We start from the raw sequence: 54,813 nt of genomic DNA, 5'->3' as shown, positions 1-54,813 counted from the left end.
TAAACGGTCAGATGGAAGCAAAAAAATTTGAACTTTTAACCGGTTGCAAAACGAAAAAGGAGGAATTATGTTTTTACGGAAATGGACATTTGGAAAGGTTGCTGTCGGCCTTTTGGTGGCGGCTTTTTTGGTGCTGGGCGGAGTGAACGTGAAGGGGTTGATGGAAGGCCAAGAAGTTATCAACAAGGCCGAGTCGAGAAGGTTTCATATTAACGCTCGCATTGGATATAAATTTGGAAACGTTGTCGGATGCCAAATCGGCGGTGCGAATTGTTTGGAGATCACCATCTGGTTTGGCAAGTCCGAAACGACAATCGAACTAAGCCGCGAGGGCCTGTTTGTTGATTAACCGCCTGCTGCTGGGGAAAAACCAGACCCCGATTCTTTATCGGGGTCTGGTTTTGGTCATTTTGATTTGTGCCGTTTATGATCTGGCAGAAACGGCCGGTAAATTTGGCGATTTTTTTGTCCCCGCAGGAAAGGTCACCATCCACGATACTAAGCTTAATTTTCTTGCTCTTTGGGCGGCAGAGGTTGGTCCTACCGGAAGGATTTCGGTCATAGATATGCCTTACGAGGGCTTTGTGGGGCTTAAAATTTTCTCCGCGGACGGCCGGTTTCTCCATGAAGCAGATAAGTTGAAGCTGTTTGACAGGGAAATCCTAATCGATCATGCCGAAGGCAATAAAGGACGTATTATCGCTAATTCAATGGCGCGACTTCTGTTTTTTGATGAAAAGGGGGGCCTGCAAAACGTTGCTAATATAGCGAACACGGAAACCGGATTACTGGAAAGATCTTGGACAACGGGAGTGGTTCGCGTAGACTTAAGCCCTACTGGTGAAATTGTTGGAGCGGGAATTGGTTACCCCAAACCGAATTTTTTGCATACCTTCGACAAAAACGGCAAGTTGCTAAGAGAGTTTCTACTTTTGGATAAAAAGTACAACGAGCCGTACATTGACATGACCTTCCTCGATGTTGACTCAATGGGTGACATTTGGTGTACTTTCCCTGTTTTTTACAAAGTCTTTCATTACGGTGTCGACGGGACCCAAAAAAAAGAAATTATCGGACAATCTCCACTTTTTACACCTCCGGACAGATTGAAATTTTCTGGTTCCGGGAAAAAGTGGTACAAATGGCTGAAAACCTGGACACCAACGGTAGGATGCGCCGCCACCCAGAGCGGCTATGTTCTGCTGGTTATGTTGGCCGGAGAAAAGGGAAAACCGTTCGTCAAAAGCTATGACCCGGAAGGAAAATATGACGGCGGTTTTTTTGTGGACATCTACGATCGGGAAGGAAATATGATAGCGGCAGGTTTGCATACTCCTCATCGGTTTCTGTGTGTGGACGATAAAGATAATCTATGGTTTGCTCTTGCCCCGGGCACACTGGAAAATCCAAAAGATGGGCCCGTAGTTTTGGGAAAGTATAGGTTGAATTTGAAGTCGTTCACTACACCAAAAGCGGCCGCCCAAAGCAAACCAACCAAGAAATGAGGCGCGTGTGGATGACGGCGGCAATCGCGGGGCTCCTTGCCTTGGCGGTTTTTAATCTTTTGCTCTTGAAGCAAAACCGAGCCCTTCGATTGGAGACAAGTCGGATGGAGGTGCAGCAGAGGACAGGTTCCGATAGGGCTTTGCTCTGGCTCTCCTCCGCCAATTCACCGATTTGCCAGTTGACGCTCCAGAAAAAAGGGGCAGCCAGCTATCAGCCGGCCCTCTCTCTTTTGGTTTTTTTAAGCCCGAAGGACTGCAGTGCCTGCCTGGAGGAAGCGGAAGTGTGGGAGAAGCTGTATGAAAAATTCTCCCCCCGGGGGTTTTTCGTGCTCGGCATTGTTCGGGAAGCAGATTCTCTTTGGGCCGACGAGTTTTCAACGGATTACGAACTTACCTTCCCGATGGCCTCCTTGGATTCCGCTACCCTGGAATATCTGGGTGTGCCTTCGATAAGTCCCTTCAAGGTGATGGTGGACAGCTTGCGCCGGATTGTTTATCTCTCCGGCCCGAACAGCGAACCGGAGGAACAGAACAACTTCGCCGAAGTGGCCGAAAAGCTCTGCCGGGCTTATCTCACGCCGTAGGCTCAAAGTTTTCCTTGACAGCCCTTGGGGCGGCGGGTATTTTTTGGCCGCCAAGATGAGGTACCGGTGGGGAGGCGTTTGAGAAAGAATCGGATAGAACGACTGAAGCTCTCGCCCCACGAAAGCGGCAGTCGGAATAAAATTGGTCGCCACCTTTTTGGGTGGCTTTTCTTTTTGATATGAAAATCAAAACGGCCATTTGCGGAATTGGTTTGGCGCTTTTCCTTGCCGCCGGTACGGCGGGGCAGGGGCTTTTGCCCCCGACCGGCGTCCGGGCAAAGGATGCCCCAAATGACAAAGGAACCAGTCTATTGGTTTTTTGGAAACTTTCTTCTTCCGACAAAAAGGGGGACCAAGGAGTGGAAGGGTATCAAATCCTGCGCGCCGCTTCGCCCGTTGGACCGTTTGAACCGGCCGGTTCGGCCGCCAAAGGAGACACGCTCTTCACCGACCATGTGCCCCAAAACGGAACGGATTACTACTACAAAGTCCGGGTTCTGGGGCCCGGGGGCGCTTTTGCCGAATCGGAAATCGGCGGGCCTGCGCAATCCAAAGCCCAGTGGTTCAACACCGAACGGATCAATGCCCTGATTGCGGTAATCCTCCTGGTTTCTTCCATCCTTTATTTTGTTTACAAGGCCCAATCCGGAAGGGAGCTGTACATCCGCAAAATCGCCGGGTTGGAAGAGGTGGACAACGCGGTCGGACGGGCGACCGAAATGGGAAAGAAAGTGGTTTTCATTCCTGGGCGGCAGGACATGGACAACGTCCAGACCATAGCCGCTGTTTTGCTTTTGGGGCGGGTGGCCAAACTGGCGGCGGAGTACGAAACCCGGCTGGAGGTCCCCAACGCCCGCTCGATGGTAATGGTTAGTTGCCGCGAAGTCGTCAAGGAGGCGTTTCTCAAAGCCGGGCGTCCGGATGCCTACCGGGAGGATGACATTCATTACATTACCGAAGACCAATTCGGTTTTGCCGCCGCGGTGGACGGGATGATGCTGCGGGATCGGCCTGCAGCGGTCTTCTATCAGGGGGCCTTTTTTGCCGAATCGCTCATTTTCGCCGAAACGGGGAACTCCATCGGCGCCATCCAAATTGCCGGGACGGCCCAGCCGGCGCAGTTGCCCTTCTTTGTGGTGGCCTGTGACTACACCCTAATTGGAGAAGAGCTTTTTGCCGCCTCCGCCTATTTGTCCAAGGAGCCGCGGCTTCTGGGATCGCTGAAAGGGCAGGACGTCGGCAAATTCGTAACCATGGCAGCCATTTCCATCGGGGCGATTCTGGCCACCCTGAAATCCGCCGGGTTTTTCCCGGCCGATTGGGTGACGGCCTACACCAACTTTTTTCTGGTACGGTGATGCGGCGGGAGATACCTCTTTTCATCACCAGCGTCGTCGGGCTCATTTTCATCGTCCGCTTTTTCATCCCGCACGAACCGTTCTTCTCGCTGGAGAATGTATCCGCCTCTTGGATCCAGGTGATCAAGGCGTTTGCCATCTGGCTCGGGATTTTGAATCTCTTAAAAGTTTCACTGGACAAGATTTACAAAAAAGAAAAGGGATGGGGGTATGCGGGCATCATCATCGTTTCCTTTCTGGCCATCTCCATCGCCGGGTTTTTCTTTCCCCTTTGGGAAAACCGCCCGGCCGGGGACAGCTACATCGAGCATGCACGTAAGTTTCAGTATCCGGGGACTTCGTTCGACTGGTTTTACACCTACGTTTATGCCCCGCTTTCCTCCACCATGTTCGCCACGCTGGCCTTCTTTATCGCCTCGGCCTCGTTTCGGGCTTTCCGGGCGCGCAGCTTTCAGGCCACGCTTCTGCTTCTCGCCGGCTTCGTCGTAATGCTGGGAAGCGTGCCGGTCGGCAACGTGCTTTTCGGCTGGCTGCCGCAGGGGTGGCAGATTTCCGATGTCGCCGACTGGGTGCGCAATGTCCCGCAGGTGGCCGGCCAGCGGGCGATTCAGATCGGCATTGCCCTGGGAATCATTTCCACCTCGCTCCGGCTGATTTTGGGGATTGAGCGCTCACACTTGGGGGGGGAAGCGTGAACTTCTGGGAAAAGTTTGCCCTTTTGGACCGGCGGATCATCTTCGCGTTCATCTTTCTGGCTTTGGCATTGCCGCTTTTTTTCACCATCCACCAGCCGATACCCGTTTCTCCCGAGGGCCGGGCGTATTATGAATCGATTGAGAACCTGCCAGCGGGGTCGAAGGTTTTACTCTCTTTCGATTTCGATCCCCCTTCTTCGCCGGAACTGCAGCCGATGGCGGAGGCAACTTTCAAACAACTTTTCACCAAAAATTGCAAGCTGGTGGTAATCGGCCTTTGGCCCCAGGGGCCGCAACAGGCGGAAAAGGCGCTCGCGTCCGCCCTCAAGGATCCCCGCTTTGCGAACAAAAAGCTGGAATACGGCGCGGATTATGCCAATCTGGGGTTTATGGCGGGGGAGGATGTAGTCATCCAGAAAATGAACTCGGACATTCCTTCCACCTTTCCGTCCGACTATAAAGGGAATGCAACGGCCTCCCTGCCGATCATGAAGGGAGTTAAGAATTACAAGAACTTTGATTTTATCATCAATTTCTCTTCCGGTTTTCCCGGAACGCGGGAATGGGTGCAGTTCTGCGTGGATCGTTCCGGGTCGAAAATGATCGCCGGCAACACCGCCGTGCAGGCGCCGGAAAATTACCCCTATTTCCGCAGTGGGCAGCTTTTGGGGCTTTTGGCCGGGATGAAGGGGGCGGCCGAGTACGAAACGGTTTCCAGCCAGCCGGGGAAGGGGATTTCCTTTATGGGAGCCCAATCCGTGTCCCATCTAATCGTCATGCTTTTCGTAATTTTGGGCAACATCGCCTTTTTTGTTTCCCGGAGGAAAAGATAGTGCCGGAGATGATCTCCATAACAATCGCCGGCGTGCTCACGCTCGGGATCATGTCCTTCGTGTACAAGGACAACCCGGTTTACAAGTTCTGCGAATCGGTTTTCATCGGGGTTTCAGCCGGATACTGGTTCGTTTCCATCTTCTATCAGAGTTTGCTTCCCCAGTTGACCGATAAAATCGGTCTTACCGGTGAATTGACCGATTCGGCTTTGGCCTACTACCGGCAGACCGGAAGCCTGGCTTCGGGACAATGGTTCAATTTGATTGCCGCGGCATTGGGAGTAATGATGTTGATGCGGCTTTTGCCCAAAGCGGGCTGGATTTCCCGCTGGCCGCTGGCCTTCGTCATCGGTTCCATCGCCGGGCTGCGGCTAATCGGCGAACTGCAGACCAACATCATGAAACAAGTAAAGGAGTCGATTCTCCCCCTCTGGGCTCCGCAATATCTGGACGGCAGCCTGAATTGGGGAGCATCGCTCGGGCAATCCCTCACCAACATCGTTCTGGTTGCGGGAATTTTGACGGGGGTCATCTATTTCTTTTTCTCCAAAGAGCATAAAGGGGTTTTTGGCGGGGCGGCCAAAGTGGGAATCTGGTTTTTGATGGTGACCTTCGGGGCGGCTTTTGGGCTCACCGTAATGTCGCGCATGTCGCTTCTCATCGGGCGTATTGACTTTTTGCTGCGGGATTGGTTACATTTGCTCGGCTGATGCGAAAACCACTTTTATTTCTCCCGCCGGTTTTGCTTTTTTTGTTCCTGTTTGCTTCGGCCCAAACCCCGCCCGCGCCCGTTTCCGACGTTCAAGCCGTGGATACGCCCGACGATGCCGGTAAACAGGTTGACCTGACTTGGAAAGTGTCGCCGGATGAAGAACGGGCAGCCAACCCGGTCATCGGGTATCAAATCCTGGCCGCTCCCGCCGCCGATTCCCCCTTTGTCCCGATCGGAACGGCTTCCCTTGGAGCCGCCTCCGCCACGGCCAAGGACGGCTTGGAAAACGGCCGGCCCTATTACTTCAAAATCCGCGCATATGCCTTAGACAGCAGTTTTGCGGAGTCGGAAGCGGCCGGGCCGGTTGTCCCGCAAGGTTCTTGGTGGAACACCAAACCGGCGTACATCCGAATTTTCATCTGGATGGTTTTGGTGATCGTTTTCATCCTTTACAATATATTCCTGGCGGGAAAGAAAGAGTTATACATTCGGCCGATTGCCGGAATTGACGCCATTGACGAGGGGATCGGCCGGGCGACCGAGATGGGGCGGCCGATTCTTTACATCTGCGGGTTGGGGGACGCCGCCCAGGCGGCAACGATGGCGGCTTTTTCCGTTTTGGGGCGGGTGGCGCAAAAAACGGCGCAGTACCAGACCAAGCTCATCGTCCCCTGTTATGATCCGATCGTTTTTTCCATCTGCCAGGACGTGGTCAAGGGGGCCTATCTCAATGCCGGGCGGCCGGAGGCCTACAATGAAAAAGACGTTTTTTTTGTCGCCCAAGACCAGTTCCCCTATGTTGCGGCGGTGAACGGGATCATGTTGCGGGAAAAACCGGCCACCAACTTCTATTTGGGACAGTTTTACGCCGAGTCCTTGATGCTGGCGGAGACCGGCTTCGAGGCGGGCTCCATTCAAATTGCCGGCACGGATCAGTTGATTCAAATGTCTTTCTTCATCGTGGCATGCGATTTTACACTCATCGGCGAAGAGATGTTTGCCGCCTCGGCCTATCTGTCCAAGGAGCCGGAGCAGGTCGGTTCCATCAAAGGGCAGGACTGGGGTAAGGTGATTTTCGCCGGGCTTTCCTTTGTGGGTGTCATTTCAGTTTTACTGGAAAATAAAATCCATTTCTTCGGATTCTTCAAGAAACTTATGATTAACGAGTGAGCCGATGAGAAAAGAGATTCCCTTATTGATTATGCTGGTATGCGGCGTTTTTATGGCCGTGCAGTTTTTCGTTCCCCACGAGCTGCCGGCTTTAATTTATCAGAACCTCAACAAGACCGTGCAGGTGGTGGGGGCGGTGGCCTTGGTTTTGGGCATCGTTTCGCTTTTATCCTTGCACTTTGCCAAAATAAGCCGGCGCCAGCCGGGGTATGGTTACAGTTATATTTTGGTCGCGTTTTTCTTTATGATGGCCGCGTCCGGGTTTCTGCCGGCCAAAGTCAACTTGGGATCTTTCTTGGGAACCGGTGACCGGGTGGAAGGATCGTTTTTCCTCAATCTGTACAACTACGTTTTGACCCCCGTGCAGGCGACCATGTTTGCCCTTTTGGCTTTTTTCATCGCCTCGGCCGCCTTTCGGGCCTTCCGGGCGCGCAGTGTAATCGCAACTTTGTTGCTTTTGACCGCCGTGGTGGTGATGCTGGGGCGTGTGCCAATCGGCCCGTTTGTTTTGGGGGACTGGATTTCCGATTTGGCGGATTGGATTATGGCCGTGCCGAACGCGGCGGCCAAGCGGGCCATCATCGTCGGGGTGGGACTGGGCATACTTTCCCTTTCGCTCAAGATGGTTCTGGGGATTGAGCGGGCCTGGCTGGGAGGAGGACGGTGAAGGAGTTTTTCCAAAAGCTTTTGAAAATCGACCGACGCTGGATTTTTTTGATCACAGGCGTGGCCATAGTCATCCCCTTTTTCTTTTTCATCGGGCTGCCCATCAAAGCCACCCGCGAGGTGCGGGCTTTGTACGACGCCGTGGAGGCCTTGAAACCGGGGGACGTCGTTTTTTACGCCCCGGAGTACGATCCGGCCACCATCCCGGAGGTGCAGCCGATGGCGCACACCTTTTTGCGCCAGGTTTTTCGGAAAAACGTAAAAGTAGTCGCTTCGGGGCTCTTTCAGCTTGGTGTGGCGCAAGCCGAGCAGGATTTGACCTTGATTGCCCGCGAAATGGGGAAAAAATACGGCGAAGATTACGTCTTTTTGGGATACAAGCCGTATCCGGAAACGGTTATATTGAACATGGGGGAGGATTTCCGCAAATCGTTTCCCACCGACTACTATGGCACGAAGCTCGATGAGCTGCCGTTGATGCGGGGGCTGAAAAACTATTCCGACACGAAGATGATTGTTTCAATGACCGCCGTTTCGGGAGCCGATTACTGGATCCGTTCGGCTCACGGCCGCTACAACATTCCGTTGGCACTGGGGGTGACCGCCGTCATGGCCACCGATTACTACACCTACTACCAGTCCGGCCAGCTCTTCGCCCTGATGGGGGGATTAAAGGGGGCGGCGGAATACGAACAGATGGTCGGCATCAAGGGAAAGGCGGCTAAAGCCACGCTCCGGATGGACATTCAGTCGTTCGCCCATCTGGCCATCATCATTCTGGTGATTTTGGGGAATTTTGCCTATTTTACCACGCGGGAGAAAAAGTAGGATGCCGGAGACCTCCTTGGTGCAAGTCATCTGGACGACTTTGGCGGTTTTTTTCACCCTCTGCATCTTTTCCTTTCTATATAAGGACAACCCGCTCTACAAAATTGCCGAGCATGTGGTGGTGGGGGTTTCCAACGGTTACTGGATGATTCTGCTTTTCCGCGACACCTTCAAGCCGCTCTGGCTGGACCCGACGGTGGCCTTGGTAACCGGCGCGGGATTGAGCACCGAACTCACAATTTTTGTCATTTCCAACTTGATACTTTCAATCTTCATGCTCTTCCGGTTGGTGGGGGGAAACCTTGCGGTTCTGTCCCGCTGGTCAATGGCGGTCGTGCTCGGCGTCTCGGCGGGGGTTTTGATTCCCCTTTCCGTGCAGACCTACATGTACGAGCAGTTGAAAGGAAACGTTTTGGTTTTCGGCGCCTTTCCTTTTCCATTCGTTTCCGTTTCATCTCAGGCCGCTTTCAACAATTTACTTATCATCGTCGGCTCGCTTTCCGGGCTGGCCTATTTTTTCTTTTCCAAGGAGCACAAGGGGTTTTTTGGCGGGACGGCGAAGCTGGGAATCTGGTTTTTGATGATCGGCTTCGGGGCCACCTTTGGCTATACGGTGATGGGGCGGCTTTCGCTCCTCATCGGCCGGATTGAGTTTTTGAGGGACTGGCTGGGGATGATTTTTTGAAAGCACCCAAACAACTAAAAGCCCTTCCGCTTTGGCGGAAGGGCTTTTTTGTTAAACGCTCCCTTTCAGGAGTTAAAAACAGGGTTTGAGGCAGCCGAGACAATCGCCGCCGGTAAAAGTCCCGTTGAGCAGCAGCACAATATCGGCGGGGGATAAATCCCCCGTGTTGTTCAAATCCGCCACGCAGAGGGGGATGGCCGTTCCGTTGTACATATCCACGTTCGAAAAAACATAGTTCAGTTCCAAAACCACGTCCGCCGGTGATAGCTGCCCATCGTTGTTCAAATCGCCGCGGAAGCGGGTCTGGCTGGTACCGACCTGGACATCGGAGTGGTCGACATACCAGTCGATGCCTTTGACCGCGTTGTTCATCAGACCGGCCAAGCCGCCGCCTGAGGAAGCGACGTGAATAATGGTATAGGTTTCGCCGGGACCGGAAAAGAAAGTATCCACGGCGGCGGCCAGCGCATCCAGCCCGTAGCGGGCCACGAGTGCATTGCCGCCGCCGTTGGGGGGCAGGTTATAAACTTTTTTGGCGACGGTCATATACCCCATATCGCGACGATAGGCGTTTCCCGATAGACATCGTTGGAACACTCCGGTCAGCGTGTCGTCGGCTGGATTTTCTGTGCTGTGAGTACCTACAAGATTCCAGGCATAGCGCTCGAATAGCGAGTCCCCACCGTTCGGATTCTCGCATCCGATGTTGTAGGAGAAACCGGCCTGCTGATAAACTACTGCTCCACGCGGGCCGACGAAATCACCTGGATTGCCGATAGTGCCCGGAACGACCACAAAGCCATAAGCATAAGCTCCCGGTGCACAGGTATCGACCACCACATCATTACCGGCCACCCATCCCAGCCACCACGTGCGTCCGAGGTGGGAAACGGTGGTATCTCCTCCCACGTTTTCAGAGGCGGAAACCACGCCGTCTACCTGAACGTCCAGATCGTAGATTACGCCCATCGCCACGCTGTCAATCGGGTCGTTGCCGATGTTGATGATCCGGGTTGTTTGGATAAGAAAATCGGAGGAATCGGGATGGGTGGACTGCTCCCAGATATTCTGCCAGACGATGGTTGAATCCTGCAATTCGGCGGCAATGGATTTCAAGTACAGATTGTAATACGAACCCGTTCCTGGAACAGAATCCAAAACGGCGTCCGTAAGACAGCGCAGGTACTTGTCGCCAAACAACTGTCGGGTCACCTTACGTGGGAATCCGTCGGCGCAGTTGGTGCGGCCATCCGGAATGTTGTTATCCCAAGCCACCCAAACGCCGCCGTCGTAAAAATTATCGTGGCCGTTGACCGGATAGTACATACCCAATCCACCTTGATCCTTGATGGAACCCTGATTCCCTACTTCCGTATGGTTGGTGGCAGAGTGAATGACGGTTTTCCGGTTAAGGCAAAGCGTTGGTACGACATACACAGTAATGTTGATTGGGAGTATTCTGTAGCTGGGAGGAGAACCGTAGTGGGTGTAGGCTTTGAGAAGACCGCTGCGGGCGCCGATATTGGCTGAACCGACGCCATCCGTATTCATAAATACTTGGAAATCGTAATGACCGCCTACCGTAACAAGGGTTCCGAAAACTGCATTGGTAGTCACAACCAGATAACCATCGTTCAAACCGGTATCCAAGGTTACGCTATCGAGGTACGTATCGTTAAGGCTGATGTTGACCAATCTCAAATTAAAGCTCTTTGTTCCTCCCCGCGGCTGCAGTTGGATTTGGTAAAATTTGGTTGTGTCTCCCGGAGGTGTTCCCAAATCACCACAGCTTAAGTGGCAGTAATTATATCTGGCCGGGACTTTGTAGAGCCGAAAGACGTCATACTGTTCTGTGAAGGGACCAGGGTCGGGGGTAATTCCGGAGCGAACGGCGGTTTCCTGAAATCCCGGATAGCGCTGCACCATTGCCACCACCCAAAGCGTGTCGTTGGCAATCGCCGCCACTTCAAACTGGTCTTCGTGATGGCAGGGGTCGCCGGGAGAACCATCGCAGCCGGGGTTGTTGGTTTGGGTGACGTTGCGGGCATCATCCCAGATAATGCCGTGATAATAGGAAGCATACGGGGAGGTGGCCGTAAAAATGTCATAGCAAGCCATAACGCCATACTGCTCATAATCTCCCCAGCCGTAGTTGCCATCGTCGGGCGGGGCTGACCAGAGAGCGAAGAGATAGTCTTGGGTTGTATCGTAGGCCAACGAAACCATCGGCCAGTTGCAGACGGCAAATCCAAAGAGTGTGCCAGAACGGTCGGGCAGGCGGCCGTCCACATTGATGTCCGTTATTTTATGCGGCCCCTGCACGGTTCCATCCGGAAAAACGGCGGCGTGGTGAACATGGCCGCCCGGGCCGGGACCGCCGGCACCCAGAAAGTTATTCCAATCGGTCCATAAAACGTGCAAGACATCACCCACCATTATGGCCGAGATATCAATCATATTTCCCAAAAAACCGGGGAGTTCAAAATCGCCGGTAATGTCGGTGATGGTGCCCCAAGTCAAGGCCCCCGTGGCCGGATTATAGGTGCCTTTTAAATAGCAGGGGCGTTCGGTGGTGGTGAAGGCGTTCGGGTCGTTGGGGTCGGCCATCGACACCACATAAACGGTATTGCCCCGCCCGGTTATCTCAACCGAGTTAAACCAGGGGCTGTAGGTGGGCAGAATAGCGTCCGCAGACCAAGTCAACCCGCGGTCGGTGGTATAAGTGAAGGAAATCGCATTAGGAGTATTCCCGGCCCGATAGGTGGCCACCCAGACGGATTCGTTTAAAGGATAGTTTACCGGATGCCGCCGAGTGGTGGAAATGTTCATTGTCGTATCCATTGAAAACATTCCGAGACATTCGGCACTGTCTCTCATGGTGGCGCAACCGCGAAAGGAGACGTCGCCCAATGGAGGGGTATCAGTAAGCAAAATGTATTGATTGCCATATACGACAGGAGTGTTTGTTCCGGGTGGAATAAAAAGGCCGCCCTGATTGACAAAACGGGGGCGCAGGTCGGTCGGTGGAAACGAATCGCGGATCGGCACGTCCAAGCTGCCGTTGCGCAGCGCGTTGGAGTTGCCGCAGTCATAGGCGTTGTAGAAGTAGAAAAAGTTGCGGGCGGAGTCCGGAGTGCCGGTGGAATCAACATCATATATGCCGTAGACCATATGGACGGTGCCGGTGGGGCTCAAAGCCACCTGCCTTCGCATGTGGTTGTTGCCGCCGGGGGTCTCCGGAATGCCGACCCGCACGTCCACGTACGGCGAGGCGGACTGTTCTATTTGCCTGGGACCGAGATAGCGGTAACTTTGGGCTGGATCAAGCGGCAAACTGTTTTCTCTTACCACGTCGTCATCAACGACGATTGGTATGGGACGGGCAGGCTGGATTTTGGCGGGCTGTCGATTTACGGATGCGGGTTCAGGAACCTTGCTTTTGGGCAGGGCGAAAGATTCCGAAAACAGGCCGAACGAAACGGCGAAAATGAACAGGATGATTGCTCGCATAGATCCTCCGCGATTTGGGGCGTGGGGAGACCTCTTTCTAATTAATAATACGCTCATTTTCTCCGTATGTGAGCTATCCATATGTACCCGTAAGGAAGGCCGGCTTTGGGAGAATGGCAATGCAAAAAATTTTGCACTTAGTGCAAAATTTTTTGCAGGGGGTTCAGGCGTCTATTTTGTACTGCTTAATCTTGTATTGCAGGGTCTGGCGGAGAACGCCCAGTTTTTTTGCGGCTTGGGAAATGTTGCCGTTCGTTTCCGCCAGGGCCTTGACAATCTCTTCTTTTTCGGCCAGCCGGTGGGCCACTCGGAGGGGGACATTCGCGGGCCGTTCCTCCCGCTGTTCCAAAAAGGCCTGGGCCCTTTTGCGCCAAGCGGGATGCTCCAGTTTTTTGAAGATTTCCTTGGCCCAAACCAGTTTGGGATAAATTTCTGCGGCCGCAAAAGCTCCGCACTCCGCCGCCAGAACCGCCGTTTTGGCCTGTTCCCATTCGTTGCCGCAGGATTCAAAAACTTCAAAGGCCTTTTTAAAATCCTTCTGGCCCAGCCGGAACTGTTCGGTTTTGAGATGGCAAACTCCGATTCCGCGCCAGACCGCCCCTTCCACCAGCTTTTCCGGGTGTTTGGAAAGATGCTCCTGGCTTGTGGCAAAAGCCTTCATGGCCCGGTCGTATTCCCGGCGGGCGGCATAAACCTCCCCCAATTTTTGCCAGGCCTCCCCCATCGGCCCGCTGCTTGGCGCCGACGTTTCGGAGACTTCCAAAACCTTTTTAAGATGGGCTTCGGCCTCCTCCAGTTGGTTTTCCGCCATGGCCAGGTCGGCCAGAAATCCATAACTGAACTTTAAAACACCCAGGAGTTTCTTTTCCAAACATATATTTTTCGCCTCCGTCAGAGCCTTTCGGCATTCCTTCACCCGCCCCGCCAGCAGGTTTGCCTGCCCCCATAAAAGCAGCGTGGTTGTGTAGCGGGGGAAATCACCGGCTTTTTTGCTTTCCGCAAGCACATCCGGCAGGGAGGAGAGGGGGATTCGCCACACGCCGGCCAGCAACTGGCAAAGGGCTACGTTGGAGCGTAGAATTAGCTCGAAATAGTGATTTTTCGCTTTCAAGCTGTAATGCCGGGCCTGCTCCAGGATCTGAATGGCGGTTTGCAATTCCCCTCCGGCCATATGCACGAGCGAAATTCTATTCAGCGTTTCGGCCAGCGAGGCCCAGTCCCGTGAAAGGCGGAAACCGGTGGCGGCCCATTCCAAGTGCTCGATGGCTTCCGGAAGTTTTCCCAAATGCCGCAGGATGCTGCCGGCCAACTGGTGGAGTTTGGATAGGGGGGTCAGGTTTTCGAGGGAGGCGGAAATCTCAAAAATCCGACGCTCGAGACGCTCCCGATTTTTGGCGGTTTCCTCCGAGCTTCGGCCCTCCAGCCCTTCAAAAAGGGCCACTTCTATAGCCCGCAGGGCCTTGAGATTTTTTGCGGCGAAGGCCGGAAGCTCCTCCGGCTTCGGCAGTGTAAACGAGGGATGTACGCGTTTGAAAGCCCCGAACGCCGATTCGACCTCCTCCCAGGCCGCCCTTTGGTTCCCTTGCCAGAAAAACGCCAACCCTCGCAGGTAATGGAAGCGATACGTTTCGGGTGAAGCGGATTGGATTGGACCGCTGCGGCTGGCCCGGTCCAAGTACTCCAAGGCCTCGTGGTACTCCTTGGCCTGCAGGCAGCTTTCCGCCCGGCTTAAAAGATGAACGAGATTGTCCACTTTATTTTGGTGTTCGGAGTTCCTGCTATTTTTGCGCACACCGTCCCTCTTTGTTCCTGCCGGGTGTGGGGTACCCCTGCACCATTATGATAACCAAGCACGAATCGCTGTCAATCACTTTTTAGGCCAGCCATGGGAGGTTGCCAATGGAAGGGTGTTAAAGATTCTCCTTGCTTTTTGAAACCGGAAGGTTAATATTATAATTATAAGATTTTGAGATGTCTGCGTATATACTTTTGACGATGGGTAGGACGGATACTAAAGTTGCCCCGCAACACCAAGGCAGGGGATGGCTTTTGTGTTAAAAGCCAGAAAGTTGTTGAGCTTTAATCAATCTCCAAGGAGCAAGGTTTATGTTTAAAAGATGGCTGGCGGTTTTGGGGACGGTGGTTTTGCTTGTTTGCACCTTCCAATTGCTTTGGGGTGGAGGTGGAGGAGAGGAATATCCGTGGGGTAACAGCAATATGGGAGAGGGCGAAACGGGAGGCACGGGCAACAGCAGGAGTTCGGCAAGCAGTTCTTCGACCGTTTCTCCGGCGAAGAGCATTTTCATCGTTCGGCCGGCACCGATGGGCGGATATTACATCGTTCGGGTGAACCTGCCTTCCGATGGGTCCGCAAAACCGGTTACCGGCAGGAAAAAAGTCGAGAACTGAAAACCAGATCGACCGAATGGATAACGAAAGGCAGCCTGCCACCGCCTTGGTTCGCCAACTGGAGGCGGTGGAGGTTTTAGTTGAGAAAAGGGAGTATCTAAAAGCCAAGGCGGAGCTGGGGGAACTGGTCAATACTTTCCGTCCAGTTCCCCATACGGCTGAATGGGCCCGTTTTTGCTATCTGGAGGCGTTGGTAAGCCATTCCATTGGTGATTATGCTTGGGCCCGCCAGAAAGCCACCGAGGCCTACGAGTTCTTCAAAAACACGGGGGAACACCGCCAAACAGCGCAAACCCAATACATTTTCGGCTTGGTGGAAACCTCGCAGGGAAACCTGAAAGAGGCCGAACAACAGTTGAAGGAGGCCGTTTTCGGTTTCCGCCGGGCATCGGATTTGGCCGGAGCTGTGGATGCCTTGAACCGTCTTGCCGCTGTTTATTTCATCACTTTTGATTTTCAGAAAGCTCAGGAAACTCTCTCCGAGGGAATCGAGTTGGCCCACCGATTGGGGGATGCTAAGCGCGTGGCCATTCTATCTGCCAACCAAGGTCGGATTCTGGTGCTTTTTGGGGAGTGGGATGTTGCCATAGAGCGGTTTGCGGCTTCCTGTGCCGTAAACGCGCAGCACGGGGATGATTTGGGGGTTGCCCGGGACTTGCTTTCCCTTGGCCACGCCTATCTTTGCAAAAGGGATTTGTCCACAGCTGAAAAATTTCTCTCCGATGCCTATGCCAAAATCGTGGCCACAAACGCCACGCGCGAGATGGGAATTTGGTACGAGTTTAGCGGGGAGTTGAAAACGGCACAGGGGGATTATGAGGGGGCGGAAGAGCTTTATAAGAAAGGGGTTGAGTTGGGTGAGCGGATTGCACCGGAATCCGCGCTTGTATCTCAGACCTACCGACTGTATGCAGAGTTGATGGTTTTGCGGAACGATTTTGAACGCGCCCGGCGTTTTGCTCAAACCGCTTACGCCGTTGCGACTCGTTTGGGAGAGCGGATTGAAATCGGCGCGTTGCTCCGGGTGTTCGGCCGTACTACGGCGGCTACCGGCGATCTGGTGGAAAGCCGCCGATATTTCACGGAAAGCATTGCCCTCCTCAAGGATTTGAAGGTACGGCGGGAACTTTTCCGGGCTTATATCGAAGCGTTGCAAAGCGGCTGCTTCTCCTTGGAGGAAGCGGCCGGATTCCTGGCCCGTGCCGTGCGGCTGGGGGAAAGTTTGAAATCTGCGGCCATGGTCCGTGAGGCACAGAAAACCGCGGCTCGCGGTTTTGAGGCCCGCGGTGCGTTGGATCTGGCGCTCGGAGTATGGGTCGGAATGAGGACTGACCCGGAGTCCGAAGCAAAGATTCTGGAACTGGAGGAGAAACTGGCCGCCCGGGCCGTTTCCAACGAAAACGAATACCGACTGTTTCGTTTGGTCACTGCCGACCCTACCGGTGCGGAGGCGTTCAAAAAAGGGGACATAGAAGGCCTGCTTCGTTTTCTGGAAAAGAAAACAGGTGCCAGCAAGGTGGCTTTGCTGGTTCAGAAAAGCCGGGATGAAAAGACCAACTTTTGGGGTCTGGGGGTCGAGGAAAAAGAAGTTACTGAAAAGGTTTTGCAGGTAGAGACCGGCGAGTTGAAATCCGATAAGCCGGCCCTATCCATCGGGGGCGGGGGAAAGCCGGCCTCGTTCATAACCGTTCCTTTTCTTCCCTCGGGCTACCGGTATGCCGTTTTGTTTTTGGAGCGTGAAGGGGCGGCGGATCGGCTCGTGTTTCTGGAAAAGGAGTTCTGTTTTGCGGTGGCTTTTGCCGATCTGGCGGCTTTCAAGCTTCTTGAAAAGGATCACGACGAACTGGCCGCTACCACGCAAAAGCTGCTTACTCAGCTGGAAGAAACGGCCGTGTTTCCAAACATCATTACGCGTTCCGAGGTCATGCAGCGGATGCTTTCCCGTCTCGAGCAGGTCAAGGATTCCGACCTGCCCATTCTTCTTGAAGGAGAGACCGGTACGGGGAAGGACCTTTTGGCCAAGGCGATTCATTACTCCTCCTCCCGCAAGAAGGGGCATTTTGTGGCGGTCAATTGCGCGGCGTTGCCGGAGTCGATTTTGGAATCGGAACTTTTCGGTCACAAAAAGGGGGCTTTCACCGGGGCTTTGGCGGATAAAATAGGGCTTTTGGAAGAAGCGGATGGGGGAACTCTATACTTGGACGAAGTGGCGGAAATTCCTCTTTCCATGCAGGTGAAGCTTCTGCGAATTTTAGAGGAAAAGGAGTTTTTCCGTCTGGGAGAGACCCGGCCGCGCAAAGTGGATATTCGCATCATTTCCGCCACCAACCGGGACGTTAAGGCCCAAGTCGATGCCGGGCTTTTCCGCAAGGATTTATATTACCGGTTGAACACCATCAATGTAACCCTCCCCCCCCTCCGCGAGCGGCGGGAAGATATAGCCATTTTGGTCGATTACCTGCTAAGGCGTGCTTCGGAACAGGCCCACCGGCCGGTACCGACACTTTCTCCGGAAGTCTTGCGTTTCCTTTTTGCCTATGATTATCCCGGTAACGTGCGGGAGCTGGCCAATGAACTGTCCCGGCTGGTGGCTTTGACTCCTCCGGGAGGCACTTCCACGAAGGAGATGCTCTCCGAAAAGTTTTTCCCTCGGCAATCGGGGCTTTCCTTCAACTGGGGAGGGTCGCTCGAAGAACGGGTCTGTCTTTTTGAAAAAGAGGAAATCGCCCGGGCTCTGGAATCAGCCCGCGGGGTAAAAGCCCAAGCCGCCCGTATTCTCGGCGTTCCCGTGTCTACGCTCCGCTATAAAATGGAGAAATACGGCATCGTCGACGCGGAGTAGCTTTATAACCGCTGAATTATCCTCAGAGTTAGTTTCTTAGCCAACATTAGGTTGTTTGGACTCCATATATAGGGTTTCTCCACCACGGTTCAATTATAAGCAACATCCAAAACCCGTTGAATTCCATAGAATTACAACTTTAGTCTTGTTAAGGCAAAAAAATTCTTGACAAAAGGCATTGACGGAAGTTAGATTTTAATTGCTTGTAAAAGGTCTGTTGGTGTGTCCATAGGGTGGGGACGGTACCTTAATTATTGGGCAAAGAACGAGGGAGCTTTGTCCCAAGTTTGAAAAAGGGAGCGTCCTTGGTTCCAAGAGTGAACAACCATCCTTCGTGAAGGAGGTGCAAAAGGAGGCGCGAGTTTTCTTGGCTCAGAGGAAACTCGGCAAGGGGTGAGTATTGTCAAAAAGTTTTACAGGGGTGTTCCATTCAAACAGCACGGCGCCCCGGAGTCCGGGGCGCCAACCGAAAAATGCAGGAGGTATGAGATGAGTAGTCGTATGTTTCTAAAGTCCAGTCGAATGGCCGTTATTCTCGGGTTAACCCTCGTGATGACCTTGGCCGTCGGGGCAACGGTTTGGGGACAGCCGGGGACGGGACAATGCTGCTATACGGCGCCCGGCCAATTCCGGTTTCCCACCGATGCCGTTTTGCAGGCCCAAATTGGACCGCAGCCGGTGTCGCTGCGGCTCATGGGTCCCACGATGGTTCGAACCCTTAACACTCCGCCGAATCCCATCCAGACCGAAATGCTGGCCTTGGAGTTGACCGGAATGAACCCGATGGGGGGCGGAGTGGGAGTGCATCTTACTCCCGGAACCACTTCGACAGGGCAAACCTCGGGTGTCAATTCGTTCTTTGATGTTTTCACCGAGATCTCGTTCGAACAAGCACCGTGGACGATTCCTCCCGGACAGCCGGATGATGTGTACACCGGTTTTCCCGGCAACCAATACATACCCGTGCGGGTTATCAACGGCAATTTGCTGTGCATTCCGCCGCAGCCGGGCGCCAGCTGGACCACACCGCCCGGCACCAACATTCCCTTGACCAGCCGCCGGCTCAATACGGTCATCGGCCAACTCACCGCGGTGGTACATACCGTTATTGATCCCGGTCACTTCAAGACCTGGAGCGTTTTCCAGCAAGATCCCATCGTAACCCGAACGGTAGTCGCGCGGGACCAGTTTATGCAGGATAATCTTGTTTTAGACAGCATCCTGTATCTTTCCAACCCGGTTCAAAAGTGCGTGGAGGTGCAACCCGGAGTTATTCGCTGTTTCAACGTCGCCGATACCGCCGAGCATTTTTCCTGGTACCGGGCGAGGGGAAATCCTGCAAATTTGGAGGTCGAATTCGAGAATCAATTCCAACGGGACACGATTCTCATCGACTCGGTGGAATATTTCCTGCTTCCCACCCAGAAGTTTCCGCACCATCCTCCCAAACTTTTGGACCACTACAAGGCGTATCGGATTAGAAATCCGCAACCGCTTCCGCGGGCTGTGCAGTTGCTGGATCAATTCGACCAGACTCCGGAGTTTATTAATACCCTTATACCGCGCTACTTTTTGACGCCTACCCAGAAAAACACGGAACCGGCGTTTGACACGCTGACTCATTTCGTTGCTTACGAAATATTTCCCAAGCGTCCGAATACGCAGATCAGGGATATCGCGGATCAATTTGGCGTTCATATTGTTCAGGTTCGTCAAAGCGAGTTTCTTTTGGTGCCCACTTGCAAAATAAGATTCCAGCCACCGCCGCAGGATGAGGCCTGCTGTTTCACCGGCGCAGCAGGGAGCTTGATGTGCGCACTGGTGCCGGCGGGAACCTGCCAGTCCGTTTATGGCGGCACGGTTGTTCCGGCCTGTCTGGGTGACGGCAACGCCAACGGCGTGGACGACGCCTGCGACGGGCCGCCGACCACCGGGCCGAACCACTTCAAAACCTGGACAGTAATCCAGCAAGATCAGATTCTTCCGCAAACCGTGATTGTCCAAGACCAGCTTATGCAGGACAATTTGGTTCTGGACACCATTAAATACCTGTCCAATCCAACTCGAAAGACGGTCTTTACCCCGAACGGGCCTGTTACTTATCCCGTTTTGGACACGAATGACCATCTTTCTTGGTATCGGGCAATCGGTAGGGATACGCTTTTGGGGATAGAATACCAGAACCAGTTTGGTCATGATACGGTCAACATCGATCGATTGAGATACTTGCTCGTTCCCACCCGCAAGTTCCCGCACGATCCGCCGATCCGGCTGGATCACTACAAGGCCTACCGGATACGGGGAGCAAAGACCTTGCGGCAGCCGATTGAGTTGGAGGACCAGTTTGACCGCATGGGTCCGCCGCCAATCCTGCCGGAGCGCATCGATTCCTTGAAGGAGCGCTTCTTTTTGACCCCGGCGCAGAAGCAGATTCCAGGGCAGCAGCCGGATCCAGTTTACGATACGATAACCCATTACGTGGCGTATCAGATTTTTCCCACGCGGCGTATACCCCATATACGGGATCTCGAGGACCAGTTTGGCATCCATGTCGTCCAAGTCGACAGTGCCGAGCTCTTGCTCGTGCCGACGAGGAAGCTGAAAGTAATCTTCCCGCCGCCGCCGGAGGAGGCCTGCTGTTATATTGACCCAACAGGAGTACAGGTCTGCGATTCGGTTCCGGTGGGGACGTGCCAGTCCGTTTACGGAGGCAGCACGGTTCCGGCCTGTTTGGGGGACGGCAACGGCAACGGAAATGACGATGCCTGCGAACCGCCGCAACCCGACACGGGGCGCAATCACTACAAGACTTGGCGGGTTTTGCATCAGGATAATCCGGTGCAGTTCCGGTCGGTATATGTGCGGGATCAGTTCGCGAAGTTCTTGAAGGATAGCACGGTGCGATTCGACAGCATCCTATACCTGTCCAACCCGACCCAGAAGATTGTCTTCGACGCCACCGGGGCAGACACCTTCAACGTGGTGGATACGACCGACCATCTTTCCTGGTACCGGGCTTTCGGGAACAACCTCTTAAAGGGTTTGCATGTGGTGTTCCAGAATCAATTCCAGACCGATACCGTCCGGGTCGATCTCCTGCGGCATTTTCTCGTTCCCACGCGGAAATTCCCGCACAATCCGCCGGACCGGCTGGATCACTACAAGTCCTACCGGATTAAAAAGGCGCGGACGATCAAGCGGCCGGTGCTCCTGCAAGACCAGTTTGACCTGATGGACCCGGCCAATCCGTTCGAACGGATCGATTCGCTGGCGGCGCGCTACTTTATGACCCCGACCCGGAAGCAGATCCCCGGGCAGGTGCCGGAGCCCGTGTACGACACGGTGACTCACTACGTGGCGTACCAAATCTATCCGTCGCGGCGGATACCCCATATACGGGATTTGCAGGACCAGTTCGGCATCCACATCGTACAGGTGGATTCAAGCGAAATGCTTTTGGTGCCAACCAATAAGCTTTTCGTCGCCCGCAAACTGAAAGGGGATCTGAACGCCACGCTGGATTTAACTCCGGCCGACGTGGTGTTGATGCTCCAGTGCGTATTTTTGGGAACCGGGGACTGCGACCTGTCCTTCAGCGACTTGGACTGCACCGGAACTTTAAGCCCAGCCGACGTGGTGTTGGAACTGAACGCCGTGTTCTTAGACATGGATTTCCCGTGTTAGAGAACCGTTAGTCGGTCGAATAAAGAGCCCCGCCTTCGGGCGGGGCTTTTTTATGTCTTCGGAAAAAGCTTTTGACTTACGCGCACTTTTATTTACTTTTGACGGTTTAGAGGAAAGGATGGTATGGCGGAACATTCGTGCGATACACTGGTAATCGGCTCCGGGCCGGGGGGGTACGTGGCGGCCATCCGCGCCGCGCAGTTGGGACAGCAGGTCGTTTGCGTGGAAAAAGAGTCTTGGGGAGGCGTATGCCTAAACTGGGGCTGCATTCCGACCAAGGCCCTCCTTTACGCCAGCACGCTTTTGCATGAAATCAAAGCGGCCGGCGACTACGGCATCAAAGTTTCCGGCATCTCGTTTGATCTTGCGGCCCTTCGAACCAAAAAAGAATCGATAGTAACCCAAATGACCCGGGGCGTGGAGACGCTTTTGAAAGGGAACAAAGCCACTACCCTGAAGGGAACGGTTTCGTTTTTGAGCGCCAATCAGGCGGAAGTTAAAACTTCGGCCGGCACCGATTTGGTGCGATTCAAAAACGCCATTGTGGCCACCGGCACGGAACCCTCCCGGCTTCTCTTCTTGCCGGTGGACGGGGATTTGGTTTTCACCTCCAAAGAGGCGCTCGAACTCCGGCGGACTCCGAAAAAAATCGCCATTTTGGGAGCCGGGGCCATCGGCGCCGAGTTCGCCGACATTTACCGCGCCTTTGGCTCGGAAGTTCACCTTTTTGAAATGATGGATGAAATTCTGCCTTCTCTGGACAAGGAAGCGGGAAAACTTTTGCGCCAGCTTTTTGAGAAGAAAGGAATCAAGGTTTACACCGCCACCAAGGTTACGGATGCCGCCATCAAGGGTAAAGAGTCGGTCACGTTGAACTTCGCGCCGCTGGCCAACCCCAATCAGATTTCCAGTTTGACCGTGGATGCCGTTTTGGTGGCGATTGGATTGAAAGGATACACGGAGGGGTTGAATCTGCAGAAGGCGGGACTGGTTGTTGACCAGAAAGGTTTCATCAAGGCAGACCGGCAGATGCGCACATCCGTCGCCAATATTTACGCCATTGGCGATGTAGCAGGGGGGAAACTTTTGGCCCACAAGGCCTCGCACGAGGGAATCGTGGCGGCGGAAGCGATTGCCGGCAAAAAATCGGTAATGCATTATCGCGTGGTTCCCTATGCCGTTTTCACCGACCCGGAAGTGGCGGGTGTTGGACTGACAGAAGAGGAAGCGACGGCGGATGGAATTCAACTTCGCATTGGGAAGTTTCCCTTCCGCGCTTTGGGAAAGGCAATTGGGGTTTCCAAAACGGATGGGTTTGTCAAAATTTTAGCCGATTCCGACTCGGGTGAGGTCGTCGGCGCGCACATCATTGGTTCGCACGCCGGGGACTGGATTGCCGAGCTGGCTTTGGCGATGGAAATGAACGCCACGGCGGAGGATATCGCCGCCACCATCCATGTTCACCCGACGATGCCGGAGGCGGTGCTGGAGGCGGCCTTGGATGCCGAACGGCGGGTGATTCATATTGTGAAAAAATACGCATAGGTTTGTTTCAGGTTGCTCCGGAGCTTCTGCTCCGGGAAAGACGGCTTTGAACCATGCATTCGGTTAGGGGAAAGCGGAGGTAAATATGGCCGATGAGGTAGTGGTTTTAAACGGAGCAAGAACGCCGTTCGGAGAATTTTGCGGGAGCTTGAAGAATCTTTCCGCCACGGAGCTTTCGGTGAAGGCGGCATCCGAGGCAATCAAACGCTCCGGCGTCAAGCCGGAATGGATTGACCAGGTGGTTTTCGGCAACGTGATGCAGACCTCCGGCGACGCCATCTATTTTGCCCGGCACATCGGGCTGAAATGCGGCCTGCCGCAGGCGGTACCGGCTTTGACCGTCAACCGGCTGTGCGGCTCCGGCTTGGAGGCGCTCGTTTGCGGCACGCGGCTCATCCGAACGGGTGAGGCGGAGTTCGTTCTGGTCGGCGGCGGCGAAAGCATGAGCCAGGCGCCGCACGTCATCCGGGGCGCCCGCTGGGGACTCGAATTGGGCAAGGCGCAGATGGAGGATTCGCTCTGGGTGGCATTGGTCGATTCCTACAACAACTTGGGGATGGCGAACACGGCGGAAAATCTGGCCGAACGCTACAAAATTTCGCGCGAAGCGTGTGACGAGTTCGCTTTTATCTCGCAAACGCGAGCGGCAGCGGCGCAGAAGAAATGTTTGCTTTCCGAGGAAATCGTGCCGGTGGAGGTAAAAGGGCGCAAGGGGGAGACTCTGTTGATTGAAAATGACGAGCATATCCGGCCCGATACAACTATGGAAGGGCTCGCTAAGTTGCGGGCGGTGTTCAAAAAAGATGGAGTTGTTACCGCTGGTAACGCCTCCGGCATCAACGACGGGGCGGGGGCTTTGGTTTTGACTTCCAAAGCAAAAGCCAAAGAACTTGATCTGCCATATTTGGGGAAGGTTATCGCTTGGAGCGCCGTGGGCGTGGACCCGGACATTATGGGGATCGGGCCGGCGGATGCCATCCGCTCCCTTTTGAAGAAAGCGCGCGTCGGGATGGATGAAATCGATTTGTTCGAAATCAACGAGGCGTTTGCGGCGCAGTATCTGGCGGTGGAAAAGGAACTGGAGCTTCCGCGCGAACGGACGAACGTCAACGGCGGGGCGGTGGCCCTCGGCCATCCTTTGGCGGCTTCCGGGGCGCGGCTTTCGCTTGCCCTGCTTATGGAAATGAAACGGCGCAAGTCCCGCTACGGCATCGCCTCGCTCTGCATCGGCGGCGGACAGGGGATTGCCTGTCTGTTTGAGCGGGAAAAGGAAAGTTAACCGGGACCGAAGGTTCGGTTCTTTTGGAAGGGAGGGCTTTTTGCGCAAGTTAATCGCACTTTTTGTTTTTCTTCCGGTCTTGATTTTTGCCCAGGCCGAAAAGAAGGAGGACGTTTGGGCGCCGTTCAAATTCTTTGTTGGCCGCTGGGAGGGTGCCGGCAGCGGCGAGCCGGGGGATTCCAAGGTGGCGCGGGAGTATCGCTTCGTTTTAGGCGGAAAATTCCTGAAAGCGGAGAGCAAATCCACGTACGAGCCGCAGGAGAAAAACGCAAAAGGGGAAGTGCACGAGGATTTGGGGCTGTTCAGCTACGATTCCGGTCGCAAGAAGTTCGTTTTGCGGCAGTTTCACAAGGAGGGGTTTGTCAACCAATACCTGCTGGACAGCATCGCGCCGGACAGCAGGACTATCACCTTCGTTACCGAAAGTATTGAGAACATTCCATCTGGCTGGCGGGCCAGGGAGAGCTATCGGATTTTGAGCGACAGCGAATTTGTGGAAACCTTTTCCTTGGCGGCGCCGGGAAAGGAATTTGAAACCTATACGGAGAACCGGCTTAAACGGAAGAAGTAGTTCACAGAGGAGGGAGATGATATGAATTGGAAGCTCATATTTGGTCTGGCAGGGTTTGGGGTTTTGATGGGTGTTCTTTCGCTTTTTGGCTACACCGGGAGGATTGAAAGGCTGCTTTGGCTGGTGATAGCGGTTATCTGTGCCGTAATAATCGCCAAGGTTGTTCCCGGAAAATTATTTTTAACCGGGCTTTTGGTTGGACTTTTCGACGGTGTATTCAACTCCATCGTCCAGTCCGCTTTCTTTGCCACCTATTTGACCAATAATCCAAAAGTCGCCCAAGGATTCGGCCCGGTTCCGGGCGGGCTGGACCCGCGCTTTTTTGTTTTAATCGCCGGGCCCTTCGTCGGCTTGCTGTACGGTCTGGTGGTGGGATTTCTGGCTTGGCTGGCGGGGAAGCTTTTCCACAAACCGACCGCAATCATGCCAGCAGCTTAGTAAGTTAAAAGGAAAAAAACGGTCAAGCCGGGCCGGTAGGTTTGTTATAAATTCCTTGCCGTGGCCAAACTTTCTTTTGATACCCAACCGCTCATACTCCAGAAACCATCCTTCGTTCTTTCCATAGATGTCGAAAGCTGGGAGGAAGCCAACATCGACTGTCAATTTCCGAGCAACCCTTCGCTTGTCCGACAGGTGGACAAGGTTCTGGAGTTATTATCTAAACACAATACAAAAGCCACTTTTTTTGTTTTAGGCAAAGTGGCGGAGACGTTTCCGAGCTCCGTGAAAGGGATTGTGTCTGCGGGCCAAGAAGTGGCCTGCCATTCCTATTTTCACAAACCGATTTACCGTCAAACGCCAGAGGAATTCAGGACAGATCTCATACGAGCCAAGAAGGTGATGGAGTCGATTTCTGGACAGAAAGTTTTTGGGTTTCGCGCCCCATATTTTTCCATCACCCAAAAATCCCTCTGGGCTTTGCCCATTCTAATTGAAGCGGGGTTTGCCTACGATTCGTCGCTGGTTCCCGTGCGCGTGCCGAATTACGGTTTGGCGGATGGAAAAGAAGGATTCTACCGCTTGAGTTTGTCCGATGGAGCAACACTTATTGAAGCGCCGCCGGCGACAGCCCGTGTTTTCGGCTTCAAAGTGCCTTTGGGGGGCGGCTATTTCAAAATATTTTCAAGAAAGCCGTTTATTGACAAACTTTCCGATTTTCAAAGCCGGAAGTTGCCGGCCGTTTTCTACTTCCATCCTCACGAGCTGGAAGAACTGCCGCCGCGGAGCGAATTGAAAAATGTTTCGTTATGGGTATATTGGAAAGAGAATATGGGACGGAGGCAGATGACGGAAAAATTAGAGGTTCTGCTTTCCTCTTTTCGTTTTACCTCCTTCAAACAGGCGCTGGAGCTGTGAGCGAAACCCGGGCTCCGCTTGATTACATCTTCCGGCCCCGCTCAGCGGCGGTGGTGGGAGCTTCCCCGAAGAAGGGGACCATCGGCCGGGAGCTTCTGCACAACATCATTGAAGGGGGCTTCAACGGCAGCGTTTTTCCGGTCAACCCGAATTATCCGGTCATTCATTCCATCAAATGCTACCCGAGGGTGAGCGAAATTCCTGACCCCGTAGATCTGGCCATCATAATCGTGCCGCGGGACTTTGTGATGGGGGTTGTCGATGACTGCGGCAAAAAGGGAGTGCGGGGTCTGGTAGTTATCACCGCCGGTTTCAAGGAGGCCGGGCCGAAAGGGGTGGAACTGGAAAAGCAGTTGAAGGAGAAAGTGGTCGGCTACGGGATGCGAATGATCGGCCCAAATTGCTTTGGAGTCGTCAACACCAATCCGGATATCCGCCTCTATGCCACCTTCGGCAAAACGCAGCCCCTTCCGGGGAAAATCGGTTTCATCTCCCAATCGGGGGCAATGGGGGAATCGATGCTCTATCACGCGCAACAAATAGGGCTGGGAATTTCACAGTTCGCCTCCATCGGCAACAAGGCGGATGTTTCCGGCAACGATTTATTGGAATACTGGCAGGGGGATTCCCAAACCGAAGTCATTTTGATGTATCTGGAAAATTTCGGTAACCCGCAGAAATTCACGCGCATAGCACGGGAGCTTTCGCGCAAAAAACCGATGATTGTGGTCAAATCGGGCCGCACCCTGGCCGGTTCACGCGCCGCCGTTTCCCACACCGGCTCCCTGGCCGGACTGGATATCGGGGTGGACGCTCTTTTGGAGCAGGCGGGGGTTCTGCGGGTTTCATCGGTCGAGGAAATGTTCGATTTGGCCACCGCCTTTTCGCTTGCGCCGGTGCCGCCCGGGCCAAATGTGGCAATAGTCACCAACGCCGGCGGGCCGGGGATTATCACCACCGATGCGGTTATTCAGATGGGGCTTACTTTGGCGAAGTTTTCAAATGCAACCAAAGCGGCCATCCGAAGTGCCGTTCCGGATGCCGCCAACGTGGAAAACCCGGTCGATTTAATCGCCACGGCCACCGAAAAGGCGTACAGAGCGGCCCTCTCCGCCATACTGTCCGATTCCGGTGTCGATTCCGTTATCGTTTTGTTCGTTCCCCCCATCAACATCGATCAAATGGCGGTGGCCCGGTCGATTCTGGAAATTCACAGCCGGTTCAAAAAACCGATTTATACCTCGCTGATGGGAGTTTCCGAAAATTCGCCGCCGGTGGCGCTTTTGCGGGATAATTCGATTCCGGCGTACGCTTTTCCGGAATCCATCGTCAAATCATTGTCGGGGTTGGAGCGCTACCGGCAATGGTCGGCAAGGCCCGCGCCGGTGTTTCCAAAGTTCGAAGTCAATCGGGCAGCCGCTTCTAAAATTGTCGAAAAAGCCAGGACCTGCGGCGGAAAGATTTTAGGGCTGGAAGCGCTCGAATTACTTCACGCGTATGGGATTCCGGCCGTCCCCTCCAAAGTCGCAGGCAATACGGATGAGCTTTTAGAATCGGCGGGGGAGATCGGTTTTCCTCTTGTTCTGAAAATCAACGACCCGAAACTGGTGCACAAAACGGAAATCGGCGGCGTGGCGGCCGATTTGCGCACCCGGGAGGAGGTGCTGGAGGCCTATGCCAGATTGCAAAAACGGTATAAAAACGCCTTTCCGGGCGGCAATTTCGCCGGCGTTTTGGTGCAGAAAATGGTCAAGGGCGGGGTAGAGACGGTTTTCGGCATCACGCTTGACCGTGCTTACGGACCATTGATGATGTTTGGGTTGGGAGGCGTTTTTGTCGAAGTGATTAAAGATGTCAGCTTTCGATTGCATCCGCTTTCCAAAACTGATGCCGAGGAGATGGTGCGTTCGATTAAGGCCTTCCCGCTTCTTTCCGGCTTCCGCGGCTCTAAACCGGTGCGGATAGACAAATTAGAGGAGGTGCTTCTGCGGCTTTCACAACTGGTGGGCGATTTTCCGAAGATTTTGGAGCTGGACGTCAATCCCTTTTTCGCCACGCCCGAACCGGAATTCTGCGCGGCGGTAGATTGCCGGGTGGTTGTAGGCGTTTGAAGCATGCATATGTGTCAGGAGTTACTCCTGACACAACGAATTCCACAACGAAATTATTCCCAGTCAGGTTTTAGGGGAGTAAAGGGGGGAGCAGGCTTTTCTTCCGCGTTAGCCGATGGACGGGGTTTGGTATCCAAAAGGATGTCCGAGTCTTCCTCCAGAGTTGGCTGGGAACCGTTGCCGCCGACTTTTTTGCGGAAGCGGGCAGCGCGGATGCCCATCTCCTCCCGATATTTGGTCACCGTCCGGCGGGCCAAAGGAATTCCCTCCGCTTTTAGCTTGGCGAAAATCTCTTGATCGGACAATGGATGGGAGGCGTCCTCCGTTTTGATTATCTCCGCCAAGCGCTGTTTGACTTTCTTCTTGGACAAATCCTCGCCGGTGTCGGTCGGCAGGCCGGCATTGAAGAAGTAGCGGATTTCGTACACCCCTTGCGGGGTCTGGACGTACTTGTCGTTCGACACGCGGGAGATCGTCGCAACATGCAGCCCGAGCTTTTGGGCCACCTGCTCCATCGTCAACGGTTTTAAAAACTCCGGGCCGTTTTCGAAAAATTCCTTCTGCTCTTCCACCACAGCCTGCATCACACGCACCATTGTGGAACGGCGCTGGTTGATAGCGTTCAGGAGCCAGCGGGCCTGCATAAACTTTTCCTTGATGAAGTTTTTTTCCTCTTTGGAGCTGGCGGAGCCCTTTTTCAACAAGTCTTTGTAGGCGGAGGAGATTCGAAGGCGGGGGATGTATTTGTCATTGTGGAAGATGACCAGTTCGTCCCCCACCCGCTCGACGATCAAATCCGGCACCACCGGCTGGGCCGCCCGGGAAAAACGCCCCATCGCCGGCCGGGGAGAAAGGGAGCGGATAATACCCATTTCCTCTTCGATTTTTTCCGGCGAGGTGCCGAGCAATTTCGCGAGTTGAAAAGAGCTTTTTTTGTCCAGATCCTGCAGGTGTTTGTCCACGATTTCGTAAGCCAGCGAGTCTTCCTCTCCTTTTTGACGCAGTTGAATAAGGAGGCATTCTTTCAAATCCCGCGCCGCCGCGCCCGGGGGGTCGAAATTCTGAATATGCGCCAGTACCTTGGCGACCAGTTCTTTATCCACCTGAAGAGCATCGGCGATTTCCTCGACTGAAATGGTCAAAAAGCCGTTTTCATCGATGTTTCCGATGATGAACTGTCCCACCTGATGTTCGGCGGGGGAGAGCTTGGAAAGGTTCAACTGCTCAAGAAGATGCTCAAACAAGGTCTTTTCGGTGGTCTGGGAACGTTCAAGCGTTTCTTCAGAATTTTCCTTTTCGTGACGCGCCAAAAAAAGCTCGTCGTTGTCTTGCAAATAGGCATCCCAGTCAATTTTGTCATCTTCGGCGGCGAGTTCCGGTTCTTTCTCTTCGGCAGGGGCTTCCAAATCCATTTCGGGCTCGGCGGTGGCTTCTAAGTCTTCTTCCAGCATAGGGTTAGTTTGGAGCTCATGGCGCAGCATCTGCTCCAACTTCAGAATCGGAACAGTCAACATATTAAGGGACTGAATTAGTTGGGGGGCAATGGTTTGCTTGAGCCCTACTTTTAGTCCGAGTGTTGGTCTTCCGAAATCCGCCATATTCTTCTTCCCCCTGCCTATAGTTTCGGCAGTTGGGTTTTTTAGTTTAACCTAAACTTCTCTCCGAGATAGATTTTGCGCGCTTCAGGGTCGGAGGCCAAGTGCTCTGAAGTGCCGGAAGTCAATATCTTCCCGTCACATATAATATACGCACGATCCGTGATGGATAAGGTGGCTCCCACATTGTGGTCCGTAATCAAAAGCCCCAGCCCCTTGGCCTTCAATTGGGAGATAATTTTCTGGATTTCCTCCACCGTTATCGGGTCAATACCAGCAAAGGGCTCGTCCAAAAGCAGAAAACGAGGATCGGCTGCCAAGGCCCGACCAATCTCCACTCGGCGACGTTCTCCCCCGGAGAGAGAATACCCCTTATTTTTGGCCAGCCGAGTGATAGCAAGTTCCTCCAAAATCTGCTCCATTCTTTTTTTGCGTGCGGAACGATCTTTGATGCGAACCTCTAAAACCGCCAGAATATTTTCCGCCACGGTGAGCTTGCGGAAAACGGAGGGCTCTTGGGCCAAATACCCGATGCCAGCCAAGGCACGTCGGGCCATCGAAAAGGGGGTTATGTTCAACTCCCCCAAAAGCACTTTTCCCTCCTCCGGGCGGATGAAGCCGATAATCATATGAAAGGTTGTGGTTTTGCCGGCACCATTGGGGCCCAAAAGCCCCACCACCTCCCCCGGATGGACTTCAATGGAAACACCGTCCACGACCCGTCTTTGATGGTAGGTTTTAGCCAGGTTGGTGCTTTTCAAAAGGGGGCCGCCGTTTTGTTCGGCGGTGATCGTCTTCATGTCGTTTACTGAGGCTCCTCTTTTGGTACCTGCACCTCCCCCACCGGATTTTTCAGTCGGTAGCTGGTGAAGCGAGGGTCGGTGGTGAGGCCTGTGCCGGTAAGAACGGAGCCGTCCTTTTTTGTTATTTTCACAAAACCGTCGGTGTTTACCCTGTCATTGGGCTGGTCCCATTTCAGGGAATCGGCCACGATTTCAGTTCCATTGCTGTAGTACACCTGCACGTTGCCGCGCAGTTCCACGTAACGGGTGCGCTCGATCGCCGAGCCGGAGTCCGCGGTCACCCGGGCTTGAACGCTTCCCGCCGAATCGTAAAACAACGCGTTGATTTGGTACAAAAACATCGGTTCCTGGCCGGCGTAGCACAGGATTTTGTCCGCCTTTATCTGCGAGGTGAGCGTTCCGCGGCTGGTCAGGGTTATCGTGGAATTGAAAAGCACCTCCTCCGGCTCGGTGGCTGCCGGATGGGGCAGCGAATCAGGCGTTTTTTTTTGGCAGGAGGCGAGGGACAATGCAAAAAGAAGGAGAAAAAAACTCGTTTTTTGCATGGGGCCTCAAATGACCCCCGCCTGCAGGAGGTCGTGCAAGTGTAAAATCCCCACCAGCCGGCGGCTGGAGGTCACCGCCAAAACGGTGATTTTATGTTCCTCCATCTGGTTCAAGGCGGCCGCCGCCAGGGCCTCCGGACGGGTGGTTTTTGGACTGGCCGACATTACATCCGAGGCGGGCAGCTCCATAAACTCTTTTTTCTTCTCCACCAGGCGGCGCAAATCGCCGTCCGTAAAAATCCCCAAAAGTTCCTCCTTTTCATTTACCACGGTGGTGGCTCCCAGCCGCTTGGAGGTCATTTCCAAAATCGCTTCCTTCACCGGCGTTTGCGGGCTCACTTTGGGAACGTCTGTGCCCGTATGCATCAAATCTTCCACTTTCAGCCACAACTTTTTCCCCAAACTGCCGCCGGGATGGAGCAGGGCAAAGTCCTCCGGCGAGAAGTTGCGCTCCTCGAGAATGGCCAAGGCCAAAGCATCCCCCATCACCAAAGCGGCCGTGGAGGAGGAGGTCGGCGCCAGGTTGTTGGGGCAGGCCTCTTCTTCCACGGAAACATCCAGAACCACGTCGCTTTTTTCGGCCATCGGAGAATGGGGGGTTCCCGTCAAGGATATTATCGGCACGCCAATGCGCCGCAGAATGGGAAAAAGCTGGAACACCTCTTCCGTGAAACCGGACTTCGATACGGCAATCACCACGTCCCCTTTTTTGACCAATCCTAAATCGCCGTGAATCCCTTCCGCTGCGTGCAGAAAGAAGGCGGGCGTTCCCGTTGATGACAAGGTGGCCGCAATTTTGCGCCCGACGATGCCGGATTTGCCGAGGCCGGTGACGATAACGCGGCCCTTACATTTCAGCAGCAACTCGACCGCCTTCTCGAACTGTCCGTTCAAGCGGCCGGCCAGTTGGGCGACCGCGTCCGCTTCCAGCTCAATCACCCGGCGGGCAAATTTTAATATCGAAGTAACGGGGCCGTTCGCCGGCTTTCCACCGCCTGAAACAGCAACTTTATTTCCCGAGGATTTCGGGGCTGGTGTTGTTATGGCTTTTCCCATCCTACGCGCTGGTAATAATATAAGCAACGCCCGAAGCAATTACAATGAATTACGAATAGCTTTGCGAGAGTTTCGGAGCGGGCTATATTCCAATTAGCATGAAAGCAAGTCGTTTTCCGGCTTACGGTTGGGCGGGATTGGCGATTATTCTTTTAGCGGAAGCGTTACTTTTTGCCGGGGTTGAAATTATCGCCGTCTTTTTTACGCCCCTTGTTTGGAGCGGTTACATTTTGTGTGTTGACGGGGTCGTCTTCAAAAAAACAGGCGAGTCATACCTTGCCGTGCGGCGAAAGGAGTTTTTGGCGATGCTACCGGTATCAGTCGTTCTCTGGCTCGTATTCGAGAGTTGCAATCTTCTTATGAAAAACTGGCACTATGCGGGCCTGCCGGAAAGTTTATGGATACGGACTTTCGGCTACGTCTGGTCTTTCGCCACCATCTGGCCTGCGATTTTGGAAACGCAGGAACTGCTTTTGGCTTATGGCGTTTTCAAGAACGCCAAGATTCGACCGCTGAATTTCTCTTCCAGCGTTTTGAACGGCTTTGTCCTTCTCGGAGCCATTGAGCTGGCGATTCCCATTCTATTTCCATCCCCGTGGTGGGGCGTTCTGGTCTGGACCGGTTTTGTTTTTCTTTTGGAACCGCTCAACTTTCGGCGGGGGTTGCCGTCCTTAATCGGCGAGTTCCGGGAGGGGAAATTACAGCTTTTTTTAACGCTTATGCTTGCCGGTTTGATTTGCGGACTTTTGTGGGAATTCTGGAACTATTGGGCGGCGGCCAAGTGGATTTACAACGTTCCGGTTTTGGGGCACATTAAACTCTTCGAAATGCCGGTAGTCGGATATTTCGGGTTTATGGCCTTTGGACTGGAGGTTTTTGTGATGTGGCAGTTTGTGCGGGAGATATTCGTTAAAAAGTGAGACCGAGCCATTCCTGCAGCTGTGTAGGGGAACCCTTTTGCCTATCTTGGCTTCGGAATTTCGGCTACTTGCTGTAGAAGTGAATTCAGTTGGGACAGCGGCAACTGGCAATCGGCATCCGAAAGGGCTTTGGAGGGATTGGGATGGGTTTCGACGAACAGGGCATCGATGCCCACCGCCACGGCGGCTTTGGCCAGGGGGATGATGAACTCCGGTTGCCCGCCGGACGAATGAGAATTGCCGCCCGGAAGCTGGACGGAGTGGGTGGCGTCGAAAATTACCGGATAGCCGAAGTTGCGCATTATCAAAAGAGAGCGGAAGTCCACCACCAGGTTGTGATAACCGAAACTGGTTCCCCGCTCGGTAACAAGAATTTTTCTGTTCCCGGTGGAGGCGGCTTTTTCCACGGCGGCACGCATATCCTCCGGCGCCAAAAACTGCCCTTTTTTCAAATTGACGGCCCGACCGGTCTTGGCCGCAGCGACAATCAGGTCGGTTTGCCGCGATAGGAAAGCGGGAATTTGCAGAATGTCGGCTACCTCGGCAGCCGGTTTGGCCTCCTCGGCGCCATGCACATCGGTCAAAACCGGCAGGTTAAATTCCATTTTGACTTTCTTTAAAATCGAAAGCCCTTTTTTCATCCCCGGACCGGTAAAGGAACGAACTGAAGTACGGTTGGCCTTTTTGTAGGAGGATTTAAAGATAAGCGGGATGCCGTATTTCTTGCAGACCGATAGAGTTTTTTCGGCCGTCGATAAAACCAATTTTTCCGATTCGATGACGCAGGGGCCGGCAATCAAGACGAGCGGCGTGCCGCCGCCAATAGTTAATTTTCCGATTTGGACGGGAAGAGTCCACCCGGTTGCTGCTTTGGAGGGGGGCATTTTACTTTTTCTTTTCGACTTTTTCGGCCGCCACCACGAACCAGAGGGAGGGGCGGTTTTCAGGCGCATCCAAAAGCTTGGCCAAATAGATGCGGGTGGTGGGAAAACCGGAAGCGGAAAGCTCGACGGCGGCCAGCATCGGCTCGTTTTTGACCACCCGCAGGTCGCCGTCCTTCAAGGCCTCGGCAATCCCCAAATCGGCGGCGTAGGTGCGGACGGTCTGGGCCGGATCCAACTGCCAGAGCATCTGCCCCTGCTTTAACTGGTTCTGTTTGCGGCGGCCCTCTTCGAGCGTGGGAATCGGCAAATCCAACTTGACCGGCATCGTTCCGGGGCCCGAGGAGCAGGCCGCGAGAAGCAAGACCAGAAAAGAAAGGGTTTTGACTTTGAATCTCAAAAGAGAAGCTCCGAGGAATCCCGTTCGGCTTTTTGGGCCGGTTCTTCCTCCCGCATATGGCGCCCGGCTTCCTCTTCCGCGAAGCGATGGCGCAGGGCGGCTTTGACAAAGTCGCGGAAAAGGGGATGAGATGCGCCGGGGCGGGATTTCAATTCCGGATGGAACTGAACGCCGACAAACCATGGATGGTCTTTCAACTCAATGATTTCCACCAGCCGGCCGTCCGGCGAGAGGCCGGTGATTTTGAAACCGGCGTCTTCGAGCAATTTGCGGTAATCGTTGTTGAACTCGTAGCGGTGGCGGTGACGCTCGGAAATTTCGAGCGAACCGTAGGCCTTGGCCGCGTGGCTGCCGGGCGTCAACTTGGCGGGATAGGCCCCGAGGCGCATCGAGCCACCCATCTGGGTCACTTTAGCCTGCTCCGGAAGCAAAGCGATAACCGGATATTCACATTCGTTGTTGAACTCCGTGCTGTTGGCTCCTTCGAGTCCGGCCAGATGGCGGGCAAACTCGATGGTGGCGCACTGCATACCGAGGCAAATCCCGAAGAAGGGGATTTTGTTTTCGCGCACGTATTGGATGGCCTCGATTTTCCCCTCCACTCCCCGCTCGCCGAAGCCGCCCGGTATCAGGAGGCCGTCGATACCGGAAAGATGTTTTTCGGGGCCGTCCCGTTTGACCGCCTCGGAGGAGACCCAAGCCAATTCCGCCTTGCAGTCGTTTTCCGCTCCGGCGTGCACGAAGGATTCGATAATCGACTTGTAGGCATCCTTTAAATTCACATACTTGCCGCAGATGGCGATTTTAACCCGGTAGGGCGGGTTTTTGATTTTTTCCACCAGCTTTTCCCAGTCGGAAAGAATCGGCGGCGGGAGTCCCAGCCCCAAATGGCCGGCCACTTTTTCGTCAAGCCCCTCCTTGTGGAAAAGGAGCGGCACTTCGTATATCGTGCCGACGTCCAAGGCCTGCACCACCTGACGGGCGGGGACGTTGGTGAAAAGCCCGATTTTTTCGCGCAGGTCGGCAGAGAGGGGGCGGTTTGTGCGGCAGACCAGAATGTCCGGCTGGATGCCGATTTCGCGCAGTTCCTTGACGGAGTGCTGGGTCGGCTTGGTTTTCAGCTCGCCAGCGGAATCGATGAAGGGAATCAAAGTCAAATGGATGTAGAGTACGTTTTCGCGTTCCTCCTCCAGCCCCATCTGGCGGATGGCTTCCAAAAACGGCAATGATTCGATATCGCCTACGGTGCCGCCGATTTCGGTGATCACCACGTCTACCTCCGGGTCGGCCTGCGCCACGCGTTTAATCCGGTTTTTAATTTCATTGGTAATGTGGGGAATCACCTGCACGGTGGCACCCAGGTAATCTCCCCGGCGTTCGCGGGAAATCACCGACTCATAAATCTGGCCGGTCGTCACGTTGTTGGCTTTCGTCAGGTTCTCGTTCAGAAAGCGTTCGTAATGCCCCAAATCCAAATCGGTCTCGGCACCGTCGTCCAAGACGAAAACCTCGCCGTGCTGGAACGGGTTCATCGTGCCGGGATCAACATTGATGTAGGGGTCGAATTTCTGCAGGGCCATCTTCAACCCGCGGCGTTTCAACAAGAAACCAAGCGAAGCAGTGGCAATTCCCTTCCCCAGAGAAGAGACCACCCCTCCGGTTACGAAAATATATTTGATTTTTTTCATATCCATCCTCGCTTTTTAGCCCAACTTTGTGCCGCTCTCAGGTCTTCCGGAACGTCGATGGAGGGGACGGCCTCCTTGGTTAATACCACTTTAATAGGGTTCCCGTTCTCCAAGATTCGGAGCTGTTCCAGTTTTTCAACTTTTTCCAACGGGGTCGGCTTTTTATGCACCAGGTTCAGTAAAAAGTTTTTCCGGAAGGCATACAGGCCGATGTGGACAAACGCCTCCTCTGCCTCCCAAGGTATCGTCGAACGTGAAAAATATAAAGCGAAATTATCTTTGTCAAAGACCGTTTTCACCAGATTTGGATTTTTCAGTTTTTTAGCATCTCTCTCCGGATAGGCAAGAGTCGCCACCTGTACTTTTTTATCGGCAAAAGAGCCGAGCAATTCGCGCAGCATTTTGGGTGAGATGAAGGGATGGTCGCCCTGTAGGTTGACGACGATGTCGCAATTTATTTTTCGGGCTACTTCGGCAATTCGGTCGGTGCCGGAGGGATGCTTGGGGTTGGTCAGAACCGCCTCCGCGCCGAAGTTGGCGGTCGCGCGCAGGATGCGGTAATCGTCCGTGGCAATGAGGATGCGCTCGAAGACCTTCGATTTTTTGGCGGAAAGGTAGGCCCACTCTAACACCGGTCGACGGTTCAAATTAGCCAAGAGCTTGCCGGGGAAGCGGGTGGAGGCAAAGCGAGCGGGGATTACACCTACCGCCCGCAGTTTTTTCATATTACCCGGGGAACCTTGAAGAAATTATCCTTGCGGTCGGGGGCGTTGGCCAGGGCCTCTTCCACCGGCAACGAGGGTTCAACCACATCCTCCCGCCAGGCGGGGGGCAGGGGCACCACCGTCTCGTATTCCGTTATGCCGGAGGTGTCCACCTTTTGAATCTGGCTCACGTATTCGAGAATGGAGGAAAGCTCCTTGGCAAAGCGGGCTTTTTCCTCTTCGGTCAAAGCCAGCCGCGCCAGCTTGGCGTAGCGATCAACATCGGAGGGTTGAAAATTCACAAACGTATGATAAATTAACGGCTTGACTTGTCAAGTCAATCCTTACTTGAGGGGCCGCATTCAAAAATGAATAAACAGGCTGTTTTTGCAGTTCTGATATTTTTTATTGCGGGGTTCTTGATTTTCCATCCGACCCTTTCCGTTGGATTTGTATCCGACGATTTCGTTTGGTTAAAGGAGAGCCAAAATCCGCAGCAATTCAATTTGTTCAACAGCCAGAGCTTTGGTTCCACTAAAGGGCGGCCTGGAACGATGGCTCTGTTTTTTGTATTGAGTAAGTTTTTTTCGACGAAAGCCGATCGGTTTCACCTGATTATACTTGTTTTCCACATTCTGAATGCCTCCTTGTTTTTTGCCATTTTGCGCCGTTTTCAGCTATCTTTTGCATTTAGTGTTCTGACAGCCTTAATTTTTTCGATTCACTTTTCCAATGAAGAAACGCTTTTTTGGGTGTCCTCCCTTAGTTCTATTTTTTGCTTGTTTTTTTATTTCTGTAGTGTATTTCTATATCTGCATTACATGAAGAAAGGCTCCTTGCTGTTAAAGTTTGCCATTATTGTCAGCATGTTAGTGGCTTTATCCATACGCGAGGACGCCGTTAGCATTCCAATAACCTTGGTGCTATTGAACTACATCGATAAACAGGAGAAGAGCTTTAACCTTTCAAATTTATTGAGGACTGATTTTATTTTTCTTCTTCCTTCTTGTGCCTTCTTGGGCTGGCGTATTTTAGGCGCACTGCAGGAAAGCATGGGATACGAGTTTACGCTGAACCCAGCGGTCTGGGTTCAGAATGGGTTGTATTTTGTTCTTAATCTTTGCGTTCCTATTCGTTTTTTCTTCGATCAAGTTGGCTACGAGGCGCACGAACTGCTTCGGCTAAGAATTATGACGGTTAAACACGTTCATTTGTTAATTCCAGTAGGTCTTCTTTTGCTTGTAGCTATCGGTTTTCTATTACTTCGGCTTGGGAATAAAGTATCCGGACTTGTACGAATAGGTTGTATTCTCGGGGTAATTGGTTTTCTGCCTTATTTTGCTCTGCTCGGCAACGCACCAAGATTTATTTATTTCACCCTGGTCGGAGGGGCTATAGTGATTACTTCATTTATATTCTGGCTATCGAGGCAGTTTTCAAACGTTTTATGCCATTTGGTCACTCTATTCGTTGGAATTATTGTAGTTGTAATAAACTTCGTTGTTGTTCAAGAGCGGAGCCAGTGGTGGCTAAAATCAGCCAAAATGGCCACAACAATACTCCAACAAACCAAGGTGATAGCCGACAGTTTGGAGCCGGGAGATACAATGTATGTCGTAAATCTTCCCCGCCGCCTCAATGGGGCTTATGTTTTTCACAATGGTTACCCCGAAGCGATTTTCTTCACTACTCCGGAAATAGCCGGAAAGGTTCGCTTTTTAGGGGATAAGACTTTGGATGAACTCAAGATGTTAGAAGGAAAAAAAGTTTATGCTTTTGAGAATGGAAAATTAAAGAAACGGATGGATCTCTGAATTACCACTTTACGATTGTTGCTTCCCGTTCCGGGCCGGTGGAGATGAGGGAGATGGGGACGCCCAAAGCTTTTTCGATGGCGGCAAGATACTTCCGGGCATTGGCTGGTAGTTTGGCAAAGCGGGTGATACCGCGGGTGGAAGATTTCCAGCCGGGGTAGGTTTTGTACACCGGCTTGCATTCGGCAAGCTCACATAAATCGAGCGGGAGTTCCTCGGTTTTCTTCCCTTTGTATTCGTAGGCGGTGCAGATTTTGATTTCCGGAAAGCTGTCCAGGACGTCCAGCTTCATTATCGCCAGTTTGTCGGTGCCGTTGATGCGGCAGGCATGCTTTAGAATCACCAAATCGAGCCAGCCGGTGCGGCGCGGACGGCCGGTGGTAGCGCCAAATTCACTGCCGGTTTTGCGCAGAAGCTCCCCTTCGATACCGGTTAATTCAGTGGGAAAGGGCCCGTTTCCTACCCTCGTAGTGTAGGCCTTCATCACGCCAATCACTTCGTCAATCGAACGCGGCCCGACACCGGTGCCGGTCAAGGCACCGCCGGCGATGGTGTGGGAAGGGGTGGCGTAGGGATAGGTGCCGAAGTCCACATCCAAGAGCGACCCCTGCGCTCCCTCAAAAAGCACCGATTTTTTCTTTTTGATGGCCTCGTTCAGAAAGCGCGATCCATCCACCAAGTAAGGTGAGATGAATTTTTCGTAACTGCGCAGCTGCTGGACGAGGATAATCGGGTCGAACTTGGAAAGTTCGCCGCCGTGGTTGCGGCAGGAAAGGATGTCGGCCACTTTTTTTGACAACTTTTCCGGCGAGAGCAAATCGACGGCGCGGATGCCGCGACGGGCGTATTTTTCGGAATAAGCCGGGCCGATGCCACGGCCGGTGGTGCCGATTTTCTCGCCGCGGTGGGCCTCTTCCCACAAATCCAGCTCCCGGTGAAAGGGCAAAACGATGTGCGCGCCGGCGGAGATTTTGAGCCGACCCTCAACTTTCACCCCTTGGGCCGCGAGCATTTCGATTTCCTTTTTCAGCTCTTCCGGTTCCAAGACCACGCCGGAACCGATGAGGCAGAGCTTTTTGGGATGCAGAATGCCGGAGGGAATCAGGTGCAGAACAAACTTTTTGCCCTTTACATACACCGTGTGGCCGGCGTTGGCGCCCCCCTGATAACGGGCAACAATGTCCGCTTTTTGGGAGAGAAAATCGACGATTTTTCCCTTCCCTTCGTCCCCCCACTGCAGGCCGACAACGATGCGATTGAACATCAATTACCACTCTTTTCTACTGTTGCGGTTTTTGGAAAAGCGGTTTGGGCAATCCATTTCAAGATTTCGCCTTTGCCTTCCTTGGTCACGGCGGAGAAATTTACAAATTCAAACTCGTCCGAAGCGGGCAGTGATGCGATAATTTTTTCGCGCCGTGCCGCTCGTTGGGAACGGGAAAGTTTGTCGGCTTTGGTCAGAACGAAAAGGGCCGGCTTGCCGGTGGTTTGCACCCATTCGGCCATCTGCAAATCGAGTTCATTCGGTTCGTGGCGGATGTCCAAAAGGGAAATAATTCCGGTCAATTTCGAAGAGGTGTTCAAATAGCCGTCAACCAGCTTGCCTATGCGCGCTTTTTCGCCAGCAGAAAGTTTGGCGTAGCCGTATCCGGGCAAATCAACGAAGAAAAGGTTATTGTTAATGAGATAATAGTTCAAATTCTTGGTTTTGCCAGGGGTTTTGGAAATTTGGGCCAACTTTTTCTGGTTGGTCAAGACGTTAATCAACGTGGACTTGCCGACGTTGGAGCGGCCGGCAAAGGCGATTTCCGGGACGGTGTTCGGACAGGTGTCGAGTTGGGCCACTGTTTTGAAGAAACGGGCCTTTTTGATTTGTAACATGGCTCATAAAACCAATTTAAATGCTTCGGCCAGCGTGTCCAGCTTGTGAAACGTCAACCCTTCTTTCAATTCCACCGGCAACTCGGAGAGGTCTTTTTCGTTTTTCTTGGGCAAAAGAATATTCCGGATGCCAGCCTGCTTGGCGGCCAGCACTTTTTCGTTCAACCCGCCAATCGGGAGCAGCTTTCCGGATAAAGTAATCTCGCCGGTCATTGCATAACCGGGCTTGACCGGCTTTTTAGTCAGGGCCGAAAGGAGGGCGGTGACCATCGTGATGCCGGCCGAAGGGCCGTCTTTCGGCACAGCGCCTTCAGGGATGTGAATATGCACTTCCAAATTCCGAAAGAAATCCTTCTTCAAGCCGTAAGTTTTATGATTAGCACGCAGGAAAGAGAGAGCGGCCTTGGCCGATTCCTGCATTACTTCCCCGAGTTTGCCGGTCAGCGTGAAGGTCCCGCCCCCGGGCATCAGGGCCACTTCCACCGGCAAAAGCTCGCCGCCGCGCTCCGTCCAGGCCAGGCCCATCGCCCGGCCGACTGCCAGTTTTTTCTCCGTTTCGGTATCCAAATAAGGGGGCGCACCCAACAGTTCAGCCACCAAGGCGGGGGTTACTTCCTTCGGCGTCTTGCCATTTTCGGTCAGTTTGCGGGTGGCCAGCTTGCGCATTACCGCCGCCATTTGCCGCTCCAGTTCCCGCACGCCGGATTCCTTGGTATAGTGCCGGATGATTTCCAAGAGAGCCGGTTCGGTAAAAGCAAGTTTCAACTTTTCGGTTCCCAATTCCTTTGTTAGTTTAGAAAACAGATAGTTTTTGGCAATCGCAAGCTTTTCGTGTTCCAGGTAGCCGGGCAGACGGATGATTTCCATCCGGTCCAACAGGGGCAGGGGAATGCCGTCCTGATGGTTGGCGGTGGTGATGAAAAAGATTTTGGAGAGGTCGCACTCCACTTCGAGATAATGGTCGACAAAGGTGCGGTTCTGTTCCGGGTCCAAAATTTCCAAAAGAGCGGCGGCGGGATCGCCCCGGTAATCGGCGCCCAGTTTGTCCACTTCATCTAAGAGAAACACCGGATTAATCGAATCCGCTTTTTTCAACCCCTGCACGATGCGGCCGGGCAGCGAACCGATGTAGGTGCGGCGGTGGCCGCGGAGTTCGGCCTCGTCCCTTACTCCCCCCAATGACATCCGGGCAAAATTCCGTCCGAGCGCCCTGGCAATGGAACGGCCGAGGGAGGTTTTTCCCACCCCCGGCGGGCCGACCAAGCAAAGAATGGAGCCCTTTTTCTCCTTGGATAATCGCATCACCGCCAGATGTTCCAGGATTCTTTCCTTCGGCTTTTTCAAGCCGTAGTGGTCGGCATCCAGCACGGTTTTGACTTCCTTGAAGTCGGTGACGTCCTTGGTTTCCTTCCCCCAGGGAACCCCCAAGAGCCATTCGAGGTAGCCGCGCACCACGGCCGCTTCGGAGGAATAGGGATACATTTTTTTCAGCTTGCCCAACTCGGCCGTGCCCTTTTCCTTGACTTCCTTGGGCAGGCCCGGAGCAGCCAATTTTTTGGCGAAATCGGCGGTTTCGTCCCCCCCTTCCTCTATCTGCCCCAGTTCTTCTTTAATGGCCGCCAGCTGCTGGCGCAAGTAAAATTCCCGCTGGGTGCGGGTGACGTTTTCCCGCACGGAGGTGTCGATCTCCTCCTCGATTTTCAAAATCTCGATTTCGGCGTTCAGAATTTCCAGCAGGCTGCGCAGCTGGGCAGCCGCCGAGGGAGACTCCAAAAGTTTCTGGCGGATTTCCACTTTCTGCAGAATATGGGCGGAAAAGGTATCCGCCAGACGCTGGGGATCGGTGATGTTGTTCAAATAGAGCAGAATCTCCTCCGGCATCCGGCGGTTCAGCCGCACGTATTCCTGAAAGGCGGAAGAAGCCGAACGGGTCAGGGCTTCCAGTTCGTTCGGGTTGGAGACCTTCTCCGGCATGAGCAGGGAAAGCCGGGCAGAGAAATGCTTTTTCAAGCGAGTCTGTGCGGCGGCGGTGGCCGGCAGGTCGAAGGTCGCCACCGCACGGGCCAACCCCTCCACCAAAACCTTTTGCGTGCCGTTGGGCAAAGGGGTCACATCCTGGATGCGGGCGATGGTGCCGATGGAATACAGGTCCTGCGGCTGCGGGGAATCGATCTCCGATTTTTTTTGGGCGCAGAGGAAAATCTGCCGGTTGGATTTTTGGGCCTCATGCACGGCATCGAGGGAACTGGCGCGTCCGATTAAAAGGGGGTAGGACATTCCCGGAAAGACCACCACGTCCCGCAGGGGCAAAACCGGCAGAAGATCGGACAGGGTTATTTTTTCGTGGTTGTGCTCGATTACACCCAACATTAGGCCGTTTTCCTTTTTGTTCCATAGTACAGCTGCGGCTTCTCTTTATCGAGAATGGATTCCTTCGTGACTGTGCAACGGGTCACGCCTTCGAGGGAAGGGAGTTCGAACATCACCTCCAGCATCGCCTCTTCCAGAATCGAACGCAGGGCGCGGGCGCCGGTTTTCCGCTTTTGGGCCAGTTCCACCACCGCCCGCAGGGCCTCCGGTTCGAAAACCAGCTCGATTCCTTCCATCTCAAATAATTTTCGATACTGCTTGGTGATGGCGTTTTTCGGTTCGGTCAAAATTTTTAAAAGCACTTCCCGATTTAGCTCCTCGAGGGCGCAGACCACCGGCAGGCGGCCCACGAGTTCCGGAATCAGGCCATACGCGAGCAAATCCTCCGGCTCGACAAAAGAGAAAATGGCCCCCTGTTTTTCTTTGGTTAAGACGGAATGCTTGGCGCCGAAGCCGACCGTTTTCTGCCCCACCCGGCGGGCGATAATTTTTTCCAGCCCGTCAAAGGCCCCGCCGCAGATGAACAGGATGTTTTTGGTGTTCAATTGCACAAAATTCTGTTCCGGGTGCTTGCGGCCCCCTTTGGGGGGAATGTTTGAGACGGTACCTTCCAGGATTTTCAAAAGTCCCTGTTGAACCCCTTCCCCGGAGACGTCCCGGGTAATCGAAGGGTTGTCCCCTTTGCGGGCGATTTTGTCGATTTCGTCGATGTACACAATGCCGCGCTCGGCCCGGGCCAAATCGTAGTCCGCGGCCTGTAAAAGCCTCACCAAAATGTTTTCAACATCCTCTCCTACATAACCGGCCTCGGTTAGCACGGTAGCATCGGCTATGGCAAAGGGGACAGAGAGCATTTTGGCCAAGGTTTCCGCCATCAACGTCTTGCCCGTACCGGTGGGGCCTATCAAAAGGATGTTTGATTTATCCAGTTCGACATCGGCGGCCGCTTTGGGGTGGAAAACCCGTTTGTAATGGTTGTACACCGCCACGGAGACCGATTTTTTGGCCTTTTCCTGGCCGATGATGTAACCGTCCAGATATTTTTTTATTTCCGCCGGTTTGGGGAGGGTTTCCAAAGTCGGCAAAGGGGCCGTTGCGACCGGTTTTTTGCCGGCCAGAAACTGTGAACAAGTCACCACACAAGCGTCGCAAATGGAGGCGTCGTAGCCGGTGATCAGAGTCACCACTTCGGCGGCCGGCCGACGACAGAAGAAGCAGCGTTCCTTTGGGCCCGTGGTTTTCTTCGGCATAGCAAAAAAAAGGCGCCCTTGCGCCTCGGATTAAGGTACGGAAACGGAGGGAAAAATCAAGCCCCCGTCATTTGGAATTGGTGCCGTGACCTTTCCGTTTCGATTCATAGATTTCGTCCACCAGCCCGTACGCTTTGGCCTCTTCGGCGGACATAAAGAAGTTCCGGTCCGTGTCCTTTTCGATTTTGTCCAAGGGCTGGCTGGTATGCTTGGCCAGGATGTCGTTTAAGCGCGCCTTGATTGTCAACAGTTCCTTGGCATGTATTTCGATGTCCGTAACCTGCCCCTGCACACCGCCCCAAGGTTGGTGAATCATAATCCGGGAATGGGGGAGGGCGAAACGTTTTTTCGGCGCACCGGCGGCCAGAAGCAAGGCCCCCATCGAGGCGGCCATTCCGACGCAGGTGGTGGCGACATCCGGCTTGATGAACTGCATGGTGTCGTAAATCGCCAGTCCGGAGGTAACCACCCCTCCCGGCGAATTGATGTAGACGTTGATGTCCTTTTCCGGGTCCTCCGCCTCCAGAAAAATCAACTGGGCGATGACCAGATTGGCGATGTTGTCATCGATCGGGGTGCCGATGAAAATAATCCGGTCCTTCAAGAGCCGGGAGTAGATGTCGTAGGCCCGTTCGCCGCGGCCGGTCTGTTCGACCACCATCGGTATCAATTGCATATGCATATCCTTTCTATTTTCCATCCTCATTTTGTATAACGGCATTGGCGAGCAAAAAGTCAATCACCTTTTCCTCCAAAATCGACTCCCGCACGTTTTTGATCCGGCCGGATTTCTTTATAAACTCGGAGGCCTCCTCCGGTTTCATCCCGTAATTGGCCGCAAAACGGGCCATCCAAGCCGACGCATCCGCCTCGGTCACTTCAATTTTCTCCTTCTTCGCCAGGGCATGAACCAGAAAATCCCACTTCATCATCCGCTCGAAAGGGGGCCAGACCTTTTGCTCAAATTCGGATTCGGCCATGTCTTTTCTTTCCTTTTTGATGTCCTCTTTCAGCCGGTCGCGGGAGGCGGAAATAAAGGAGGCCGGGAACTCGAACGGATTTTCCTCCACCAGCCGGTTGCGAAGCTGCTGGCGCAGGGCCTCGTTGGCTTCTTCCCCGGCTGATTTTTCCAGCTGTTTGCGCACGGCCACCACCAGTTCGAGATAGGTTCCTGCGTTCCAGTCCTTCAGCCGCTGGGCCAACGAATCATCCTTGGGGGGTAAAATCTTTTCTTTTATTTCCTTAACCGCTGCTTTGAAGGTAACTGTGGAGCCGGCCAGGTTTTTTTCTCCGTAGTTGGCTGGATAGGTAATCGTGATTTCCTTCACGTCGGAGGCAACCGCACCGGTGAGCGTTGACTTGAATTCAGGCAGGAGCGTGGGTGTAAGCACCACTTCGTAATTTGGAATGTTTTTTTCCTTTATTTTGTTCTGCGAATCGGCGATTACTTCCAAGTCCAGAATCAAAAGGTCGCCTTCACGGGCCTCCCGGCCCACGGCCGACCACTCGCCGGCCTGCTCGCGCAGGTGCTCCATCACCTGCTCCACCTCTTCGTCTTTAACCGGGCGAACCCGGCGGGAAAGGGCCAACCCTTTGTATTTTTTCAGCTCAATTTCCGGGCGGACTTCAAAGCTGGCGGTAAACGAGAGTCCGACGGCTGGATCGTAATTCATTTCGTGAATGGTCGGCTGGGTGATTGGATTTACGTTCTGTCCTTTTTCCAAAAACTCCCGATAGGATTCATCCACCAGTTCGGCGATGGCGTCCTGCGTGGCCGCGCCCAAAAATTTTTGCCGGATGATATCCTTGGGGGCTTTCCCTTTACGGAAGCCCGGAAGGGTGGCTTCGGCCTGATATTCGGTCAAAAACTTGTCGATGCGCGGCTGGACGCGGGCGGGAGGGACTTCCACTTTCAGCGTGCGCTTCCAGTTTTTGTCTTCGGTCAGATTGAATTTCGTCTCGCTCATTTTCGTTCCATTCATAGGTGTGTACGACGGGACCGGATCAACGGGAAATAGCTGCGAAAGGGGGGAGTCGAACCCCCACCCCCGAAGGGACAGGATCCTAAGTCCTGCGCGTCTGCCAGTTCCGCCACTTTCGCGCGGTTCAGAAGGCATACCGCCCCGCCGTTGATTACGGGGAGCAAGCTAAAATACGAAAGTTTGGAGTTTGGGGCAACTTGGCCGTCGCCATCAAAAACAAGGAGCGGGTTAATAACCTCCGCTCCTTGTTTTTAATTGATTCAGCTCTTAGCAGGGGAAAGGAGCCGCCAAAAAGACTCGATTCAACTCCAGGACCACATCCGAAGGAGTAAGACTGCCGTCGCAGTTGACATCGGCAAAGCAAAGGTTGCAGTCGTCGGTTTCCATAAAGACACAATTTAACATCAACACCACGTCGGCGCCACTCCAGATGCTGTCGCAATTCAAGTCCCCTTTGGCACAGGGGCAGCATTGGATACTCATCCGGGTGCTTCCCCAGCCACCGCCCGCCCGAATCAGATATTCGTTTCCCGCCGCAACCGGAAAGGTGACCTGCGAGCGGTTGCCGCAGAAGTCATCATTGCAAACCAGCGGCGCAGACGGTGGGCAAACGCATCCCTCATAAACGGTGATTTTGGTATCAAATGTTGAATACGCGCAAAGGCTTACCGTGGCAAAGCCGCTGCAGGTAGGAGTGTAACAGAACCAGACATCGGGATTGATTCCTTCCAAACAATCTGGCGGGCCGTCCATGGCGGCAAAGCTGGTGCGGAAAAGGTAATCCGCTACCTCTCCTATCGGGGTGGCATTTTGACAACTGTCGTTGGCGGGCGGGGGCGGGCATTTTAACCATACGACATAATCATTCAGGCCGGATGCACAGGAATAGCTGGCCGTGTCCAACGGCTCAACGATGAAATCGTAGGTTCCCGGTTCAAGAAGTGTGTTAATGGCGGCCGTATCGAAAGCGCCGGCGAAAGTGAAAGCGACGACCGTGGAGCTCTGAAGAATTATCAGCAAAATCGGAAATTCGGCCACACCGGCCCACGTGATCGGGAATAGCGGAGTCGGGTAAGAGAAGGTCATACGGTATCCGTCTTCGTCTCTCAAACCGGCCTCTGCCCAGGCCGTGCCGCAGATGGTGTCGCCGCACAGCTCCATAGCCCCTAAAGATGCAGAGTCCATCCCACAGGGTTCGGTTTCCAAAATTGCTGACGGGGGGCAGACAAGGGTTACGGAAGGGTTCTTGGGAGTCGTTTTGGTCTGATGTTTTAGGGCTTGCAACAGCCGGGGTTTGGTTTTTTGGACAAACGTTTCATAACTTTCGCCCACCGCTTGTTTTTCATAGTCAGGATCGTTATCCGGCTGGGCCAAAGGTTTCCCTAGCCCGTGGGATGTTATCGGGGGCTCTTTGGCCGAAGCCGATAGTTGCATACCCAAGTTGACCAGAACTACCGCTGAAAGAAACAGCAGTAATTGCTGCGCCTTGATCGTTGTTTTTAACATGGTAATACCTCCTTAAGCTCAATAGCCCTCCCCGCTACACAGGGAGTCGGGCATTTGACCGGCAAGTGGGGACTGCCATAATAAAATACGCTGGAAATTCTGGTAAGTTTGCGTTTAGTTTCAACGTTTGGCAACGAACTGCTCATAGGCCTGCTTGCTCCTTTCTTTTGCGGGTGTGGAAAACCCATTCGCTCATTAATTAACCCGTTCAAGAAAAGCTTTTCAATGCAAAAAATTTTGCACTTAGTGCCAAAAATTTTGCACTTTGAATATATCCGGAACTTTCCGACCCGGAAGGGTCGGCTGCCTAGCGGGGTATAAAAACAAAGGGCGGGTTTGCACCCGCCCTTTGGCGACATCCAGTTTTTCGAATTAGGTGTCTACAAACCGCACCAAGGGGGAGCGGTTAACCCTGAAAAGACTCGGTTAAGCTCCAGCACCACATCCGCCGGTGTCAGACCTCCGCTACAATTGACGTCCGTAAAGCAGAGGTCGCAATCGCCGGTGATGGTTCCGGTTCCATCGGCGTTGAAGACACAGCGAAGCATCAACACCACATCGGCCGGGGTGAAACTGCTCGATCCATTTAGGTCACCCTTGGCTGCTGCGCAGGCCTTCACCAGCCAGGCCGTGTACTTGTGTGGCCCATCAATACAGAAATATTGACCGAAGGCCGAAAAATCCGGCGCTGCAAAAAACCACCAAGTTCCCGGGGGCAGCGTATCGATAATCGTGGCCGTATCGCAGGAATCGACTTGGACGAATTTATGGAAGGCACCCACCGGACAACCGCTGGTTCCGTCTACGGTACCGAAAAGTAGCGGAAATTCCGCCACCGCACTCCAACGAACAATCGTGGTTTCCGCCAGCACTTTTTGATACCAGTCGGTATCCCGCAGGGTATCGTTGATAAAAGCCGACCCGCAAATGGTGTCGCCAATGTCAATGGGGCTGAAATTGTACGGGAAGTAATTGCAACCGCCGTTGACAATGTCATCCGTTTCGGAACAGGGTTCTCCTTCTGCGATGCCGCCTGGCGGGCACTGAGCGCAGTTGGGTACGCAGTCCATCCAGGCCACGTAGTCGTGCGGCCCATCCACGCAGGCAAAGCCATCGAATACGAACGGTGCAACGAAAAAGACATAGTCGCCGGCCGAAAGATCAGCTGTCACTTGCACTGTGTCGCAAGCGTTGCCGGTCGCAAATGCTATACTGGTGAGAAAGCCGCACCCCGAGGACAGATCTAAAATGTTAATCTGAACGGGAAATTCAGCCACAGCCTTCCAAGTCACGATAGTGTCGCTGGTGAAGCGGTGCAGATACCAATCCGTATCGCGAGTGCCACTTTCTGCTTCCACCGTGCCGCAGATGGTGTCGCCGCAGTTAATCGGACTGTACAATTCCGGAACGAAATTGCACCCGCCGTTGGTGACATCCGGCCCTGGCAGGTAACAGGCCTCCCCTTCCGCAATCCCCCCCGGTGGGCAGGTGACCACACAGGCCGGGCCCGTTCCGCACCAAAAGCCGATGCAAAGGTCATTGCTTGCAGAAGAACCGGAGCCGGTGACCGATTGCCCTACCGAATAGCCCAGATGGCGAGTGGCGGAGGTGCCAAAGCTCTGGCCCCCGCCATTGATGGAGCGCCAGTCTAGGTTATACGGCGTTAAAGCCGGTTTAGCCAAAGGTAGCATTTGCTCCCAGTTGGATGGTTTTTTTGTTGAAAGCAAATCCAGTGGAAAGACCGGCTTTGGCGGTCTGGCAATCCGGTTTATCACCATTCCTTCCGGAGCGCGGTTGGAAGTGGTCAGATATTGCTCCTTTTCCACCGGCTGTGTTCCAGCCCAAGCCGGGGCTATTACCAGCAAAACTGATAAAACAAGTAAAAGCAGGCCAAGTTTTCCTTTTCGAGTCGTTATTTTGGCCCGAGCAGGCCAACCCGGCGGCGCCTTGCATATCTTTTTGTATCTCATCGCAAGTTCCTTTCTTACCGGGTTGGGTTAACGGTTATCGTCCACTACTTGCTGTTTGCCCGACTTGGCCGCCTCTTCCAGTTTTTTTATCCGAGCTTCCAGTTCGGCCATTTGTTGAGCGCGTTCAGCTTCCAGCCGGGCTTTAGAATCTTCCACGGTAATAACTTCCACTTCGCTTGGCAGGCCAGTACCAGCGGCATCAAGAGAAGTTGCTACATTTCCAGCGGCTCTGGATACAACCGGCTTGGTGCTCACCACAGTTCCATAGTTGGTGGGGAAAAACATTGCGGTAATACGCGGCCTTGTTATAAATCCATTGCCCGAGAACTCGTCTCCAACCAAATAGTAGGTATGCGTACCAGCGGCCACCGCCTCTACTTTAGTTATTGCAAAGGACTCGTGGTATGAGCCGGTGGGAGATCCCGACGGTTGGCTGTGAATGGAGAAGTTATCAAAATCCACAACGCCTGATGTTTTCGAAACATAGAAGCGAACAACGGTTGATGTCCCGTTAACGTGAACCAATTCGACGACACCATATGCATTGACTACTATGTAACCCGCTGTCGGTACGGTTATAGATATCGTGTCATAGTTGGTAGCGGGTGTGAGCATTGAAATGGAAAGATTTTTATAGGTGGACGCTATCCCCGGCTCGTTCAGCATTTCCCCGGCGTTGATGGCATCGGCGGGGAGAGTGGCGGCAGCATCTCCGATAACGCCACCCCAAAGTATCAAGGGATACAAACCTGCACCGTCTCCCAGATACAGAGCACCGCCCGGAAAGTTGTCGCCAATGGCAGCAAAATTCAGGAAATTGGAGGGTGAGGCATCATACAAATACATTTCGCCCCAGGACGGTCCCCAGAGGCGGATTTGCTCCAAACCGTCCATTCCGTAGGTGGAAAGCCCATGATTTCCGGGCTCGGACCGCACGGCGGCTTGGCCCGGCACATAGGGGCTTTCAACCTCCAGGTTGTTCGCTACTCGGGTGTGGGGGTTGCTGATAAGTTGAGTTCGAGGTGTGATAATGGCCGCATCCGCTTCCACTTCCAGCCAAAGCCCGGTATTATCCTGAAAGAGGGTTTGGGGCAGCGCCGTGCTTGACCCCAGTTGGTGTGTGAAAAGGCCGCCGGTGGTGGAAATGGCTACGGGCCCTTCGCTCCAGAGCAAGGTTCCGCCTACCGGGGCGTCGTAAATCCTGAAAACGAAGCTGTGCGGGCCGTTCGCCACAGGATTTCCGGCTGGGGTGGTCAATTTTCCCTGAAAATCCAGCAAGTTTGGCACAGAGGAGGATATTTGTGCCATAGCGTGTAGAGCAAAAACCAACATGGCCATTAACAGGGTTGTAAAGAGCAAAGCTGTGCGTTTCATTGTGTTCCTCCCTTTGTGGGGTTGAAAGCGACTTCGGTTTCCCCCTTTTTCGGTGCTTTGGCGAAGGGGCGTGTGCTTTAACTTTAAATCAATGCTTGGATGCCCTCGTGTCTCACCTCCTTTGGAGAAAAGGGTTTTCTTGACTCGACCGATTTTGCCCGGTCGATTTTTTTAAAAATAGACATACTTCACCCCTTGCCGCATCCCCCTCGGCATAGGCCATGGAACTTCGTTTTGAGACAGAGGAAAATATATCCATATTAGAGCCGGAATGTCAAGTCATTTTTGATGCGGCCAGCCCGGAAAGCTTTAGATCCGAGGAGTGCAGGGAGGGAAAGAGGCGCTGTTGAAAACAACGGAAAGCTGCAATACCATCTCCGAGAGGATTTGGTTGTCGTTGTCGCCTCGCCCGAGTTTCTCGATGATTTTGTTGCGGCATGTAACCAGTTGAGGAATTACAGACTTGCCAAGATTGCGCCGGGGACAAAAAAAGCGGGCAGGGGTTTCCCTGCCCGCTTTTCAAATATTTTCCGAATCAGCAGGGGAAGGGCTGGCCATTGAAGACCGCCAAAAGCTCCAACACGACGTCTGAAGGAGTGAGCGGTGTAGGCCCTCCACTGCAGTTGACATCAGCGTAACAGGCGTTGCAATCCCCACCAACCGTGCCAACGCCGTTGCCGGTGAAAACGCAGTTCAGCATCAATACCACATCCGCCGGCGTCAGCGGGGTCGGTCCGCCGGACCCGTTCATATCCCCCTTGATGGCCGCACAGGCTGGCGCTCCGGCAGCGGCTCCGTACCAGAAACCGATTCCCATTTGGTAGGAGGAAGATGTTGCGTAACCTGCCACCGATTGACCAACGGAAAGCCCCAATTGATAATTGGTCGATGAGGCATTAATGGCCCCCCCGCCATTGATGGAAAGCCAATTGAGTTGAAAGGCTTGGGGAGAAACCGAAGGCATGACCGGGGGTGCCGGTTTCCCTGCCGTTTGTCTGGTGAGCGGAATTGACCGCACCTGCTGAATTTCCTCCGGCTCCTGAACCGGCTTGACATCGGCAATAGTTACAACCGCCAAACTCCACACAAATACAAAACCCGATGTTACGAAAATCGATAAGCGTTTCATGCCGTCCTCCCTTAATGACTGGCTAACAGCCAGTTTTTTCGCCCTTTCCGGATGATTCCCTACCCTCACAGGAAATATAATCAAAGGAATCCATTTGTCACGTCGTTTTTCCACCATCAGTTGCTCAGGGATCGCAGGGGGGGGGGCGTTTAAGAACACAGCGTTGAGCGCCAGCACGATGTCCACCGGGCCATAGAGCCCGTCGCAGTTCAAGTCTGCTACTTCCGGGGGGTCCACTGGTTCAAGGAGGAAAATGAAACCCAAAAGCAGCACGATGTCGGCTGCGGTTAACAAACCGTCCCTGTTGGCATCTCCCAGTTTCAGCAAGGTGAAGCGGAAAACTTCGCTGCTTTCGATACTTAGACTGGCATTATCAGACGCTCGGACTTTCCAATAGTAAAGCCGGCCGCGCGCCGCTAACGCTCCCGCTTGAACTGTGTACGAACTTGTTAGGATATCACTGGCGGTGAAGGCGGAATCGAAATTAGCAAAGGGGGAGACCAGCACTTCGTACGTAACGCCGTCAAACGGGTCGGGATCGAGGGCGTCGGCCCAATCCAAAGTGGGCGACTTGGTTACAGTAAACGAACTGTCGCTGGGAGCAAGAAGCGAAAAAGCAGACGGCGGTTCGTTGACGGCATTGATGTAAAAGTCTTGGATGGCCGAAAAAGAGGACCGGGCTCCTTTTGAGTCCACCGCCCGTACGGCCCAGTACCAATGGCTGTTTTCCGCCAAACTATCCAGTGGAACAAAAGTGGTTTCACCGGGCGGGGTGGCGTATCCAAACTGGTAATTTCCAGCAATTTCCCCGTCGGTATCAATCCGAAGATGATACAGCAAGCTGGAGGGGGGATCCCCTGGATCGGGGTCGGAGGATTGGAACCAAGAGAAATCCGGCTTGTGTGTTACGAGCACGACCCCACCGGATGGCATAAAACCGCCCGGAACCGGGCGGGGAGAACTGTCCGCCAAGTTTAAATAAAAGTTTCGCTGTCCGCTGGTATAGTTCGAAACACCGCCATGATTGTCCACCGATCGGACCCGCCAGTAATACAGGGAATCGTCCTTTAAATTGTCGTGGTCTGTCAAATGGCTTAGTTGGACGGCCAAGGCATTCGGAAAAGCCTTTGCCGTGCCCCTCGCTAAGATGTTCTCGTCGATTCCATTCTGATCCACTTCGGGATTCGAAAAATTAGAATTATCGTCGATTTGCAGTTGATACGTGATTTGATCCCCTGGATCCGGATCGGAACCTTCGAGCCACACCAGATAGTCAAACATACTCATATCGGAACCGCTGGGGGGAGAAATATCCAAGGGCATTCCCGGTGGTGCATCCACACGAAAACTTCTCGTTTCAAGCGAGAAGGAGGTGTCATTATCCGGAGTGATGGCGCGCACTTTCCAGTAATACGTGGTTTGGATTGCAAGGTCAGACGGCGCCTGCCAGGTGGTGTCGGACAGAGGGGGGGAGGTGTCGGTTGGTGTGAAGAAGGGATTGTCGGCCAGAAGTACCGTGTAAGTGGCTGGAACGGTGGCCGAATCCCGCAAGGTGTTCCAGAGAAAGATGGGTCTCCGGTCCGGAACCACGGCTTGGTCCGGCGGAGCAATCAAGTCCAGTTGAAATGCCACGCCCACTTGGAAGACACCTTTTACAAAGTGGACTTCCAAGTCCCGCGGTTCGGTGTTTGTAAATTGCACGGAAAGGGTCACCCGTCCCGAATCAAACTCCACGGTCCCCACCTGTGCCTGACTTGAAACCGTGTCAAATTTTAATTCCCATATTGGTTTTCGGACCGCATTAGGGGGCTCAATGGAGGTCGGATCGGACGGATCGAATCCGGCCGCCACCAGAAAGCTGTCCGGACTGATGCCGTTATACCTGGTCACATTGGCGGCTGCAAAAAAACGCAGGGTTCCAGTCAGGGGAATCACCATACCGTTGAACGTCCGGGGACGCGACAAAATCATATACGCCCCGCCGGAGGTGGAAGTCTCTATCAAGGGCAGAGTAAGATAGGTTAATGAATCCCGATTGGTAATCCAAACCTTCATCCGCACCACGCCGCTGCCGCTGGCGCCGGCGATTGGAGCGACAATTTTTGATTCCAGTATGACCGAATCTCGCGGGTCCGGTTGAGCGGAAAGTTGTCCGATCGTCCAGCAAAGAACTGCGAGCAACAAAAGTCCCGTTTTGCGCATAGCCGGCCTCCTTTTTTACTGTTATACTGCTTTTACTTTCGCCTAAAGATGGCAATCGCCCGTTTATGTGTCAAGGGGAATAACTCTTTTTTTTGTACAGTACCCAGACATGGGTAACACTTGTTAGTTTTGGGTTTGGAATGAAAAAACAAGGAGGGTACCCGTGCCTGGTGAGGGACAGTATACGCCGATTCGCTGGCGGTTGCAATGGATTCGGGAGCATGAGGGTGGTCGGCCGGTAGCCGGGATTTGCCGCCGCTATCCGATTCGGCCCAAGACGTTTTACAAGTGGTGGAAGCGGTATCGGCAATCGGGGAAGGATCCGAAGAGTTTGGCGGACCGTTCCCGAAGGCCGCATCGGTCTCCGCACCGAGCGGGCAAGGCACTTTCCCGACGGGTC

The 54,813-nt window shown here is 53.7% G+C and carries 44 protein-coding genes and 1 tRNA gene; 23 read left to right on the top strand and 22 right to left on the bottom strand.

The window, feature by feature from the left end; all coding sequences use genetic code 11:
• Positions 1-67 precede the first annotated feature (67 nt).
• The 11 genes from VNL73_10340 to VNL73_10290 all read left to right on the top strand — a co-directional run bounded on the left by VNL73_10340 (position 68) and on the right by VNL73_10290 (position 9,036).
• On the top strand, positions 68-349 hold the full coding sequence (locus tag VNL73_10340; protein HXF49804.1) for a hypothetical protein: 282 nt from the start codon (positions 68-70) through the stop codon (positions 347-349).
• Positions 342-1,505: a hypothetical protein gene (locus VNL73_10335; protein ID HXF49803.1), complete on the top strand. Its 1,164-nt coding sequence runs from the start codon at positions 342-344 to the stop codon at positions 1,503-1,505. Before VNL73_10340 ends, VNL73_10335 begins: the two co-directional genes overlap by 8 nt.
• Before the next feature lie 11 nt (positions 1,506-1,516).
• Complete coding sequence (locus tag VNL73_10330) at positions 1,517-2,089, top strand: redoxin family protein (GenBank protein HXF49802.1); 573 nt, start codon at positions 1,517-1,519, stop codon at positions 2,087-2,089.
• 179 nt (positions 2,090-2,268) lie between these two features.
• The gene (locus tag VNL73_10325; GenBank protein HXF49801.1) at positions 2,269-3,447 is read left to right on the top strand and encodes a DUF6754 domain-containing protein; all 1,179 of its coding nucleotides are present in this window, start codon (positions 2,269-2,271) and stop codon (positions 3,445-3,447) included.
• Complete coding sequence (locus VNL73_10320) at positions 3,447-4,142, top strand: hypothetical protein (GenBank protein ID HXF49800.1); 696 nt, start codon at positions 3,447-3,449, stop codon at positions 4,140-4,142. Before VNL73_10325 ends, VNL73_10320 begins: the two co-directional genes overlap by 1 nt.
• Positions 4,139-4,975 (top strand): hypothetical protein, encoded by an 837-nt coding sequence (locus tag VNL73_10315; protein HXF49799.1) that lies wholly within the window; start codon positions 4,139-4,141, stop codon positions 4,973-4,975. The genes VNL73_10320 and VNL73_10315 overlap by 4 nt, the downstream gene beginning before the upstream one ends.
• Positions 4,975-5,685, top strand: a complete 711-nt coding sequence (locus tag VNL73_10310; protein HXF49798.1) for a hypothetical protein — start codon at positions 4,975-4,977, stop codon at positions 5,683-5,685. Before VNL73_10315 ends, VNL73_10310 begins: the two co-directional genes overlap by 1 nt.
• Entirely contained in the window at positions 5,685-6,857 is a 1,173-nt protein-coding gene (locus VNL73_10305; GenBank protein HXF49797.1) for a fibronectin type III domain-containing protein, read from the top strand. Before VNL73_10310 ends, VNL73_10305 begins: the two co-directional genes overlap by 1 nt.
• Positions 6,858-6,861: 4 nt before the next feature.
• Positions 6,862-7,524, top strand: a complete 663-nt coding sequence (locus VNL73_10300; GenBank protein HXF49796.1) for a hypothetical protein — start codon at positions 6,862-6,864, stop codon at positions 7,522-7,524.
• Positions 7,521-8,351, top strand: coding sequence for a hypothetical protein (locus VNL73_10295; protein ID HXF49795.1), 831 nt, complete (start codon positions 7,521-7,523; stop codon positions 8,349-8,351). The genes VNL73_10300 and VNL73_10295 overlap by 4 nt, the downstream gene beginning before the upstream one ends.
• Before the next feature lies 1 nt (position 8,352).
• Positions 8,353-9,036, top strand: a complete 684-nt coding sequence (locus tag VNL73_10290) for a hypothetical protein (protein ID HXF49794.1) — start codon at positions 8,353-8,355, stop codon at positions 9,034-9,036.
• Between the two features lie 72 nt (positions 9,037-9,108).
• Here VNL73_10290 and VNL73_10285 read toward each other — a convergent pair whose 3' ends face one another.
• Both VNL73_10285 and VNL73_10280 read right to left on the bottom strand, forming a co-directional pair.
• A complete protein-coding gene (locus tag VNL73_10285; GenBank protein HXF49793.1) occupies positions 9,109-12,546 on the bottom strand; it encodes a dockerin type I repeat-containing protein in 3,438 nt (1,145 codons plus the stop codon).
• 163 nt (positions 12,547-12,709) lie between these two features.
• Positions 12,710-14,338, bottom strand: coding sequence for a helix-turn-helix domain-containing protein (locus VNL73_10280; GenBank protein HXF49792.1), 1,629 nt, complete (start codon positions 14,336-14,338; stop codon positions 12,710-12,712).
• Positions 14,339-14,652: 314 nt separating this feature from the next.
• On the opposite strand from VNL73_10280, the gene VNL73_10275 reads away from it, so the two are divergent.
• The 9 genes from VNL73_10275 (at position 14,653) to VNL73_10235 (ending at position 28,343) form a co-directional block, all read left to right on the top strand.
• Positions 14,653-14,955: a hypothetical protein gene (locus VNL73_10275; protein HXF49791.1), complete on the top strand. Its 303-nt coding sequence runs from the start codon at positions 14,653-14,655 to the stop codon at positions 14,953-14,955.
• A 16-nt stretch (positions 14,956-14,971) separates the two neighbouring features.
• On the top strand, positions 14,972-17,797 hold the full coding sequence (locus VNL73_10270) for a sigma 54-interacting transcriptional regulator (protein ID HXF49790.1): 2,826 nt from the start codon (positions 14,972-14,974) through the stop codon (positions 17,795-17,797).
• A gap of 501 nt (positions 17,798-18,298) precedes the next feature.
• The gene (locus VNL73_10265; GenBank protein HXF49789.1) at positions 18,299-21,481 is read left to right on the top strand and encodes a hypothetical protein; all 3,183 of its coding nucleotides are present in this window, start codon (positions 18,299-18,301) and stop codon (positions 21,479-21,481) included.
• 123 nt (positions 21,482-21,604) lie between these two features.
• Positions 21,605-23,026 carry a dihydrolipoyl dehydrogenase gene (lpdA, locus tag VNL73_10260; GenBank protein HXF49788.1) on the top strand — a complete coding sequence of 474 codons (1,422 nt, stop codon included), beginning with the start codon at positions 21,605-21,607 and terminating at the stop codon, positions 23,024-23,026.
• An 85-nt stretch (positions 23,027-23,111) separates the two neighbouring features.
• Positions 23,112-24,305 carry an acetyl-CoA C-acetyltransferase gene (locus VNL73_10255; GenBank protein HXF49787.1) on the top strand — a complete coding sequence of 398 codons (1,194 nt, stop codon included), beginning with the start codon at positions 23,112-23,114 and terminating at the stop codon, positions 24,303-24,305.
• A 40-nt stretch (positions 24,306-24,345) separates the two neighbouring features.
• On the top strand, positions 24,346-24,876 hold the full coding sequence (locus VNL73_10250) for a heme-binding beta-barrel domain-containing protein (GenBank protein HXF49786.1): 531 nt from the start codon (positions 24,346-24,348) through the stop codon (positions 24,874-24,876).
• 21 nt (positions 24,877-24,897) lie between these two features.
• Complete coding sequence (locus VNL73_10245) at positions 24,898-25,314, top strand: hypothetical protein (protein ID HXF49785.1); 417 nt, start codon at positions 24,898-24,900, stop codon at positions 25,312-25,314.
• A 60-nt stretch (positions 25,315-25,374) separates the two neighbouring features.
• A complete protein-coding gene (locus VNL73_10240; protein HXF49784.1) occupies positions 25,375-26,232 on the top strand; it encodes a polysaccharide deacetylase family protein in 858 nt (285 codons plus the stop codon).
• On the top strand, positions 26,229-28,343 hold the full coding sequence (locus VNL73_10235) for an acetate--CoA ligase family protein (GenBank protein ID HXF49783.1): 2,115 nt from the start codon (positions 26,229-26,231) through the stop codon (positions 28,341-28,343). The genes VNL73_10240 and VNL73_10235 overlap by 4 nt, the downstream gene beginning before the upstream one ends.
• Positions 28,344-28,396: 53 nt before the next feature.
• Here VNL73_10235 and rpoN read toward each other — a convergent pair whose 3' ends face one another.
• The 4 genes from rpoN to VNL73_10215 are packed head-to-tail and all read right to left on the bottom strand — an operon-like array spanning position 28,397 to position 32,342.
• Entirely contained in the window at positions 28,397-29,941 is a 1,545-nt protein-coding gene (gene rpoN / locus VNL73_10230; protein HXF49782.1) for an RNA polymerase factor sigma-54, read from the bottom strand.
• 41 nt (positions 29,942-29,982) lie between these two features.
• Positions 29,983-30,738 (bottom strand): LPS export ABC transporter ATP-binding protein, encoded by a 756-nt coding sequence (gene lptB, locus VNL73_10225; GenBank protein HXF49781.1) that lies wholly within the window; start codon positions 30,736-30,738, stop codon positions 29,983-29,985.
• A gap of 5 nt (positions 30,739-30,743) precedes the next feature.
• Positions 30,744-31,286 (bottom strand): LPS export ABC transporter periplasmic protein LptC, encoded by a 543-nt coding sequence (gene lptC, locus VNL73_10220; GenBank protein ID HXF49780.1) that lies wholly within the window; start codon positions 31,284-31,286, stop codon positions 30,744-30,746.
• A 6-nt stretch (positions 31,287-31,292) separates the two neighbouring features.
• Complete coding sequence (locus VNL73_10215; protein HXF49779.1) at positions 31,293-32,342, bottom strand: KpsF/GutQ family sugar-phosphate isomerase; 1,050 nt, start codon at positions 32,340-32,342, stop codon at positions 31,293-31,295.
• 137 nt (positions 32,343-32,479) lie between these two features.
• Between VNL73_10215 and VNL73_10210 the strand changes: the two genes are divergently transcribed.
• Positions 32,480-33,262 carry a hypothetical protein gene (locus VNL73_10210; protein ID HXF49778.1) on the top strand — a complete coding sequence of 261 codons (783 nt, stop codon included), beginning with the start codon at positions 32,480-32,482 and terminating at the stop codon, positions 33,260-33,262.
• Positions 33,263-33,303: 41 nt separating this feature from the next.
• On the opposite strand, the gene kdsA is transcribed toward VNL73_10210, so the two are convergent.
• The 5 genes from kdsA to gatC form a co-directional block, all read right to left on the bottom strand.
• Entirely contained in the window at positions 33,304-34,146 is an 843-nt protein-coding gene (kdsA, locus tag VNL73_10205) for a 3-deoxy-8-phosphooctulonate synthase (protein HXF49777.1), read from the bottom strand.
• A 1-nt stretch (position 34,147) separates the two neighbouring features.
• Positions 34,148-34,471, bottom strand: a complete 324-nt coding sequence (locus VNL73_10200) for a hypothetical protein (protein ID HXF49776.1) — start codon at positions 34,469-34,471, stop codon at positions 34,148-34,150.
• Between the two features lie 68 nt (positions 34,472-34,539).
• On the bottom strand, positions 34,540-36,237 hold the full coding sequence (locus tag VNL73_10195; protein ID HXF49775.1) for a CTP synthase: 1,698 nt from the start codon (positions 36,235-36,237) through the stop codon (positions 34,540-34,542).
• Positions 36,228-36,956, bottom strand: coding sequence for a 3-deoxy-manno-octulosonate cytidylyltransferase (kdsB, locus tag VNL73_10190; protein ID HXF49774.1), 729 nt, complete (start codon positions 36,954-36,956; stop codon positions 36,228-36,230). Before kdsB ends, VNL73_10195 begins: the two co-directional genes overlap by 10 nt.
• Entirely contained in the window at positions 36,953-37,237 is a 285-nt protein-coding gene (gene gatC / locus VNL73_10185) for an Asp-tRNA(Asn)/Glu-tRNA(Gln) amidotransferase subunit GatC (protein ID HXF49773.1), read from the bottom strand. Before gatC ends, kdsB begins: the two co-directional genes overlap by 4 nt.
• A gap of 66 nt (positions 37,238-37,303) precedes the next feature.
• On the opposite strand from gatC, the gene VNL73_10180 reads away from it, so the two are divergent.
• Entirely contained in the window at positions 37,304-38,749 is a 1,446-nt protein-coding gene (locus VNL73_10180) for a hypothetical protein (protein HXF49772.1), read from the top strand.
• 1 nt (position 38,750) lies between these two features.
• On the opposite strand, the gene VNL73_10175 is transcribed toward VNL73_10180, so the two are convergent.
• The 11 genes from VNL73_10175 to VNL73_10125 all read right to left on the bottom strand — a co-directional run bounded on the left by VNL73_10175 (position 38,751) and on the right by VNL73_10125 (position 54,413).
• The gene (locus VNL73_10175; protein ID HXF49771.1) at positions 38,751-40,013 is read right to left on the bottom strand and encodes an adenylosuccinate synthase; all 1,263 of its coding nucleotides are present in this window, start codon (positions 40,011-40,013) and stop codon (positions 38,751-38,753) included.
• Entirely contained in the window at positions 40,013-40,630 is a 618-nt protein-coding gene (gene yihA, locus VNL73_10170; protein HXF49770.1) for a ribosome biogenesis GTP-binding protein YihA/YsxC, read from the bottom strand. Before yihA ends, VNL73_10175 begins: the two co-directional genes overlap by 1 nt.
• A gap of 3 nt (positions 40,631-40,633) precedes the next feature.
• Positions 40,634-43,000: an endopeptidase La gene (lon, locus tag VNL73_10165; GenBank protein ID HXF49769.1), complete on the bottom strand. Its 2,367-nt coding sequence runs from the start codon at positions 42,998-43,000 to the stop codon at positions 40,634-40,636.
• A complete protein-coding gene (clpX, locus tag VNL73_10160; GenBank protein HXF49768.1) occupies positions 43,000-44,250 on the bottom strand; it encodes an ATP-dependent Clp protease ATP-binding subunit ClpX in 1,251 nt (416 codons plus the stop codon). The genes lon and clpX overlap by 1 nt, the downstream gene beginning before the upstream one ends.
• A gap of 67 nt (positions 44,251-44,317) precedes the next feature.
• Positions 44,318-44,926, bottom strand: coding sequence for an ATP-dependent Clp endopeptidase proteolytic subunit ClpP (gene clpP / locus VNL73_10155; protein HXF49767.1), 609 nt, complete (start codon positions 44,924-44,926; stop codon positions 44,318-44,320).
• Between the two features lie 13 nt (positions 44,927-44,939).
• On the bottom strand, positions 44,940-46,217 hold the full coding sequence (gene tig, locus VNL73_10150; protein HXF49766.1) for a trigger factor: 1,278 nt from the start codon (positions 46,215-46,217) through the stop codon (positions 44,940-44,942).
• A gap of 52 nt (positions 46,218-46,269) precedes the next feature.
• A tRNA-Leu gene (locus VNL73_10145) sits at positions 46,270-46,351 on the bottom strand.
• Between the two features lie 148 nt (positions 46,352-46,499).
• Positions 46,500-47,738, bottom strand: coding sequence for a hypothetical protein (locus VNL73_10140; GenBank protein ID HXF49765.1), 1,239 nt, complete (start codon positions 47,736-47,738; stop codon positions 46,500-46,502).
• Positions 47,739-48,118: 380 nt separating this feature from the next.
• Positions 48,119-49,603: a hypothetical protein gene (locus VNL73_10135; GenBank protein ID HXF49764.1), complete on the bottom strand. Its 1,485-nt coding sequence runs from the start codon at positions 49,601-49,603 to the stop codon at positions 48,119-48,121.
• Positions 49,604-49,735: 132 nt separating this feature from the next.
• Positions 49,736-51,082 carry a hypothetical protein gene (locus tag VNL73_10130; GenBank protein HXF49763.1) on the bottom strand — a complete coding sequence of 449 codons (1,347 nt, stop codon included), beginning with the start codon at positions 51,080-51,082 and terminating at the stop codon, positions 49,736-49,738.
• Between the two features lie 535 nt (positions 51,083-51,617).
• Positions 51,618-54,413, bottom strand: coding sequence for a hypothetical protein (locus VNL73_10125; protein HXF49762.1), 2,796 nt, complete (start codon positions 54,411-54,413; stop codon positions 51,618-51,620).
• 163 nt (positions 54,414-54,576) lie between these two features.
• Here VNL73_10125 and VNL73_10120 point away from each other — a divergent pair.
• A partial coding sequence (locus VNL73_10120; protein ID HXF49761.1) for a helix-turn-helix domain-containing protein occupies positions 54,577-54,813 on the top strand: 237 nt, incomplete at its 3' end.

The organism is Verrucomicrobiia bacterium, assembly GCA_035574275.1.
Lineage (GTDB): Bacteria > Zixibacteria > MSB-5A5 > DSPP01 > DSPP01 > DSPP01.
This window is presented reverse-complemented; position numbering and strand designations above follow the sequence as displayed.

Coding starts and splice junctions, on each gene's coding strand:
- VNL73_10340 (HXF49804.1), top strand. CDS start 68: ATGTTTTTACGGAAATGGACATTTGGAAAGGTTGCTGTCGGCCTTTTG.
- VNL73_10330 (HXF49802.1), top strand. CDS start 1,517: ATGACGGCGGCAATCGCGGGGCTCCTTGCCTTGGCGGTTTTTAATCTT.
- VNL73_10325 (HXF49801.1), top strand. CDS start 2,269: ATGAAAATCAAAACGGCCATTTGCGGAATTGGTTTGGCGCTTTTCCTT.
- VNL73_10320 (HXF49800.1), top strand. CDS start 3,447: ATGCGGCGGGAGATACCTCTTTTCATCACCAGCGTCGTCGGGCTCATT.
- VNL73_10305 (HXF49797.1), top strand. CDS start 5,685: ATGCGAAAACCACTTTTATTTCTCCCGCCGGTTTTGCTTTTTTTGTTC.
- VNL73_10300 (HXF49796.1), top strand. CDS start 6,862: ATGAGAAAAGAGATTCCCTTATTGATTATGCTGGTATGCGGCGTTTTT.
- VNL73_10290 (HXF49794.1), top strand. CDS start 8,353: ATGCCGGAGACCTCCTTGGTGCAAGTCATCTGGACGACTTTGGCGGTT.
- VNL73_10285 (HXF49793.1), bottom strand. CDS start 12,546: ATGCGAGCAATCATCCTGTTCATTTTCGCCGTTTCGTTCGGCCTGTTT.
- VNL73_10275 (HXF49791.1), top strand. CDS start 14,653: ATGTTTAAAAGATGGCTGGCGGTTTTGGGGACGGTGGTTTTGCTTGTT.
- VNL73_10270 (HXF49790.1), top strand. CDS start 14,972: ATGGATAACGAAAGGCAGCCTGCCACCGCCTTGGTTCGCCAACTGGAG.
- VNL73_10265 (HXF49789.1), top strand. CDS start 18,299: ATGTTTCTAAAGTCCAGTCGAATGGCCGTTATTCTCGGGTTAACCCTC.
- lpdA (HXF49788.1), top strand. CDS start 21,605: ATGGCGGAACATTCGTGCGATACACTGGTAATCGGCTCCGGGCCGGGG.
- VNL73_10255 (HXF49787.1), top strand. CDS start 23,112: ATGGCCGATGAGGTAGTGGTTTTAAACGGAGCAAGAACGCCGTTCGGA.
- VNL73_10245 (HXF49785.1), top strand. CDS start 24,898: ATGAATTGGAAGCTCATATTTGGTCTGGCAGGGTTTGGGGTTTTGATG.
- rpoN (HXF49782.1), bottom strand. CDS start 29,941: ATGGCGGATTTCGGAAGACCAACACTCGGACTAAAAGTAGGGCTCAAG.
- lptB (HXF49781.1), bottom strand. CDS start 30,738: ATGAAGACGATCACCGCCGAACAAAACGGCGGCCCCCTTTTGAAAAGC.
- lptC (HXF49780.1), bottom strand. CDS start 31,286: ATGCAAAAAACGAGTTTTTTTCTCCTTCTTTTTGCATTGTCCCTCGCC.
- VNL73_10215 (HXF49779.1), bottom strand. CDS start 32,342: ATGGGAAAAGCCATAACAACACCAGCCCCGAAATCCTCGGGAAATAAA.
- kdsA (HXF49777.1), bottom strand. CDS start 34,146: ATGCCCCCCTCCAAAGCAGCAACCGGGTGGACTCTTCCCGTCCAAATC.
- VNL73_10200 (HXF49776.1), bottom strand. CDS start 34,471: ATGCCGGTCAAGTTGGATTTGCCGATTCCCACGCTCGAAGAGGGCCGC.
- VNL73_10195 (HXF49775.1), bottom strand. CDS start 36,237: ATGGATATGAAAAAAATCAAATATATTTTCGTAACCGGAGGGGTGGTC.
- kdsB (HXF49774.1), bottom strand. CDS start 36,956: ATGAAAAAACTGCGGGCGGTAGGTGTAATCCCCGCTCGCTTTGCCTCC.
- VNL73_10180 (HXF49772.1), top strand. CDS start 37,304: ATGAATAAACAGGCTGTTTTTGCAGTTCTGATATTTTTTATTGCGGGG.
- VNL73_10175 (HXF49771.1), bottom strand. CDS start 40,013: ATGTTCAATCGCATCGTTGTCGGCCTGCAGTGGGGGGACGAAGGGAAG.
- yihA (HXF49770.1), bottom strand. CDS start 40,630: ATGTTACAAATCAAAAAGGCCCGTTTCTTCAAAACAGTGGCCCAACTC.
- lon (HXF49769.1), bottom strand. CDS start 43,000: ATGTTGGGTGTAATCGAGCACAACCACGAAAAAATAACCCTGTCCGAT.
- clpX (HXF49768.1), bottom strand. CDS start 44,250: ATGCCGAAGAAAACCACGGGCCCAAAGGAACGCTGCTTCTTCTGTCGT.
- clpP (HXF49767.1), bottom strand. CDS start 44,926: ATGCAATTGATACCGATGGTGGTCGAACAGACCGGCCGCGGCGAACGG.
- tig (HXF49766.1), bottom strand. CDS start 46,217: ATGAGCGAGACGAAATTCAATCTGACCGAAGACAAAAACTGGAAGCGC.
- VNL73_10140 (HXF49765.1), bottom strand. CDS start 47,738: ATGTTAAAAACAACGATCAAGGCGCAGCAATTACTGCTGTTTCTTTCA.
- VNL73_10130 (HXF49763.1), bottom strand. CDS start 51,082: ATGAAACGCACAGCTTTGCTCTTTACAACCCTGTTAATGGCCATGTTG.
- VNL73_10125 (HXF49762.1), bottom strand. CDS start 54,413: ATGCGCAAAACGGGACTTTTGTTGCTCGCAGTTCTTTGCTGGACGATC.